The 53810-nt window shown below is 42.2% G+C and carries 58 protein-coding genes and 5 pseudogenes; 36 read left to right on the forward strand and 27 right to left on the reverse strand.

Features of this window, described 5'->3' with window-relative positions; all coding sequences use genetic code 11:
* The first annotated feature begins 93 nt into the window (after positions 1-93).
* The 3 genes from V7K36_RS22875 (at position 94) to V7K36_RS22885 (ending at position 2177) form a co-directional block, all read left to right on the forward strand.
* Positions 94-393: a hypothetical protein gene (locus tag V7K36_RS22875; RefSeq protein ID WP_335119569.1), complete on the forward strand. Its 300-nt coding sequence runs from the start codon at positions 94-96 to the stop codon at positions 391-393.
* A 256-nt stretch (positions 394-649) separates the two neighbouring features.
* Positions 650-1372, forward strand: a complete 723-nt coding sequence (locus tag V7K36_RS22880) for a ferritin-like domain-containing protein (protein ID WP_335119571.1) — start codon at positions 650-652, stop codon at positions 1370-1372.
* Between the two features lie 19 nt (positions 1373-1391).
* A complete protein-coding gene (locus V7K36_RS22885; protein WP_335119573.1) occupies positions 1392-2177 on the forward strand; it encodes a ferritin-like domain-containing protein in 786 nt (261 codons plus the stop codon).
* 188 nt (positions 2178-2365) lie between these two features.
* Here V7K36_RS22885 and V7K36_RS22890 read toward each other — a convergent pair whose 3' ends face one another.
* Both V7K36_RS22890 and V7K36_RS22895 read right to left on the reverse strand, forming a co-directional pair.
* Positions 2366-4567 carry an ATP-binding protein gene (locus tag V7K36_RS22890; protein ID WP_335119575.1) on the reverse strand — a complete coding sequence of 734 codons (2202 nt, stop codon included), beginning with the start codon at positions 4565-4567 and terminating at the stop codon, positions 2366-2368.
* Positions 4568-5038: 471 nt separating this feature from the next.
* On the reverse strand, positions 5039-6301 hold the full coding sequence (locus V7K36_RS22895) for an HhoA/HhoB/HtrA family serine endopeptidase (protein WP_335119577.1): 1263 nt from the start codon (positions 6299-6301) through the stop codon (positions 5039-5041).
* A gap of 209 nt (positions 6302-6510) precedes the next feature.
* On the opposite strand from V7K36_RS22895, the gene V7K36_RS22900 reads away from it, so the two are divergent.
* Positions 6511-7449, forward strand: a complete 939-nt coding sequence (locus V7K36_RS22900; RefSeq protein WP_335119664.1) for an ATP adenylyltransferase family protein — start codon at positions 6511-6513, stop codon at positions 7447-7449.
* Positions 7450-7520: 71 nt separating this feature from the next.
* Here the strand turns inward: V7K36_RS22900 and V7K36_RS22905 are convergent.
* The 3 genes and pseudogenes from V7K36_RS22905 to V7K36_RS22915 all read right to left on the reverse strand — a co-directional run.
* A pseudogene (locus V7K36_RS22905) lies at positions 7521-7667 on the reverse strand (IS4 family transposase); the annotation flags it as partial.
* 234 nt (positions 7668-7901) lie between these two features.
* Positions 7902-8876 carry an adenosylcobinamide-phosphate synthase CbiB gene (cbiB, locus tag V7K36_RS22910; protein ID WP_335119579.1) on the reverse strand — a complete coding sequence of 325 codons (975 nt, stop codon included), beginning with the start codon at positions 8874-8876 and terminating at the stop codon, positions 7902-7904.
* Positions 8877-9032: 156 nt separating this feature from the next.
* Positions 9033-9473, reverse strand: coding sequence for an Rrf2 family transcriptional regulator (locus V7K36_RS22915; RefSeq protein ID WP_335119580.1), 441 nt, complete (start codon positions 9471-9473; stop codon positions 9033-9035).
* Between the two features lie 395 nt (positions 9474-9868).
* On the opposite strand from V7K36_RS22915, the gene V7K36_RS22920 reads away from it, so the two are divergent.
* A complete protein-coding gene (locus V7K36_RS22920; RefSeq protein ID WP_335119582.1) occupies positions 9869-10282 on the forward strand; it encodes an AbrB family transcriptional regulator in 414 nt (137 codons plus the stop codon).
* A gap of 55 nt (positions 10283-10337) precedes the next feature.
* Here V7K36_RS22920 and V7K36_RS22925 read toward each other — a convergent pair whose 3' ends face one another.
* The gene (locus V7K36_RS22925) at positions 10338-12242 is read right to left on the reverse strand and encodes a chloride channel protein (protein WP_335119584.1); all 1905 of its coding nucleotides are present in this window, start codon (positions 12240-12242) and stop codon (positions 10338-10340) included.
* Positions 12243-12698: 456 nt separating this feature from the next.
* Here V7K36_RS22925 and V7K36_RS22930 point away from each other — a divergent pair, with 456 nt between their 5' ends.
* Entirely contained in the window at positions 12699-13085 is a 387-nt protein-coding gene (locus V7K36_RS22930) for a hypothetical protein (RefSeq protein WP_335119586.1), read from the forward strand.
* 365 nt (positions 13086-13450) lie between these two features.
* On the opposite strand, the gene V7K36_RS22935 is transcribed toward V7K36_RS22930, so the two are convergent.
* The 4 genes from V7K36_RS22935 to V7K36_RS34260 all read right to left on the reverse strand — a co-directional run bounded on the left by V7K36_RS22935 (position 13451) and on the right by V7K36_RS34260 (position 14661).
* Entirely contained in the window at positions 13451-13852 is a 402-nt protein-coding gene (locus V7K36_RS22935; protein WP_335119588.1) for a hypothetical protein, read from the reverse strand.
* Positions 13833-14099: a Panacea domain-containing protein gene (locus tag V7K36_RS22940; RefSeq protein WP_335119591.1), complete on the reverse strand. Its 267-nt coding sequence runs from the start codon at positions 14097-14099 to the stop codon at positions 13833-13835. The genes V7K36_RS22935 and V7K36_RS22940 overlap by 20 nt, the downstream gene beginning before the upstream one ends.
* 8 nt (positions 14100-14107) lie before the next feature.
* Positions 14108-14470, reverse strand: coding sequence for a WD40 repeat domain-containing protein (locus tag V7K36_RS22945; protein ID WP_335119593.1), 363 nt, complete (start codon positions 14468-14470; stop codon positions 14108-14110).
* A 119-nt stretch (positions 14471-14589) separates the two neighbouring features.
* The gene (locus V7K36_RS34260; RefSeq protein WP_442948504.1) at positions 14590-14661 is read right to left on the reverse strand and encodes a hypothetical protein; all 72 of its coding nucleotides are present in this window, start codon (positions 14659-14661) and stop codon (positions 14590-14592) included.
* 276 nt (positions 14662-14937) lie between these two features.
* On the opposite strand from V7K36_RS34260, the gene V7K36_RS22950 reads away from it, so the two are divergent.
* The 7 genes from V7K36_RS22950 to V7K36_RS22980 all read left to right on the forward strand — a co-directional run bounded on the left by V7K36_RS22950 (position 14938) and on the right by V7K36_RS22980 (position 22114).
* Positions 14938-15840: a hypothetical protein gene (locus V7K36_RS22950; protein ID WP_335119595.1), complete on the forward strand. Its 903-nt coding sequence runs from the start codon at positions 14938-14940 to the stop codon at positions 15838-15840.
* Positions 15841-15979: 139 nt separating this feature from the next.
* The gene (locus V7K36_RS22955; RefSeq protein ID WP_335119597.1) at positions 15980-16456 is read left to right on the forward strand and encodes a hypothetical protein; all 477 of its coding nucleotides are present in this window, start codon (positions 15980-15982) and stop codon (positions 16454-16456) included.
* A 492-nt stretch (positions 16457-16948) separates the two neighbouring features.
* Positions 16949-18151 (forward strand): AAA family ATPase, encoded by a 1203-nt coding sequence (locus V7K36_RS22960; RefSeq protein WP_335119599.1) that lies wholly within the window; start codon positions 16949-16951, stop codon positions 18149-18151.
* Positions 18151-18873, forward strand: coding sequence for a DUF4276 family protein (locus V7K36_RS22965; RefSeq protein ID WP_335119600.1), 723 nt, complete (start codon positions 18151-18153; stop codon positions 18871-18873). Before V7K36_RS22960 ends, V7K36_RS22965 begins: the two co-directional genes overlap by 1 nt.
* Before the next feature lie 86 nt (positions 18874-18959).
* Entirely contained in the window at positions 18960-21533 is a 2574-nt protein-coding gene (gene mutS / locus V7K36_RS22970; RefSeq protein ID WP_335119602.1) for a DNA mismatch repair protein MutS, read from the forward strand.
* A gap of 100 nt (positions 21534-21633) precedes the next feature.
* Entirely contained in the window at positions 21634-21969 is a 336-nt protein-coding gene (locus V7K36_RS22975; protein WP_334826168.1) for a hypothetical protein, read from the forward strand.
* A complete protein-coding gene (locus V7K36_RS22980; protein ID WP_335119604.1) occupies positions 21962-22114 on the forward strand; it encodes a hypothetical protein in 153 nt (50 codons plus the stop codon). Before V7K36_RS22975 ends, V7K36_RS22980 begins: the two co-directional genes overlap by 8 nt.
* Positions 22115-22435: 321 nt before the next feature.
* Here V7K36_RS22980 and V7K36_RS22985 read toward each other — a convergent pair whose 3' ends face one another.
* The gene (locus V7K36_RS22985; RefSeq protein WP_335119606.1) at positions 22436-23452 is read right to left on the reverse strand and encodes an AEC family transporter; all 1017 of its coding nucleotides are present in this window, start codon (positions 23450-23452) and stop codon (positions 22436-22438) included.
* Positions 23453-23822: 370 nt separating this feature from the next.
* On the opposite strand from V7K36_RS22985, the gene V7K36_RS22990 reads away from it, so the two are divergent.
* The 4 genes and pseudogenes from V7K36_RS22990 to V7K36_RS23005 all read left to right on the forward strand — a co-directional run bounded on the left by V7K36_RS22990 (position 23823) and on the right by V7K36_RS23005 (position 25371).
* The gene (locus V7K36_RS22990) at positions 23823-24263 is read left to right on the forward strand and encodes a GlcG/HbpS family heme-binding protein (protein WP_334970544.1); all 441 of its coding nucleotides are present in this window, start codon (positions 23823-23825) and stop codon (positions 24261-24263) included.
* Between the two features lie 146 nt (positions 24264-24409).
* The gene (locus V7K36_RS22995; protein ID WP_335119608.1) at positions 24410-24568 is read left to right on the forward strand and encodes a hypothetical protein; all 159 of its coding nucleotides are present in this window, start codon (positions 24410-24412) and stop codon (positions 24566-24568) included.
* Between the two features lie 36 nt (positions 24569-24604).
* Positions 24605-24862, forward strand: a pseudogene (locus tag V7K36_RS23000) (type II toxin-antitoxin system YhaV family toxin); the annotation flags it as partial.
* 122 nt (positions 24863-24984) lie between these two features.
* Complete coding sequence (locus tag V7K36_RS23005; protein ID WP_335119610.1) at positions 24985-25371, forward strand: hypothetical protein; 387 nt, start codon at positions 24985-24987, stop codon at positions 25369-25371.
* A gap of 39 nt (positions 25372-25410) precedes the next feature.
* Here V7K36_RS23005 and V7K36_RS23010 read toward each other — a convergent pair whose 3' ends face one another.
* The 4 genes from V7K36_RS23010 to V7K36_RS23020 all read right to left on the reverse strand — a co-directional run bounded on the left by V7K36_RS23010 (position 25411) and on the right by V7K36_RS23020 (position 28212).
* Positions 25411-25569 (reverse strand): hypothetical protein, encoded by a 159-nt coding sequence (locus V7K36_RS23010; RefSeq protein WP_335119612.1) that lies wholly within the window; start codon positions 25567-25569, stop codon positions 25411-25413.
* Positions 25570-25608: 39 nt separating this feature from the next.
* Positions 25609-25761: a TaqI-like C-terminal specificity domain-containing protein gene (locus V7K36_RS34265; protein ID WP_442948505.1), complete on the reverse strand. Its 153-nt coding sequence runs from the start codon at positions 25759-25761 to the stop codon at positions 25609-25611.
* A gap of 3 nt (positions 25762-25764) precedes the next feature.
* Complete coding sequence (locus V7K36_RS23015; RefSeq protein ID WP_335119614.1) at positions 25765-26607, reverse strand: hypothetical protein; 843 nt, start codon at positions 26605-26607, stop codon at positions 25765-25767.
* Positions 26608-26916: 309 nt separating this feature from the next.
* On the reverse strand, positions 26917-28212 hold the full coding sequence (locus V7K36_RS23020) for a lipid-A-disaccharide synthase (RefSeq protein ID WP_335119616.1): 1296 nt from the start codon (positions 28210-28212) through the stop codon (positions 26917-26919).
* Between the two features lie 103 nt (positions 28213-28315).
* On the opposite strand from V7K36_RS23020, the pseudogene V7K36_RS23025 reads away from it, so the two are divergent.
* Positions 28316-28414: pseudogene (locus V7K36_RS23025) on the forward strand (Rpn family recombination-promoting nuclease/putative transposase); the annotation flags it as partial.
* A gap of 5 nt (positions 28415-28419) precedes the next feature.
* Here V7K36_RS23025 and V7K36_RS34270 read toward each other — a convergent pair.
* Together V7K36_RS34270 and V7K36_RS23030 are read right to left on the reverse strand one after the other, a co-directional pair.
* Positions 28420-28731, reverse strand: a complete 312-nt coding sequence (locus tag V7K36_RS34270; RefSeq protein WP_442948506.1) for a transposase — start codon at positions 28729-28731, stop codon at positions 28420-28422.
* A 2-nt stretch (positions 28732-28733) separates the two neighbouring features.
* A complete protein-coding gene (locus V7K36_RS23030; RefSeq protein ID WP_335119618.1) occupies positions 28734-28955 on the reverse strand; it encodes a hypothetical protein in 222 nt (73 codons plus the stop codon).
* A gap of 552 nt (positions 28956-29507) precedes the next feature.
* Here V7K36_RS23030 and V7K36_RS23035 point away from each other — a divergent pair.
* The 9 genes and pseudogenes from V7K36_RS23035 to V7K36_RS23075 all read left to right on the forward strand — a co-directional run bounded on the left by V7K36_RS23035 (position 29508) and on the right by V7K36_RS23075 (position 38815).
* Entirely contained in the window at positions 29508-29822 is a 315-nt protein-coding gene (locus V7K36_RS23035) for a hypothetical protein (protein WP_335119621.1), read from the forward strand.
* A 78-nt stretch (positions 29823-29900) separates the two neighbouring features.
* Positions 29901-30215: a hypothetical protein gene (locus V7K36_RS23040; protein ID WP_335119623.1), complete on the forward strand. Its 315-nt coding sequence runs from the start codon at positions 29901-29903 to the stop codon at positions 30213-30215.
* Between the two features lie 39 nt (positions 30216-30254).
* Positions 30255-31367: an ATP-binding protein gene (locus V7K36_RS23045; RefSeq protein WP_335119625.1), complete on the forward strand. Its 1113-nt coding sequence runs from the start codon at positions 30255-30257 to the stop codon at positions 31365-31367.
* 427 nt (positions 31368-31794) lie between these two features.
* Positions 31795-35781, forward strand: a complete 3987-nt coding sequence (locus V7K36_RS23050) for a magnesium chelatase subunit H (RefSeq protein ID WP_335119627.1) — start codon at positions 31795-31797, stop codon at positions 35779-35781.
* A 107-nt stretch (positions 35782-35888) separates the two neighbouring features.
* Positions 35889-36308 carry a XisH family protein gene (locus V7K36_RS23055; protein WP_335119629.1) on the forward strand — a complete coding sequence of 140 codons (420 nt, stop codon included), beginning with the start codon at positions 35889-35891 and terminating at the stop codon, positions 36306-36308.
* On the forward strand, positions 36296-36631 hold the full coding sequence (locus V7K36_RS23060) for a XisI protein (protein ID WP_335119631.1): 336 nt from the start codon (positions 36296-36298) through the stop codon (positions 36629-36631). Before V7K36_RS23055 ends, V7K36_RS23060 begins: the two co-directional genes overlap by 13 nt.
* A gap of 175 nt (positions 36632-36806) precedes the next feature.
* Positions 36807-37115, forward strand: a pseudogene (locus V7K36_RS23065) (cobaltochelatase subunit CobN); the annotation flags it as partial.
* Between the two features lie 78 nt (positions 37116-37193).
* Complete coding sequence (locus tag V7K36_RS23070; protein WP_335119633.1) at positions 37194-37631, forward strand: hypothetical protein; 438 nt, start codon at positions 37194-37196, stop codon at positions 37629-37631.
* Entirely contained in the window at positions 37628-38815 is a 1188-nt protein-coding gene (locus V7K36_RS23075; protein WP_335119635.1) for a hypothetical protein, read from the forward strand. Before V7K36_RS23070 ends, V7K36_RS23075 begins: the two co-directional genes overlap by 4 nt.
* A gap of 14 nt (positions 38816-38829) precedes the next feature.
* On the opposite strand, the gene V7K36_RS23080 is transcribed toward V7K36_RS23075, so the two are convergent.
* On the reverse strand, positions 38830-38955 hold the full coding sequence (locus V7K36_RS23080) for a hypothetical protein (protein WP_335119637.1): 126 nt from the start codon (positions 38953-38955) through the stop codon (positions 38830-38832).
* An 8-nt stretch (positions 38956-38963) separates the two neighbouring features.
* Between V7K36_RS23080 and V7K36_RS23085 the strand changes: the two genes are divergently transcribed.
* Positions 38964-39095, forward strand: coding sequence for a hypothetical protein (locus tag V7K36_RS23085; RefSeq protein ID WP_335119639.1), 132 nt, complete (start codon positions 38964-38966; stop codon positions 39093-39095).
* A 194-nt stretch (positions 39096-39289) separates the two neighbouring features.
* On the opposite strand, the gene V7K36_RS23090 is transcribed toward V7K36_RS23085, so the two are convergent.
* The 4 genes from V7K36_RS23090 to V7K36_RS23105 form a co-directional block, all read right to left on the reverse strand.
* A complete protein-coding gene (locus tag V7K36_RS23090) occupies positions 39290-39733 on the reverse strand; it encodes a type II toxin-antitoxin system VapC family toxin (protein ID WP_334826187.1) in 444 nt (147 codons plus the stop codon).
* A complete protein-coding gene (locus tag V7K36_RS23095) occupies positions 39721-39942 on the reverse strand; it encodes a hypothetical protein (protein ID WP_334826188.1) in 222 nt (73 codons plus the stop codon). The genes V7K36_RS23090 and V7K36_RS23095 overlap by 13 nt, the downstream gene beginning before the upstream one ends.
* Before the next feature lie 67 nt (positions 39943-40009).
* A complete protein-coding gene (locus V7K36_RS23100) occupies positions 40010-40363 on the reverse strand; it encodes a type II toxin-antitoxin system VapC family toxin (protein ID WP_335119641.1) in 354 nt (117 codons plus the stop codon).
* 55 nt (positions 40364-40418) lie between these two features.
* Positions 40419-40682, reverse strand: a complete 264-nt coding sequence (locus tag V7K36_RS23105; RefSeq protein ID WP_335119643.1) for a hypothetical protein — start codon at positions 40680-40682, stop codon at positions 40419-40421.
* Between the two features lie 150 nt (positions 40683-40832).
* On the opposite strand from V7K36_RS23105, the gene V7K36_RS23110 reads away from it, so the two are divergent.
* The gene (locus V7K36_RS23110) at positions 40833-41048 is read left to right on the forward strand and encodes a hypothetical protein (protein ID WP_335119645.1); all 216 of its coding nucleotides are present in this window, start codon (positions 40833-40835) and stop codon (positions 41046-41048) included.
* 26 nt (positions 41049-41074) lie between these two features.
* On the opposite strand, the gene V7K36_RS23115 is transcribed toward V7K36_RS23110, so the two are convergent.
* From V7K36_RS23115 to V7K36_RS23130, 4 genes are all read right to left on the reverse strand, one after another.
* A complete protein-coding gene (locus V7K36_RS23115) occupies positions 41075-42520 on the reverse strand; it encodes a PQQ-dependent sugar dehydrogenase (protein ID WP_335119647.1) in 1446 nt (481 codons plus the stop codon).
* A 217-nt stretch (positions 42521-42737) separates the two neighbouring features.
* Entirely contained in the window at positions 42738-44081 is a 1344-nt protein-coding gene (locus V7K36_RS23120; protein ID WP_335119649.1) for a DVUA0089 family protein, read from the reverse strand.
* Between the two features lie 760 nt (positions 44082-44841).
* Positions 44842-45648: a pentapeptide repeat-containing protein gene (locus V7K36_RS23125; RefSeq protein ID WP_335119651.1), complete on the reverse strand. Its 807-nt coding sequence runs from the start codon at positions 45646-45648 to the stop codon at positions 44842-44844.
* Positions 45649-45658: 10 nt separating this feature from the next.
* Entirely contained in the window at positions 45659-46300 is a 642-nt protein-coding gene (locus V7K36_RS23130) for a hypothetical protein (protein WP_334943775.1), read from the reverse strand.
* A gap of 489 nt (positions 46301-46789) precedes the next feature.
* Here V7K36_RS23130 and V7K36_RS23135 point away from each other — a divergent pair.
* The 3 genes and pseudogenes from V7K36_RS23135 to V7K36_RS23145 form a co-directional block, all read left to right on the forward strand.
* Positions 46790-47044 (forward strand): annotated as a pseudogene (locus V7K36_RS23135) (ISAzo13-like element transposase-related protein); the annotation flags it as partial.
* A 201-nt stretch (positions 47045-47245) separates the two neighbouring features.
* Entirely contained in the window at positions 47246-47389 is a 144-nt protein-coding gene (locus V7K36_RS23140) for a hypothetical protein (RefSeq protein ID WP_334826204.1), read from the forward strand.
* A gap of 3 nt (positions 47390-47392) precedes the next feature.
* Positions 47393-47575, forward strand: a complete 183-nt coding sequence (locus V7K36_RS23145; protein ID WP_335119656.1) for a hypothetical protein — start codon at positions 47393-47395, stop codon at positions 47573-47575.
* Between the two features lie 170 nt (positions 47576-47745).
* Here the strand turns inward: V7K36_RS23145 and V7K36_RS23150 are convergent, their stop codons facing one another.
* Positions 47746-48024, reverse strand: coding sequence for a hypothetical protein (locus V7K36_RS23150; protein ID WP_334826206.1), 279 nt, complete (start codon positions 48022-48024; stop codon positions 47746-47748).
* A gap of 747 nt (positions 48025-48771) precedes the next feature.
* Between V7K36_RS23150 and kdpA the strand changes: the two genes are divergently transcribed.
* From kdpA to kdpC, 4 genes are all read left to right on the forward strand, one after another.
* Positions 48772-50517: a potassium-transporting ATPase subunit KdpA gene (kdpA, locus tag V7K36_RS23155; protein WP_335119658.1), complete on the forward strand. Its 1746-nt coding sequence runs from the start codon at positions 48772-48774 to the stop codon at positions 50515-50517.
* A 61-nt stretch (positions 50518-50578) separates the two neighbouring features.
* Positions 50579-52720 (forward strand): potassium-transporting ATPase subunit KdpB, encoded by a 2142-nt coding sequence (kdpB, locus tag V7K36_RS23160; protein WP_335119660.1) that lies wholly within the window; start codon positions 50579-50581, stop codon positions 52718-52720.
* A gap of 6 nt (positions 52721-52726) precedes the next feature.
* Positions 52727-52996, forward strand: a complete 270-nt coding sequence (locus V7K36_RS23165; protein ID WP_334826210.1) for a potassium-transporting ATPase subunit F — start codon at positions 52727-52729, stop codon at positions 52994-52996.
* On the forward strand, positions 52996-53634 hold the full coding sequence (kdpC, locus tag V7K36_RS23170; protein ID WP_335119662.1) for a K(+)-transporting ATPase subunit C: 639 nt from the start codon (positions 52996-52998) through the stop codon (positions 53632-53634). Before V7K36_RS23165 ends, kdpC begins: the two co-directional genes overlap by 1 nt.
* The last annotated feature ends 176 nt before the right edge of the window (positions 53635-53810 follow it).

The raw sequence follows: 53810 nt of genomic DNA on the forward strand, positions 1-53810 counted from the left end.
ATCCGCAAAAAACTAGCGCAGTTTGATTGTTTACGAGATGCCATTGAGCACGTCTTACATTTTACGTCCTAAGTACCTTGGCGGTTGCTATACTTGGCGATTTCTGGCTTTGATTACCATCCTGTTAGTGTTAAAGGAGAAATTTTCCCGCGTTTCCCTGATGTCTCTTTTGATGGAGTGGGAGTCTATGGACCAACTGTTGCTGGTGGTGGATCTCCACTTAGAGAATTTGACGGACTCAGATTGAACGGTGGGAGTTATACTATCACCCTCACTGGAGTTCAAACTAGTGCTCAACCAGTTCCAGAAAATACTTCTGGAGTGGGTGTATTAGGGTTGGGTCTTTTGGCTCTAGCTACTCTGCCGAGAAATCAAAAAAGCAAGCAAGTCTAAGTTCATAGCCTTACAAGCTTTGTCTAGTTATTGATTATAAAACCTCTGAGTGTTTATTTTATCCTGCTACGAATAGGCGCAGTAATTGCAGCAGTTTTCATGTATTTGAACCACATCTGTCGTAGTGGCGCAATGCCTTGCGCCCATACCGCGTGGTCTATTTACCTAAAAATAGCTGTAACTGCGACATGTGCAATCAATCTTCAGCTATCAGTGAGTAGGCAAATAAAAGCTGACTTTTTTAGGAGACATCAATATGAACAGGAAGTTATTTTCCACCTCGCGACGCGCTTTGTTAAAATGGGGTCTTTGTAGCTTTGGCGCAGCAGCTTTAACGACATTACCTCAGAAACTAACGGCACAAACTATTGGCTCTCTCAAAACTCTTAGATTTGGTGCTAATGACATCGGCATTCTTAACTTTGCTCTGTTGTTAGAAGAACTGGAGGCAGCATTCTATTTACTTGCTCTTAGATCTGGCAAAATTACAGACCCTAAAGAGTTTGACTATTTGAAATCTATAGGTTCTCATGAAGCCTCACATGTAACTTTTCTCCGCCAGGTGCTAGGTGCAAATGCTACATTTAAAACGAAAGACCTCAGCTTTAACTGGATAGGGTTAAATGCTATTTTGAAGGATCGTGATACCATCTTGAACACTGCTGTAGCTCTGGAAGACACAGGTGTTCATGCTTACAATGGGGCGGGAACAAGTTTGAAAAACCCCACATACTTACTTGCTGCTGGCTCCATCGTGTCTGTTGAAGCACGCCATACAGCAGGTGTACGTGCGCTCCTAAAGCGACCCACTACTGAATTAGATGTAGAACGTGCAGTGAGTGACGCGAATCTAGTTTCCAAACTCAATCCTGTTAAGGGACGTGCTTACGATGAATTATACACGCCTAAACAAATTATCGCGATTGTCAACTCTCTGAAAATATTGAACAACCCAATTAACGGGGCGCTCGTCGCCTAAAGTAAGGAGTCTCTCGAAGATGAAAACCCTTGTAGAATTGATGACACAAACAGTTACCAGCCTGAATAGCAGATTTCGTTGTCTAGTAGCAAGAGCTTGGGGTATAACTCTGATCCTGTCTCTACTCTTTGTATCTCTGCTCTTTATCCCTGCAACAGCAGCCTATGCTGTGGAGAGAGTGCTTACACCCAAGGAAGTTGTTGAATACGCCCTGACCTTAGAAAAACTAGAAGCTGATTTTTATCGCCGTGCGATTATTGCAACTCAAAAAGGTGGATTAAGTAGTCTCCCGAATGCAGCTAAAAACGCGCTCACTTCCTATGGAGAAGATGAGGCTCAGCACGTTGTTGACCTATCAAGTGTATTAAAATCTTTGGGAGGCAACCCAGATAGAATTACTATCCCAGTTAATCCCAACTACGATGCCATACTTCAACGTGACCCATTTGCGAAACCACAAGACTTTTTACTAGCTCTACAGTACGTTGAAGACACGGGAGTAGCAGCTTATAAAGGACAGGTACAGAACTTACTGGCTGCTGGCGAATCTGGAAAAACTGTATTAGCCGCAGCTTTAGAAATTCACAGTGTCGAAGCCCGACATGCTGCCGGAATTCGATATCTGCGGCAGACTTTTTATGGCGCAAACGTCCGACCGTGGATTAGATATTCCAGTGAAGTCATCTACAATGAAGATCGTTTTGGTAGTCCCACTCCGATTCCATTTAGTACCGAAGCTTTCGATGGTTTCGCCACAAGGGAGGAAGTGCTAGCGCTAGTGGGACCGATCTTATCCGAGAAGTAAATTATAGAGGCGATCGCTTGTTCATTGCGGACAAGTGAAAGTAAATCAGAAAGAAACTTGACTGCGATTAAAATCGCCTGTTCGTATTGCCCCTATAAATAGAATTTAGGGGCTTGCCAGCCGTTGTATCGTCGGTCATTATACCTGATACATGATGACTATCGTCTTGGTTTTTAAATTAAAAACGTCTACTGAATTTCTCTTTGCCATAAAATATCTGTAACTCTCGTGATCCCAGCTTTTAAATGACGGCGATAGGTACTGAAAGGCAAATCTAGTAACTCAGCTGCTTGTTCTTGCGTGGGGGCGGGATTTAAATAAGTTCGATAAACAGCGCGGTAGAGTTTTTGATCACGCGGGGATGATTGTAAGGATTCAACTGCTTGTTTCACCAGATTTTGTAAAACGTTAACGCGTTGGCTTTGCCCACCGCAGGCATCGCGTAAGTGCCCAGAGTCCGGCTTCTCGGAGAATTGCGTGTTCTTTGGAGTCTCGCTCATACTTGCTTTTGTGGCAACTTGTTCTTCCACGCTTCGCGATCGCACTAAGGGATTATTCTGTAATACATCAGGACAACTAAAGTTACGTAACGCATTCTGCACCGCCTCCACAAATTCTGGCTGACTAAGAACTAACAGAGGTTCACCAACTGAAGTATTGTCTACAGATTCTCCGGCAGTTGTAACCTCTTTTCGTGCCAAAATTTCCTTCCATGCGGCAGGTGAGACAATTCGCCAGTCATGCCCATACACACCATAGTGTCTTCCCCCAACTGTAAAATCAGTTTCAGAAAGTCGTGTTAAGTCGAAGTAGTTTAACATTGCTGTCCAACTATCTGCTTGGGCACAAGGCAGAAAGGTGTATGCTAACCCTGGTGTTTTCTGAAAATACTGCACAAAATTAATGAAAATTAGACTTTGGGTGGGGGAAACAGCTTGATAGGTGTCCCGCGCCATCCAGAAGCGGAAAATAGTTGCGCCTTCGCTAGGGCGTAATGGTGCATGGGTTTGGAGATATTGCCAAGATGCAAGAGCGCCCGGATCTGCACTCAAATCTTCAACAGTTGCTGTGTGCAATGCCACCATCATTGCAAATCCCGCAGGTTTGGAGTGCAAGTCACGAAATACTACTACATTCTGTGGTTGTCGCTTCAACCAGTGATCTGCTATTTTTGCTGATTCTTCGCCTTCGTATTGTGCCACCATTCCCAGCAGTGCGGTTTTGTCAGTTTCCCGTAGTGAGTCCGTCAATAAACTACTTTGCTCACCCCAGGTGAAACAGGATCGAATCGCCGAGTTATCTCGATGCAAAAAGATATAATCAAGTAGCACTCGATGCTTTTCTTGCCCTTGGGTTTGTCCTAGTCGTTTAGTATAATATTGACGCGCTCGGCGGTGTAATTCAGTGTAGAATTCCGAATTACGCCAACGCAAGTCAGCAATTAAAACTTCGCGTGCTAAATCGTGGGGAAATAAACCCAATTGCCCTGATTCGATAAACGACAGTCCGCGCAACCACTCAAATAAATCGTGAACATCAAGTATTTCCCCTAAAGAGTGAGCTTCACCAGCCAAAGTATTTTGAGGCACAGTCAATATTTGATTTAGTGCGGCTTCGGTAGTCAGCCGGATCACCGCACAAGCTTCTAAAGCCATACGATGTAGGGGCGTTGGTACTTCTTTTATGAATCTTGACAATAGTGTTTTAACAACATTGGGAGCAGATTCTGCTTGAAAAGAGATTTCTTTTGCCTGAGCAAACACCTCAGCAACCAAAGATAATGCTAGAGGATGTCCGTGGGTAAATTCTAGAATCGCCTGGTGTTGCGTGGTGGGAATGTCTCGTGTGATAAGATAAGTTTGACTTTCTTCTGGGGTAAGGTTGCGTAGGGGCAAGGTGTGCATCAAAGCTTGCCAACCTGGATCGCTACACCAACCAGATGAGGGGGGATTGCGTCCAGCAATCACAATTAAGGTATTAACAGACAAATGGGGTAAGAATACTTCTCGCAACCATTCATCTAGCTGGGTAATAGCTTCATAGGTATCAATTAAAATTACATTACGTTCTTGTCTTTGAGCTAGCACATGCAAAGGAGAATCTGATTCATTCAATCCCATCAACGAACGCAACGTGCTAACAAAAGATTCTGGCGCAGCTTCTATATTACGTCCTTCTACGTAGATAGTTGATACTTTTGACCGTTCACAAAACCGCAAAAACTGCTGCATGAGGGTTGTCTTGCCCACACCGCCAGGGCCAAAGATATGCAAAATGTGAAAAGGTAATTCTCTTGATGCGATCGCATCAAGAAATATCTCCAGTTCCCGCCCACGTCCCACGAATCTGCGATTTCGTTCTGCACTTAGTCGCTGTAATAGAGATGTCATTGGCATCCCTTCCTTAAATTTTACGTAGGATTACTGTTTTAAAGTATGAAGGATATTTCGGACAATTGTAAAATTTACTTTGACAAAATTTATAAATTTTAGATACTACACTCGGTATTGAAAAGTAGTCCCCGGCAGGTAAGAACGATGCTGCTGGCAAATCCGACTTCAGAAGGCAGGAGGTTGAAGGCACGAAGAGGTTTGTCGAACTCACAGATTACAAATACGGGGAATCTCTAAGTGAGAGACATCAGAAAAATCCCCGTATTTGTTTCATGCTTATCGATGATGCACGTAGACCCGATGATCGCCCGTGCTAAATGTATACCAATAAATAAAGCCCTCCTGTCATTAGTAGGACGGCTTTATTTTCAGCTTTTTTTGTTTTCTTGAATTTGGTCAGAAGCTCCAGATTTTTAACACTACTCATTTGCTACTCAAAAACCGCCTGAAAACGGCTGACCACGGCGCTTATTGTACTTGTGTGGGGAAAGCACCAGGTTGCACAGCTATGTTAAGATTCTGCCCATTGCGACGTAATTCCATACGTAAATCGCTCCCGACTTGGCTATTTTCTACTACCTTTTGGACACTGCTGGCATCTGTGACTGCTTGACCGCCAAGCTTTTCGATCACATCACCAGCACGTATTCCGGCTTTAGCAGCTGGTGAATTTGGCACAACTTTCACAACTAATACACCTTTATCTTCATTCACACTCAAACCGCTATTGGGATCTGAGTTGATATTTTGTTTTAGCTGAGGCGTTAACCCTACCATCTGAATTCCCAGATAAGGATGTTCTACTTTGCCCGTAGCTATTAGTTGACTGGAAATGTGTTGTGCTGTGTTGATGGGAATAGCAAAACCTAATCCTTGTGCCCCTTGGATAATGGCTGTATTCATGGCAATTACCTCGCCACGGTAATTTAGCAACGGACCGCCGGAGTTACCGGGATTAATCGCTGCGTCGGTTTGAATATACTCTACTCGCTTATCGGGAGCACCGATTTGATTGCTACTGCGTCCAGTAGCACTGATGATTCCGGTAGTTACTGTATTATCTAGTCCAAGGGGGTTGCCGATCGCGATCGCCCATTCTCCCGGTTGCAGTTTATCTGAGTTACCCAAGGTTACTAACGGTAGATTGTCTGCCTGAATCTTGACGACAGCAACATCGGTCAAATCATCTTTTCCTAACACCTTACCTTTAAAGCTACGCCCATCCTTGAGTGTTACTGTTACTGTATCAGCACCATCGACTACGTGAGCATTGGTGAGAATACGACCATCAGCACTAATAATAAAACCTGAACCAGTACCTCGTTCTACCCGATTCTGTTGTTGTGGTATTTGAGAGCCAAAGAAGCGTTGGAAAAATGGATCGTTAAATTCATCTGGTATCTGAGTTTTTACAGTTCGGGAAGAGTCAATCCGCACCACGGCTGGCCCAACCTTTTGCACCACCTGGATAACAAAGTTAGGATCTGTACCGGCTGCTAATGGAGGAGCGGCATTTACTCGACTCACTGCCAAATTAGATGCATTTTCAGACACCTGCTGAGAATGTCCAGCCATATAGCCGCCTGCCAATGTCATACCCGATCCCAGCAGCACTAGCGATAGAGAGGCGGCAGCCTTTTTCCAGGGTGCTCGATTATGGTATTTGGCATCAGCAGTGTTGGATAAAATGCTATTTGATGGGTGTTCTCCATCGCGAGATTGGTTTTGCATTGCTCTCTGGAAGGATATTTAGATGTATTACTAATGTAGATATAATTTATGACAGTTTTGTTGCAGAGGTATTGCGTTACTGTGAAATGTTTGCTTTATTACACAAGTTATTTTCCCATAGCCTGGATAAATTACTGAACAGCGTGGTACTGGTCAGCGACAAGAAACTAAAACTGTTAAAATATTTCACCATGCCTGAAGGAATAAAAATGGCACAGGGGAAAATCCTACTTAAGCCTGGTACTTTATGGACAAGTGTCAAAGAGCAGACGGAATATGCTTTGCAATGCGGGGCGTTGCTGTCAATACCAACGGAATTTGAATTTGTCCAACAGGATAACGTGCGCTTTTTAGTACGGATTTTGTCTAACCTGAATCGCAAAAAAGCTGCCAAGGAGAAGCAGGAAAAACAATCTGCTATGTCTAGTCAAGAATTTAATCCTTTCTTACCCTACGAAGAGGATTTATTTGTGGCGGATATCTCTGATACCCATGTATGTATTTTGAATAAATTCAATGTTGTTGATTATCATCTGCTAATTATCACCCGTGGCTTCGAGGAACAGGAAAGCTTACTCACCCTGGAAGATTTTACGGCTATGTGGGCATGTCTAGCTGATTTCGATGGTTTAGCATTTTACAACAGTGGCAAAACCGCAGGTGCCAGTCAGCGACACAAGCACTTGCAATTAGTGCCATTACCACTTGCACCTTCAGGGCCGCAGATACCTATTGAACCTCTGCTAACATCAGCACAATTTCAGGACTTAATATTTTCTGGTGCGTCGGCTACGCAAACGATGGGCAAAGCCCACGCAACTTTAGCAAAACTTCCTTTTATACACGCTTTCGCACCACTAAATTCCAATTGGATGCAATCGCCATTCGCAGCAGCCCAATCAACACTAGAAGCTTATCGCACCTTGCGACATGCTGTGGGTTTAGATGCAAGGCAATCTGGTGCTTACAATCTGTTAGCGACACGAGAATGGATGTTGATTATACCGCGATCGCAGGAGCATTTTCAGTCTATCTCTGTGAATTCATTAGGATTCGCTGGTGCTTTGCTAGTGCGGAATGCAGCAGAAATGGAGATTCTCAAAGCCCAAGGGCCGATGACCATCCTCAAGAATGTTGCTATATCCTAATTACAGCAGAATTCAAGTATTTGAACCACATCTGTCATAGGGGTACAGCATTGCTCATTGGTGTCAACTAAAGAGGATTTTGCCCAAATTTGCTGGGTGTAAGCGTCAATCTCTCGGTGACGCTTACGCCTAGTTTTGACTAATCCAAAGAGCTTTTGATGTTCCACAAGATAAGCAACAGCGTCACTGGCATCACCACGGAGAACAGCTTGGGAAAAAGTTTAAAGCTCACTGGAGATAGCAATGAAAATATTTCTTTCTCGATTTCTTCAATGGGCGGCGCTGGCAGATGTTTTTGTTGACGCAGGTCTGGGTTGCCTTTTCGCGCTAGACGTTTTCTACTCATGATGTATCACTAATCACATTAAATCAGATATTCTGAGATTACATCTTCTGCCTCCTTTTTGCTTAAGTTGACACCAATGAGCATTGCTGTGCCTTTACTGCGTGGTCTATTTACCTGAAAATAGCTGTAAGAATATAGCGATCGCTATCCCTAACCATAGCAAAAAACAATATCGAGTCAGCTGCAAAGCATTCTGTATAGAAGTTGCAGTAATCGGATAAATAGCATCTCCTAGCAGTGGTTTGTACTTAGCTACCCCGCGATACCAATTTGTACCCCCCAGCTGCACACCCAAAAAAGCAGCATAAGCGCACTCACTCCAGCCAGAATTGGGACTAGGATCGTTAATTGCATCCCGATGACAAATTCGCCAAAGGTGCATCGGTTTACCTGATAGCAGCGCCAGAGTCACGACTGTTAACCGACAAGGTAGCCAAGTCAAACAATCTTCCAACCGCGCACAAAACCATCCCAAATAAGTATAGGGTGCTTCCCGGTAGCCCACCATTGAATCAAGGGTACTACTGGCTTTATATGCTAAAGCCAAGGGAGTTGGCCCCACAACTGGCACAAAGACGCCAACAATTGCATAAAAAAGCGGAGCCATTACCCCATCAGTGGCATTTTCTGCAACCGTTTCTAAAACGGCTCGCAAAATTTCTGTTTGTGAAAGGTTTTGGGTATCTCGACCAACGTAATTACTTAAAATCTGACGAGCCTTCTCCAAATCTCCCACTATTAAAGGTTGTAAAACAGCCACTGCTGCTGTTCGCAAACTTCTCCCAGCAAAACAACTAGCCAAAAGAATGCTATCTATTGCAATTCCTAACAACGGATGAACCCATCTGGCAATTTGAATAATCAAAAAGCCAACAAGACCGCTACCAATTATTAGGATAATGCCTAGTAGAATTCCAGCTAGGCGTTGTGTTAAAGAATTTTGACACAATTGGAGAAAAAATTTGGTTAGGAGAGAAATTACCCACCCCATAACTTGCACTGGATGAGGCCAATCCCAAGGATCGCCAATTAAATAATCTAAAAGTGCCGCAATGATTAAGATATAGATGCTATTAGTCATAAGTTACGAGTCAAGAGTCAACCAATTGTGGATTTTAGATATGAGATTTTTGATTGACCGTGCCAATGTTAGATTTTAGACTTTTTGGGTTCATGCCCCATCCCTAGTGGGCAGAACAAATCCAAAATCCAAAATCCAAAATCCAAAATTGATTGACTAAACTACAAAACTAGCTTCTTCCCCAAGAGAAGCTTGCCAACTACGAGCATCATAATAAAGGTCTGCCAGAGTAATACTATACAAAGCTTCTTTCAGCTTTTGGTTGAGTCTCTGCCAGAGGCTAAATGTTACCCAATCTTCAGCTTGTGCAGGAGCTGGGGTGTGATGGGGTAAATGGCTAGTCTCGCCAACTGCTTCTAAAATTTGTCCTATAGATATTTGTGCAGGCTCTCTTGCCAATTGGTATCCGCCGATGCTACCACGAATTGATTTAACTATTGACGCACGACGCATTTCTATTAGTAGTTTTTCGAGGTAAGGAGCTGGAATATTTTGGCGTTTAGCGATCGCTCTCACAGATACAGGGCCATATCTTGGCTGTAAACTTAAATCTAGCAACGCCTTTACACTATAGTGTCCTCTGGTAGTTAGTTTCATTTTGGCAAGCTTTGTTGTTTGTCCTCTGTCCTTTGTAAATAACCAATGATTAATGACCAATGACTAAGGATCAGTTTTGCTTATCATTCTGTGACTCAGTTATCATCCTCAGCAACGAGACAATCTTTTGAGCGTTAGTTTAGAAAACTTAAAACTTGTTATAGTCTAGCAGTGATTCACAAACTATATCTATATATATAGTTATCAGCATTGCCAGCATTCTCTAAAATAGATTGTCTTGGAAATATTGTTAATCACATAACAATTGTGCCGATGAGTGTAATATACTTGGCTAGGTTGAGATAAAAACTAAAGGATTATGTTCCTATTAGCTCAACCTTAGCTAAAATAAAATCGATTCCAACACTTCAAACATTCATTTTCGACCTAAGTTGATGCCTAAATTGAAAAAAATTGAACCCCTACTCGGTGATGAACTGCTCAAAAAAGTCAAAGAGCTAGAGAGTGAGAGCAAAGAAGACAAAGCCAAAAAGTGCGGCTACTATACCATTACCAAAAACGGTATAGAGCGCGTCAATATGATGAAGTTCTTAAATGCCCTAATTGATGCCGAAGGCATTCAGTTAGACAGTACACCCAGCGCTAATGGGCGTGGTGGTCGTAGTGCTAGCTATAGAATTAGTGTGCAATCGAATGGTAACTTACTTATAGGTTCAGCTTACACAAAACAGATGAACCTTAAACCAGGAGATGAGTTTCTGATCACTTTAGGCAAAAAGCACATTCGTCTGAGACAGGTAGATCCAGAAGATCGGGAAGATGATGAAGCCATAGAAGCCACGGTTTAATAAATGGTCATTAGTCAATTGTCATTTGTCCTTCGTGAAAACCAATGACCAATGACTAATGACTAATAACTATATCTGTGGTGGGTAAGACTGGTAAATAGTGGCGAAGTGCCTTGCGCGTAACTGCTAAATTGCAGGTGAAGGCAATTTGCTCTCTTTCTAGTAAACCCAAAATGCGATCGGGTTTGTCTCGTGCTACCACTGGCAATTGATGCAAACCTCGAAGATTCATTCGGTCTAAAGCTTCAGATAATAGTTCATCCTGCCATGCGTAGAGGATTTCAGTAGTACAAATGTCTATCAGGGTTTGACTGGATAAATTATCTGGAATTTCAGTTAGTGAATTTGGGTAAGTTTGCCAAAGAGCAAGGGCACGGTTAATATCTTCCAGAGAAAGTATACCAACTAATTGCTCTGTTTGATCAATTACTAAAGCACTGCGGGCGCGATCGCGTGTCATTTCCACAGCTGCATCTAATACCCCAAGGGTTGCAGGTAGCTTTTTTGGACAGGGATACATCGCATCTTCTACCAAAATTTGCTGCACAATTTCCGCTTGTTCATCTTTCAATTCCGAAAGACCAATTTGTTGTAGATTAGAGTTAGAGTTAAAAGTTGGTTTAATCCTTTCCACTAGCCAAACACTCAAACCCACAGCTGCCATCAACGGTAAAACAATGCGATAGTCGCGGGTTAATTCAAACAGCATTAAAATAGCCGTTAACGGCGCTCTGACACTAGCAGCCAGCACTGCTGCCATTCCTACCATTGCGTAAGCTGGAGGAGCCGCCATCTGATCACAAATTGCCGGGAATACCACAGCCAAAATTTTGGCGTAAGCTGATCCAAAAGAAGCACCTAAAAACATGGCTGGTGCAAACAAACCGCCAATGAAACCACTACCCGCACTAATTGCAGTCATCAATAACTTCACCACCAACAGCACCACCAACAAGTAGAGGGGAAACTCCACATCCTGAAGCATTGCTTCGACAGTTTCATAACCGACGCCCAGAATTTGCGGAAAGTGCAAAGCAACTGCGCCAATGATTACACCGCCAAGAATTGGATGAATCGGCTCAGGAATTCGTCCCAAAAAAGCAAAACCGGGAACCTTACCAGCAAAGCAGGCTTTTGCTCCCCGAATTGATTGAGTATAAGCCAGAGAAACTAGGCTAGCCCCTAAACCCAAGCCAAGATAAAGGGGTAATTCCAACGGACTGCGGACTTGGTAAGCAGGTAAATCAAAAGCAGGTTGTGCCCCCAAACCAATTTGGGCAATTAATGCTGCTACCACCGCCGCTAGCAGCACCACACTCACAGCAGAAGTAGCGAAAGATGTAGCTCCCATCACTACCTCTAGGGCAAAAAACACTCCAGCGATGGGAGCATTAAATCCAGCCGCAAGTCCAGCCGCCGCGCCAGCACCCAACAGCAAACGTTGTCGTTCTTGAGATACATTCAGGATTACAGAGAACAACATCCCAAAATTTGCGCCAATTTCTACACTCGGTCCTTCTGGTCCCAAAGAGGCACCACTCCCTAAAGAAACAGATGCGGCCAACATCTTCGTAACTGGTCGTAGTGGTCGCCTAATCTCTGTTCCCTGAGAGGCGGCGATTAAAGATGAAAGTTCCGGCCCAAAGTCTTGAGTGCGCCAGCGCATCAAGCCAACGATTAATCCGCCAAGGGTGGGAACGCAAGCTAAAGTCCAAGCACCCCAGACGCCGATTTGACCCATTAAATTTTCCAGCATCAGCTGGTGAATCAGTTGGATTAAATAGTGAAAGGTGACTACACCCATACCAGTACCACCGCCAATGAGCATGGCTAAAAACAGCACAACGGTTTCTGGGGATGGTTGAAAACGATTAATTAGGTGAGCTAAACGAGCAGAAGGTGTAGGAAAGGCAGGTTGTTCCGTTACCTTCCTCAGTTGAGTGGGAGGCAAGAGAGTCATTGAGAGCCGGGGTAAATGTAAGAAAAAATTTAAATTTTCATCTGTTACTTCTCATTGTGAGCCATTATTTAGCAACCAGACAAGTAGACTTTATTTGCTTGATTTATAAAGCTTTAGTAAAAAATGTCATTGTGCAAAATTTTTGTGGAGAGAATGGTTAAATGAGAGACAATTATTATTTAAGGATCAACGAGCGCTAGTGGGGTGCGAGTGGGCGCCAACACTATTCTTTCTAAAGACAACAGAGTTTTTGTGGGCTGGGTGGACGTACCCGCAAACATTAACTAGGAGTCATTCTTGCCTAAATCTAGCTATACTCGTGTTGCGACCATTGAGCCATCCTTGGTAGTAATACAATATATGTATGGTTTATGGCTGATGTCAGAGCATACATTGATCCCAATTCAATATATCTATTGTTATAGAGCGAGTAAATGGACTAGGCGGACGAGGTAAATGAATATACACACTTTTGATAATCATTATGTTACTTGCCCAATTTGCCAAAGAAATGGTACGCCCAAACCAGTTAAAACGCGCATGGGCTTGTTTTGTTGTCCCTATTGCCAGGAACGGCTAGTAGTTTGCCAAAGCGGTCATTATGTGCGCGATCCGTTTACTTGGAGACAATTGATGATTTCTTCGGCGCTACGTCGTCAAAGCCGACCTTTAGCGAGGATTGTCAGAGATTTTGTCCTGCTTAAGCGTCCGATGATCGCTCTGGCTGTAGGAAGTGCTATTTTCTTTAGTGCGATCGCTCTGACTCAGGAAAAGACAAACTACGATCGCCAAATCTTTCCCACAACAGAGAAAGTTAATCAACCAGGAAACAAATCTCAATAAATGGATTACTTTGGTATAAATCAAATTTTACTTTGATTCTTGTAATTTTATAAGAAAATACTCCTGTAAAACCGTGTCTTATTCGCCCCAAATAGGACACGGTTTTACATTATGTCCGCTTAAAGATCCATCCTGATGCAACAATCAACTTATTCGGTGGACAGTTTGTAACTCTTTGACGCTTGAACTAGCGATCGCATGAGATACTGGAAATACCGCTTCACCGATAACCTCAAGCAGCCTAACGACCAAACAGCGATCGTTAAAAGATTTAAAACAGTTGTTTGATGAGATAAAAGCGCGTCAGGTAATTAAGGTGGCGATGATTCCTTAATTTTTTGCAGGGTACAGCAAATGATCTGGGTCTAGCCAAATAATATAGAAAATCTCGTTAATAAAGAACCCATGAACTCTACATGTTCATTTGAGGAGATGGAAAACTGATATGGTATGTCAACTAATTGTTCTTCATTCGGCAAACCAAATCCGCTCTCGCTGGTATCTTCCCACTTGATGGGATGACATCTGAGGGTACTGCTACGATTCACTAACAACTCTTGAGCCGTTAGGCTAGATAGAGCTTTTAACCGATAAAGCCAGGTCAGCCAGTAGATTACTTCTTTTTCGCTACAAGAAAACTTGCTGTTACTGTCCTGATAATATTTAAACGAAAAGCTGATGCCTTGAGGTGGCTTCAGCTTTGTTGGTTTAATACCTGATGTGCCGTCTTTGGCAACCTCAGTCTTCTTAATCCTTTTCTTCGGCACGAGATCCGTAGTACTGCTTCATCCACTGTTTCTGAATAACTTCGTTGGAAGGTGCATCAGGTGGTAGATTTGCTCTAGCCAAATTCCAGGGTGCTTCGGCATGAGTCATCTGCTCTAGTTCATAAGCATCGCAGGCAAAGTACTCTTGTGCAACCTCATCTAGAAACTCTTGAACCTCTTGGGGTAATTCCGGGTTAGCATCCTCTAAAATTGGTTGCCATCCAAAAACCTTATACTTCTGGTACAACGCAGGTATTACGGGGCCATGTATCCAGGCTTGAAAATCTTCTTGGAATAAAGGAGGCCAAAAAGCGTTTTAATTTTTCTGCCACTTGTCACTTCCCACAGATTGATAGTTCTGTCGAAAGAAGCACTGGCAAGAACATCACCCTTGTTGTGGAATGCGACTTGGCGAACAGGGCCTCTATGACCAGTGAGTGTCTGGATCTCACGCATTGCTTGCAAATCCCACAACTTAACTGTCTTATCGTCGCTGCCACTAGCTAACAAATGTCCATCAGAGCTAAAAGCAACAGAGTTCACACCAGACTGCAATCCTTGATGTCCCGTGAAAGTTTGAACGCATCTCCACTGTGCTGCTGTAAGCCATGACACCATAAATGTACTCCTATCTTTTCTGGAATTAACGGAGCAAACTTTTCTCGTTCAACCAATCATTGCGAGTCAGTAAGCTCATTCATAGTGTTCCCAATCAGAATAGGATATCTAACAACTAGTTATAGTAGAGTAATTGCTGTGGCGGTGGAACTGTCAACGCCACCAGAAAGACCAACGACGACTTTTTTCATACAAAACACGACATATAAGCAATTCAAAATTCAAAAAGGTCTGTTCGGAACAACTGCCTAAAGAGCGGGAACACGCAAGGGACATCTATGGCGTCAATCCAAAACCCAAAATCCAAAATTGAGTCAGATGTATTTTTTGCCACGCAGATGAGCTAATTTGACGTTAACGCTATATAGTTGCTACAACGGTGAACTAATTAGTTCCTGATGGAAATTACCTAAAAATATTTTGATTACTTTCTAACTCCTATGTTGAGAGGAATACCAAGTCAATTTATGCTATTTCAGATGCTGCGCCCAAGTTTTGAGGATCGGCTTTCGACCTACCCAGCTTTCAGCCGCAGAAGCATCTACAGACTTCTGCCCTTGTTAGTGGGAGGATGGTTAGTGCTGATTCCCGACTCTACCCCAGCACAAGCACAAATCCACAACAGCAACGTGCTACTAGCTCAACAAGGAGGTGAAATTTTACCGCCACCGCCAATAATTCCCTTTGGTCAACAGCCATCACCACAATTACAACCAGTACAGGACAATCAATTAGAGCAGAATTTTCAGCCCTCCCAACCATTACAAAACAATCAATTAGAGCAGAATTTTCAGCCCTCTCAACCTGCACAGTTTAGTCAATATAACCAGAACTTTGAGCGCTACTTAGTTTATGTTGATGGTAGTGATTTGCAGACGCTACAACAAATACGTCGGATTGAACCCAGTGCTTACATTCGCCAGTATCAAGGACGGAATGTAATTCAGTCAGGAGTTTTTAACAAAGTATCTAACGCCCAACAACGAGTCAGTGAGCTACAGTCACGAGGTATATATAGCGCCCGGATTATCAGCTTCGCTAACGGACAGGAAATAGGTGTAGGTAGTAGAGACTTTGTAGGCGATCGCAATAATCGCAATAATATAAGTGCTACTAGGCCAGTCTCTAGATATTATGTCGCCATTCCGACCACTTCAGAACAGTTACCTGCGATCGCAGCCCAAATTAGGCAGAATCTAGCCCGATTTAGCCAAGATTTAGGACGATCTGGCGCAGTCCTCGAAAGGACGCAACCACGAGGACCACACGTAGCAGTAGGGCCTTTTTCTGATCGATTCCAAGCTGAGGAATGGAATAAATATCTGCGAAATATAGGATACCGGAATGCTAGGGTTTACTACGGCAAGTGAAGAAGTTAGGAGTAGAGACGCGATTAATAACTTCTCATGATCTTGTTTTACCGCAGAATACGAGTATTGTGGAGATTTATAGTGTCACAAAAGGACTTAAAGCTAATGAAAAAAACAGTTTATTGCATCTACTTTAACTTTGTTTACTACAACAGTATTATGTTTTCCACTAGTACGGTCTACTGTAGCTCAAGCTCAGACAACTAGTACTGCTCCTGCTGTTTTAGTATCTCAAGTGACAGACTATCTTTTGCCAGAAGACTTTAGGGTATATGTTAGCGCCCAAGGGGGTGTTATCAACTGGCCAGCGCCTGGATATATAGAGAAAATTTTGCCCACCGTTAACAAGTACACATTGCCAGATGGTGGTTATATTGCTTGTTATTCTCACAATCAAGAAGGAAGTATTTATTCTGTTGGTGGTGGAATTTATGTAATGGGTCAAATCCGATTACAAGGTGGATACATTGGGCGGATATTTCAACCCAAGGGTTATGAAGGTAAAGATATTAGTGCCGCTCAAGAATTCAAAACTCTTTGCAATCAGACATTTCCTGCTGCACGCTCTGGAGGTTGGGCTGGTGGTGATACTGGCGGTTGGTTTGGAATCCAGTAATATAGTTTTCAATAGACCTGTCCGAAATAAAATTTCGGCACAAAAAAATGGGAGAACGGAGATTTGCAATATGGAATGGGCATTTGGGGCAGTAGCAGGTCTGGGTTAACAACGAAATTTTTGGAATATGTAGCCGACATTCCGCACTTCTAAATGTCATACTTTAATGCTTCAAAAAATCTTACAAAAACCCGTCTATATTATTAAGCATTAACACTGATATTTTCTAGGCTTTTGGCGTAGGCGTAGCCCGTGGTAGACAGCTACAGCAGATGGCAATAAGCGCCTCTGTACAGATTATTGTAAGGGCACAACAATGTTGTGCCCCTACCTGTATACCTCATTTACTTGAAGAACGCTGTAATATAACGAAGGGTAAAATATCCTTGAGCGCTCGCAATTTCCATATAACATCACGCTACCATCAGATATTATCCTAATTCCGTGCATAGTTATTCCTAGCAACTATGATTAGCTAAATAGGCAAATATAATGGAACATAAAAATTTTATCCATACCTTGCGATTAGAAAACTTCCTTTCTTATGGAAGTGAGGGTGAAGAAATTGAACTGCAACCGCTTAATGTCTTAATTGGGGCTAACACTTCGGGTAAATCGAATTTAATTGAAGCAATTGGAATTTTACGGGCGACACCAACAGACTTACCCGCCCCATTTCGTCAAGGGGGAGGTATTAGCGAGTTTCTGTGGAAGGGTGGACAAGAAAATCCAGTAGCTAAAATAGAAGTTACTTTAAATTACCCTCAAAGACTCCAGAAATTGCGCTATTATGTTAACTTGACTTCGATTGGTCAAAGACTAGAGCTAGTAGACGAAGCTGTAGAGAATGAACAAAGCTATTATCAAGGTGAAAGCGATGTCTATTTTTACTATCGTTACCAAAGTGGTCGTCCAGTTTTAAATATCAACAAAATAGATAACGATGGAGAACCATTCAAACGCTCTCTTCGTCGAGAAGATTTAATTCCAGATCAGTCAGTTTTATCTCAAAGAAAAGATCCCGACCTGTATCCAGAACTTTCTTATCTCAGCACACAATTTTCTAATATCGGTTTATATCGTCACTGGCAGATGGGGCGATATTCAGAACCAAGGAATGCTCAAAAAACTGACTTACCCGAACATCCTCTACTAGAAGATGGAAGTAATTTAGGTTTAATGTTAAACAACTTACAACACCAAATAGGTAATAGAAGAATTATTGAAAAACTGAAAAAATTTTATGAGGCAGCCGAAGAACTGAGTGTAAGAATATATGGCGGTACAGTACAGATATTTATTCGTGAAGAAGGTCTTATTCAACCAATTCCTGCAAATCGTTTATCTGATGGTACACTCCGTTATTTATTTTTAATGGCTTTACTACTTGACCCCACTCCACCACCACTTATTTGTATTGAAGAACCAGAGATTGGTTTACATCCAGATATTTTATCCACTATTGCGGAAATGCTAATCGAAGCATCACAGAGAACACAATTAATAGTTACAACTCATTCTGATGCTTTAGTTTCTGCTTTAACTCAATGTCCCCAATCAGTAATAGTTTGTGACCGAGATCAAAAAGGTAGCCACCTCCACCGTCAAGAACCTGAGAGATTGGAAAAATGGTTAAAAAAGTATACCCTTGGTGATCTCTGGCGCATGGGGCAAATTGGTGGAAATCGTTGGTAATGAACATATACATTTACATTGAGGGTGCTGGAGATGAAGATGATATTGAACTGCTACCTAGACAACGGCAAGGTTTTCGTAGCGGTATCATCAGTGGAAAAGAAACCACAACTGGATTACGCCCAGGTTTTAGAAAATTTTTTCAAAAACTATATGATATGGCTGGTGAAAACATTCATATATTTCTCGTTATGTGTGGCTCACGGGGTGATGCTTATGAAGATTTTAAAACGGCTTTAGAGTCTCAGCCAGAAGCTTTCAATGTTTTATTAATTGATGCTGAATCTCCAGTTAATTCCACTGTTACACCTTGGGAACATCTGAGAAATAGAACAGAAGATCACCCTTGGATTTTAGATGCTGTGGATTTTGAAGATGAGCAGTGCCACCTAATGGTGCAAACAATGGAAGCATGGTTTATTGCTGATATTGATGCTCTAAGAGAGTTTTATGGTAAAAAATTTAAAGAAGATAAAATTCAGCGTGGAATCAAGCAGTTACAAAACGTAGAGAAAGTTTCTAAAGCTACTCTCAAAGTATGGCTTAACGCAGCTACTCGCCAGACAGAAAAGGGCAAATATCATAAAACAAGACACGCTCCGAAGCTTTTAGAATTGTTAGACGTAGACAAAGTACGCAAGGCTTCGCCATACTGCGATCGCTTCTTTACCACACTAACAGCAAAAATGGGTGTATCAACCAATAACCCAGACGAAAGGTAAAAAATTCTTGAGCGATCGCCATTCCTCTCTAACATCAAGCTATCATCTGATATTGGGGAATTTCCGTGCGTAACTCAATAGCATCTATGACCGCTTCTCACTCTGAAACTCCATCTAACAAGCCCGACGCGAGTACTTTTATTTCCGACCATCGACAGGTAGACCGCACCAAGCTAAGTCAAATGTACCTGCACTATGTCGAGACGAAGGATAAGTACCCTCACGCCGTATTGCTGTATCGGGTAGGAGATTTTTTTGAATGCTATTTCCAAGATGCTGTAAAACTAGCGCAAGAATTGGAATTAGTCCTCACTAGTAAGCAAGCTGGGGAACAGGGACGAGTGGCGATGTCTGGCGTTCCGCACCACGCATGGGAACGCTACACAACGCTGCTGGTAGAAAAAGGCTATGCAGTGGTGATTTGCGACCAAGTGGAAGATGCTTCGGAAGCGGCTGGTAGATTGGTACGGCGGGAAGTAACACGCATTCTTACTCCTGGCACTTTGCTGGAAGAAGGAATGCTAAAATCAAGTCGCAATAATTACTTAGCAGCAGTAGTAATTGCCGCAAATCATTGGGGCTTGGCCTATGCAGACATCTCTACAGGGGAATTTCTCACGACTCAAGGTAGTGATTTAGAACATTTGACACAGGAATTAATGCGCTTGCAACCTTCAGAGGTATTAGTTCCCACAAATGCGCCCGATTTGGGTAGTTTGCTGCGTCCGGGAGAGACTTCGCCACATCTGCCGGAGTGTTTGCCACCATCATTTTGTTATAGTTTGCGATCGCAAGTACCATTTTCCCAAGGCGAAGCTAGACCTAGATTATTGCAGAAATTTAAGGTGCGATCGCTCGAAGGACTCGGTTGTGATCATCTTCCCCTCGCCGTTCGTGCGGCTGGCGGTCTTCTAGAATACCTGGAAGATACTCAAAAAGAAAACCCAGTCACTCTTCAAAGACTCCGCAGCTATACTGTCACCGACTACCTAATTGTTGACAATCAAACCCGCCGTAACCTAGAAATTACCCAAACTATCCGGGATGGCACTTTTCACGGTTCTCTACTCTGGGCATTAGATAAAACTAGTACAGCGATGGGTGGGCGGGCTTTACGGCGATGGTTATTGCAACCGCTACTCGATATTAAAGGCATTCGGTCGCGGCAAGATACCATCCAAGAATTGATGGAAAATACGCCCCTGCGTCAAGATTTGCGGCAGTTATTACGCCAAATTTATGACCTAGAACGCTTGACGGGAAGGGCGGGTTCTGGTACAGCTAATGCTAGAGATTTAGTAGCTTTGGCAGATTCCCTCTCACGCTTACCAGAATTATCTAGCTTAGTAGCTGAGACGCGTTCTCCATTCCTGAAAGCTTTGCAGAAAGTCCCAAATGTGTTGGAAGAATTAGCACAAAAGTTACACGCGCATCTTGTAGAGTCGCCACCCATACAAATCAAGGAAGGCGGATTAATTCGCCCTAGTGTAAATTCCCTGTTGGATGAAAGGAAAGCGACTGTAGAAGCGGATCAGCAATGGATTGCCAATTTAGAAGTTGATGAGAGGGCTAAGACGGGAATTTCAACACTGAAGGTAGGATTTAACAAAACTTTTGGTTATTATATCAGTATTTCCCGCACCAAAGCTGATCAAGTACCCGCTAATTATATCCGCAAGCAAACTCTGACGAATGAGGAACGTTACATCACCCCAGATTTGAAGGAACGAGAAGCCCGAATTCTCACGGCACGGGATGATTTAAATCAGTTGGAATATGAGATTTTTACGGCGTTGCGGCAAGAGGTAGCACAAGAGGCGGAAGTAATTCGCAATCTATCTCGTGCAGTGGCGGCGGCGGATGTGTTGTGTGGGTTAGCTGAGTTGGCGGTGCATCAAGGTTACTGTCGTCCAGAAATGTTGTCAGGAAGGGAGATAAACATTGTTGATGGGCGTCATCCGGTGGTGGAACAGTCTTTACCTGCGGGTTTCTTTGTGCCAAATTCGACTCAATTGGGGAGTAGTGAAGAAGAAATTTCCCCACTTCCCGATTTGATCATCCTCACCGGGCCAAACGCGAGTGGCAAAAGTTGTTATTTGCGTCAGGTGGGATTGATTCAATTAATGGCGCAGATTGGTAGTTTTGTACCAGCTAGGTTTGCCAGATTGGGAAAATGCGATCGCATTTTCACCCGTGTCGGTGCAGTGGATGATCTTGCAACTGGTCAATCTACATTCATGGTGGAGATGAATGAAACCGCAAATATTCTCAATCATGCCACATCTAGGTCGCTGGTGTTGTTAGATGAAATTGGCCGCGGGACAGCGACATTTGATGGTCTTTCCATAGCTTGGGCGGTGGCGGAATATATAGCAGTGGATATTCGGGCGCGAACGATTTTTGCTACTCATTATCACGAGTTAAATGAACTGGCTAGCATTTTGCCGAATGTGGCTAACTATCAAGTGACAGTGAAAGAATTACCCGACCAAATTATCTTTTTGCACCAAGTTCAACCGGGAGGCGCTGATAAATCTTACGGTATTGAGGCGGGAAGATTGGCGGGTTTACCAGCAGTGGTGATTCAACGAGCAAAACAAGTCATGGGGCAAATTGAGAAGCATAGTAAGATTGCGATGGGGCTGCAAAATCTAGATTGATGTCTTACCGCATTTCCTTAACAATGCAGAAACAATGCAGATCGATGCATTGCGTGATAAATTGCGATAACGTAAGTACATCATCTAGATACGCTTGAAGATGAGCAACTCTTACAGCATTCGTAGTACCAAAATTGGTAACAGTGCAGGATTTAGGCTACCTGCTGAGTTTTATCGGGAGCATCCTCAGTTTGCCAATGCAGATGGTTGGATAGAGGTATTGTCGCCGGATACTGCAATTTTGCGGATTGTAGCTCAATCTGGTGATGATGAAGATGCAGAAGATTCAGTAATAATGCGCCTGTTTCTCGATTTTGCTATGACAGAAACGCTCAAAAATAACACACTGCAACCTTATACAACTGAAATGTCTGAGGCTGCACGCGAACTAATTGCAGGTGTGGAATTAGACGATGAGTCATTAGAAGATGACTAATTTTCTCAGTAATGGGTGGGGATTTTACTTTCATCCACAACTATTTGGTACTCAATATCAAGAATTATTTGAGCGCGTTTACCGTTTACGGGAGCAATTACCAGAGGCTGAATATAAAACCCATGCAACGGTAAAGTTAACGTGAGTTCGATTAAGTTTAAACTCCGAAATCCTTACCCAATATATAGGACTAGTATTTGATTTCTGAAAAGATACGTAGGGTGTGTTAGCGACAGCGTAACGCACCATCATCAAGGGTTTGGTGCGTTACGAACTGCGTTCTAACACACCCTACAATACCTAATTTTGTTCAAAAATCAAATATGATTCCTATATATTTTGATAACTAGTAATTCAGTAGTTCCTGAAAATGTTTGAGATTATTGAAAGTAGATTTTAAGCTTGGTTTGAATAATCCTTGACTGACAAGAATTTCAACCTTTAAAATCTGTCGAACTCACGTTATTTAGAAGGAAATAGCCCTACCGCCAAATAGGAGTGTTTTCATCAGAGGAATCGTCAAAAACGACGCAGCAGTGTTGATCAAAATGCATAGGGCTAGTCGTTCAGAATTGAGTCCGATGCGATCAGCAATTATAAATGTGAGTAACTGGGTTGGCATTGCGCCTTCTAATACGATCGCCTCCAAATAAGGTGATTGAATCCCAATCAAGGTGGCTATCCCAAAAACCACTAACGGGGAAATCAGCAGCTTGATCCCACCGGCTATCAAAAGGGGCAACGGTTGATAGATGCGGCGATAGCGCAAGCCCATACCCAGAGACAACATCATTAATCCTGTCACTGTGTTTCCCAGGATTTGGGTGGCTTGGAGCAAAAATGCTGGCACTGGCAACCCACTCAATTTCCACACTAGGGCGATTGCCACCGCCCAAAGGGCCGGCAGTTTTACCATTTCCTGGACGGTTTGCCGCACGATCTTGACACAGGTTTGGAGTGGCGTTAGAAGTGGAAAGGCTCCGATGGCAAGGTCAGCTTCCGTTTCCTTCGGTTTTTGATCGCGCATTACCTCCTTAAAGCGCGCTCCTAGTGTCATTCCCAAACTGAGATTTAAAGGCGTTGTGGTGACTTCACATAGGATCGCAACCTTAGCAACTTGCAGAGCTAAGGTTGGAAATAAGCCCTGCAATACGGGCAATCCCAAATATGTGACGTTGCCAAACGCACTCGCTAAAATTAGAGCGCCCTTTTCTTGCGGCTGTAGTTTGAATGCCCGAAATACTAAAATGGCAACCCCCAAGCAAGCAACTGTACTCAGCAAAATAGTCAAGGGGATTTGGTAAAATTCTGAACCCATCTCAGATGTATAGATGACCCGAAAGACTAGAGCAGGCAGAAAGATGTTTAAGACTAGCACCCCGATCATTTTGCGTCCCGCACCTACATCCAAATCTTTTAGAATGTAGCAGAGTATACTTCCGAGCCATGCAATCAAACCTAATGCTAGCAAAACCGTTGTCATAACCGATCCCTGAAAACTAGTGCATTGAAATAATCTTTAAGATTGTTCGCCGAAATACACGTAAAAAGATACAGGTTGTAAAATTTTATAACGTCAATATTTAAAAGCTTTAATTAAATCTTGTTTGAATACCGAATTAAGCTTGTCTTTTATCCCTTCACGGAAATGCCCAAACCCTCTGGGCGACTGAAGGGAGGCAAGGGTTTAAGACCCCCACAAAACAAGAAAATTTGGTGGCTCTCGTTCAGGTGCGGTTAGAATCCCCATCTGTTGCGTAGCTTCCCGCAGGGTACGAAACATAAAAGCCTTCTGCCTTCTTCAAATTTTTTTAAATAACTTTCATTTGGTTCTGTAACTACCAATCCCCACTATGAAGTATCTCCATCAAACTGTTGAGCTATCCAGTGCAGGCGCTTTAGTGGTACTGCATGGTGCCATGACCAAAGCTGAAGAAATCGGAGTGCCCCAATGCATTGTCGTGGTTGATCGCGGCGGTAATTTGTTAGTCTTTGTTCGCATGGATGGAGCTAAGGTCTTGAGCCAAATTTCGGCGACTCAAAAAGCAGTGACGGCGATTTCCTCTCGTGTCGCCACGGGCGGAATGCCAGAAGAGTTAGCGATCAAGTTGGGAATCACCACGGCAGGGCAGATGACGAATTTGCCGGGTGGATTGCCGATTATCTTAGATGGTCAAGTGGTGGGAGCAATCGGTATTGGTTCTGGTACGGGAGAACAAGATGTGATTGTAGCCCAAGCTGGAATTGATGCCTTGTCAGCAGCGATCGCCCAAGGGAACAAACAACATCAGTAGCACCTCTGGCGGTAGTGACCGTTGGGTAACGCTTGCGCTCTACCAACCTACATCCCACATTCCGCACAACTCTTGGAGACGCTCTTGCTAGCAAGATCCACGTTCGCGGAGCGTCCCGTAGGGAAGTGGTACGGCAAAGTGACACAGTGAGACTGTCGAACTGCTCTGTTACCACCGTGGGCATCGCCCTTGCATCTGAAAATCAAGCGAGTCAAAATCGCACCCCTGGAGCGATCGCCTCAACAAACCGGAACCCTGGTAATAGTTGCGTTTCTCACCGTCATTCCATTCTTAAACTTCCTTAAACCCAAACCAGCCCAGCCAACTATCGATTGCTACGGGCTCATTTTGCGTTGACAGGGACGTTAAAACGCTATGGACGGGTGAAAAAGATGGGTCTACCGGAACGGTATCGGCTGTTTTTTAGGGCCTTTGATACGGAACAGTTGAAAGTAATTGTAATTTTGTGGTTAGGATTTCCACGTAAAGAGGGAGCGAAAAATGACTGCTACCAGGTGTTTATTAAGATGGTTGAACGACGGACATTTCCAGACAGTTTAGATGAGTTGTTGACAGATTGTGAAGTAACGGAGGATTAAAAGAGCAGGAGAGTTGCCAACTAGTTGAAATCTTGTTAACCTTTATGCTTAAAATTGCACAAGAGGTTTGTTTAGCATCTACTGACAGCTAAAGTTAACCCTTTGTAGGACTCACCTAAGCAATGCTAACTGAAATTTTGCCTTTTTCCTTTGAGTTAGACACGATCGCGATCGCTGGAGCGAGTTTGTGGTCATTGGCGCTATATCTAGCTTTTTCAAGAGTCAGTGAATGGGTAATCGAGCAACTCAATCGCTGGTTTAACTTTGCGGAGCGATCGCTTTACACCAGCCAGACAGAATTTGAAAAGACTCGTAAGGGCAGAGAATCCCAAAACGCTTTCTATGCCTCATTATTTAGCATCGCGCCTTTTTTAGTAGTTGGTGCTTTATGTAACTGGGGTCTGGAAATTAGTTTAGGTGAGAGTTGGGGGATTAGTACAGGAATATTAGCTTGTATGAGCGCTGGCATTTATGAACTTGGGCGTAGGGATGGAGAATCTTCCGATTAATTGCAAAGTTATATTTGACCAATAGAAGGTGCAAGGGCTTCATGCACCTTTAACAATAAGTATTTCCTCATCAGTTAATCCATAGAGTTCATACACTAATTGATTTATTTGTCTATCTGTAGCTTTAATTTGTTGTTGAATTCTTTTTTTAGCTGAGGGTGATTGTGCTTGATTTAGTTGTTTATGGAGGTAAAGCATTTGTTCAACAAGCTGAATTATTTGATTATAAATGTTTTTTTATTGAGAATTGGAAAAATCAATTAATCGAATTGGTAATTGTTCAATAAACTGAGTAAAATAACGAAAAAAGCCTCCTCGTATTGTGGTACTAATATTCTTCAAATAAAAATCTAAAATTTTACTGTTGAGTAATCCTAAAATATATTTAATTGATTATTGAACATTATTCTTAAGTATAATTCCATAACCACTGGTAAATGCATAATCTCCTTTTTCATCCCAAGCAAAAGAAGCTCGATTTACAATATCAGGAACTAATATTTTTGATTTTTTCATCAATTCTATATTTTTAGGGTAAATATAGGCATACCAATCTAAACCAAGCATTTTTCCTTTTCCTCTATCTTCGCAGATGCGTAAAAATACAATTCTGTTAATTGTCATTTGCACTGCAAAGTTTAACTCCCGTTGTTGAATTTGCAGGTTGCGCCGAGCGATATTAGCAGCTAAATTTTCCCACCAAGTTTCTATCTCGTGTAAAAAAGCTTTATCAACAGTAATACCTGCTTTAACTTTAGTTTCAGCAAATTTTTCTAAAGAACCGTTTAACACCGCTTCTTTGGAAAAAAGATTATAAATTTCTTCCCATTTATCTACATATTCTGTATATTGAAAATGTTTTATTCTCGCCTGAGAAGCTGGATCATTTTTATTGGGCATGATCCGGCAATCATAAACTGAAAATTCTTCAAAATCAGTTAAAATACTCAAAGATAATTTTGCTGACCATCCATAACGTCTAACTTGAAAAGCAGCACTAATATTTTTACCAACATTCACAGATGGTTTTTTAGCTTCGACAAAAAACTTTCTAACTCCACCTACGCGAAAACTATAATCAGGGGCTTTGGCTTTTCTGATATCACTAATTTTTAAACTATCTTCGTGAACAACATCTTTATAAATATCAGAAGCTTGTTGTTCATTGTTGATATCCCATCCTAATGCTGCAAAGAATGGATTGATAAATTCAATTCTAGTTTGTGTTTCATTCAAACTACCAGCCCGATATAAATCTATTGAGGAGTGAAAATGATCAATTAGTTTAATAATACTATAGGACTAGTATTTGATTTCTGAAAAGATACGTAGGGTGTGTTAGCGACAGCGTAACGCACCATCATCAAGGGTTTGGTGCGTTACGAACTGCGTTCTAACACACCCTACAATACCTAATTTTGTTCAAAAATCAAATATGATTCCTATAGATGGTACAGTCATAATTAGTCCTTAAATTGGTTCGTAGTGAGCAATGAATCGCTCACTACGAACCAATTTGATTTTACTTTACCTTAATTATAATCTTCAAAATTTATCAATTTCTTCCCTCACCAAAGTAGCTATCTTCTGGGCTGCACCGCTTTCGCCACGAATATTACGGAGTTTAGTGCGGATATTATCCAATTTTTCTGGATGGGCTAATAAGTCTAAAACCATTTCTCCAACTTCTTGCGGTTGGAGTTTACCTATAAGTTCTGGCACAATCTCTTCCTGTCCCCAGATATTTGGCCATGCTAATAAACCTTTACGTCTGACAAATCTCAGGAATAACCAATTAATAATCTTAGCAAAAGACGTACCGACTCCTGGCAGATTTGCCAACAACCCAGGTAAACCATCCCAAGAACGCATCGCGTCAAGTTGCTGTGTTGGCAGCAAAACAATCATTGGCACTCCTAAAGCACCGAGTTCGGCAGTGTTTGCCCCCACTGTAGTCAAGCAGATGCAGCACTGCGATAATAAGTGATATGCAGGGTTTTCTTGCCACAGTTCCACAGTTAAGCCCTTGACTGTTTTTAGCGATGCCTTGCCTCTAGCGTCTTCTGGGACAATTAAGCAAGCACCGCTAAAGCCAAAAGTTTCCACAAAAGGGTTTTTTTGGGAATCGCCAAAACTAGCTAAAGTTTGTAAATCCACGCTTGGAGCGACAGGAATCACAAATTTGGTTTGGGGTCTGTTGTTGTGAATGTATTCGGCGATCGCTAACATTAAAGGTATCCCTTGGGTTAATTTTGCCGCTTTTGAACCCGGTAAGATACCAATCAAGTCAGTGGTAAGTGCTGAGTCAGGAGTTAAGAGTGAGGAGCTAGGAGTCAGCATTTCTTCCTCTCTCCCTGCTGCTTCTAACATCAAATCTCCCACAACAGTGAATTTGTGGGCATATTTTTGCGAAACACGGGCAGCAACTTCAGCTTTCATCACGCCAAAGCGATCAATCCAGTTATGCCAACGGGCTGACCATTCGGCGTAAACCACTGTGCGATATCCGAGCTTTTTGCCTATGACTACGGGGAAAATTTGATCGCCACCGAGGAAAACAATTACACCACGACTTCTCCAGTCCCAATTATCAAATGTTTTGCCCGAAAGCAAAAATTGCCAAAAATGCTCTGCTCCCTGAACTCTATCTACTTCTGGGTAAGAAAGTGCGATCGCTGCTTCTTTACCACTGGCATTTGAGCAAGGTGATAATACCACAGAAATCCTCACTACAGAACGATCATCCCCTAGTTCTTGCCGCAATGCTTTCACTACTGGACGTACCCAGGTTGTTACTTCACCTGGGCCATTTGATAGGATGAGAATATCTACTTGAGTCATTAGTTAATGGTTAGGAGTTAGGGGTCATTAGTACAAGAGGGAAATATTACCTAATTCGTTCCTAATTTATAGAGGCACAACATTAATGATATAATTGCAGACTATGTTCGATAATGTCTGCAAATTTCTCGCAGAGTCCTTTTCAGCCGACTTTGCAACATGGCTACTCGGTGAACCAATTACACTTACCGAACTTATACCAATTCTTTATGAAGCTGCGCTAAATAAAGCTTCAAGAATAAAGTCGTAAGAGGTGAGAGAAACAATTGCTTCTGGTGTAATAGTTTCTAGAGCCTCAGCTAATTTCTGACGCAGTTGAGCAAGGGTTTTACAATTCTCCCATCGTAGTTTGCTCTTCAGAAACTCCCAAAACCTCTCAATTGGGTTCAATTCTGGAGAGTGGGGTGGTTGGAAAATCGGTATAATATTTTCTGGACAATCAAGGGTTTTAATTCTGTGAAATGAACCTTGGTCAAATTGGATAACTGCAACGTCCTCGCCAAGTTCTGCCGACAGCAGCTCTAAAAACCTCTGAAAACTGTTTCCCCGTCAAGATGAGAAAACTCGTAGAAAAAACTGTATCCGCTTAAAGGTTCAACAACACCATACAAGTAAAAATTATCACGTTGCCACTGACTTAAACCTATAGGTTTTACACCGGGAGTGGTAATTAAACGTCCCGTAATAGTCTTTAATCCCAGGCGGGTTTCGTCGTGTCTTAGAGGATGTTTGAAAAGTCGCAAAGTATACTAGAAACCTCGCTTCCATTCCTCTCTCCGAAAGATCGATAGGCTTTGAAACCCCCCTTCCCTACAATGGAATGGGGGCTAGGGGGGTTAGGTTCCTGATGCTTTGATGTTACCAAAAATACTTTTCAAACATCCTTTTAGTGTCTTTGGTTGAAAGATACGAAAAGCTGTATCTTAACACAATACATCTCAAATTTCTATTATGTAGAAATCGAATACTCTAGGGAACGTGGATTATCAATTCTTTTGGAAGCGTCTAATATTTTTACCTTTCACTGATGATAAATCAGAGTAAAGGGTTTCCAAGTCCCAGTGGTTTTCTACTTGCATAAAGGGTTCATTGCTAGATGCCATAGTCAAATTTTAAACATTGCCTTAAATTCCCTGATGTAATTCAGGCATTATTACTGATGCCAGCTAGAGGATAATTAGCTTTTAATTGCAACATACTGAGATTCAAGCAACAAAACTTACAAAATAATTCAGTGATTGTTTGATTAAGTTCAATCATTAACTTTTGCATGAGAGCATGAGAGGAATTAACTAATGTTACCGGATTGGTTATCTAAAAACTTACCTAAGCAGAAAAAAGTTGATGATTTTCATGAATCTATAATTTTTAATCTTGATAATCTCAACAAATGGTTAAAAGACCTCTTTAAGGTGCGGGAAGTCGTGTCTGTCATGACCTACGAAAATGCAGTCAAGTATTTTGTGACAGAACGACCATCCGACCCAGAAGTTAAAAGGGGAGCAATTCTAAAGCAACATCACCAACAAGGTTATTATTTAGCTCAAGTTTTTCTTGATAGTTATAATAATGTTCTTTGTCAAACTAATGGGAAACCCTATGGTCGTTAATTAGTTGCTAGAGAACTTGATGAGGAACTGCGAGATATTTTTGGTAATAAAGATTTAATTATTGTGGAGTAACAAAGTATGTTTGACCCAATTTCACTCTTGATTGGTGGTGTAATATGTGCAATGGCAGTTTGTGAAATTGTATATTATGCTTACCTTACCTGGAGAATAGTTGTTGATTGGTTTCAAGACTATGAAGATATTGCTACTCAACCTAATAATGTAGCTGCAACTATCAAAACGAAACTAGATAGTGGAGAAAATGCTGTTATTCAGGGTATTTTTAATAGAAAAACTGGTGATGCTGTAGAAACACGTACTGTTAAGTATGATAAACTCGATTCAGATATTAGGGATGCTCACCGAGGAAGTGAAGTTGTTATTTGGCAATAGAATCAGACACAAGTTTTTTAAAAAATTGGTATTTGTCAAATGAAAGTATCTCAAAATATCGTAATCCAGGGTATCCCCAATAATGTCCGCGAAGATATTGCTGCTCTTTTTCGTTCTCGAATTTTGAATGCTGTAAATAAATTAGTTGATGAAACAAGTTTAGAGAAAATCAATATCATTGTTACAACTGCTTCGGAAACAAGAAATATAGATGAAGAAAATTCTATAAAAAAACCCGAAGCTAATAATCAAAAATCAAATAATAATGATTTATCAGTCGAACAACGTGCTGGGAAATACAAAGCTGTACAACCACTATTTTATTTTGAACAGTTAGTCATCACCGAACAAGTGAAAGATGACCTTTTGCTAGCAGTTGACTTAATTAAGTTAGAAGCTCAGGTTTTTGATGATTGGGGTTTGAGACAAATAGAACCTTTTCCCCGGACTGCATTAAATTTTTACGGTTCACCAGGTACTGGAAAAACTTTATCTGCACATGCAATAGCTTCTAAAATAAGACGACCAATTTTAGCTGCTAGTTATGCTCAAATTGAGAGTATGTATCACGGTGAAGGTCCGAAGAATCTGGAGGCAATTTTTCTTGCAGCAGAACGAGATAATGCTTTGCTATTTATTGATGAAGCTGATTCTTTACTTTCCAAGCGACTTACAAATGTAACGCAAGGTTCAGAACAAGCTATCAACTCAATGCGTAGTCAATTATTAATTTGTCTAGAACGATTTAGTGGAGTTGTAATTTTTTGTACGAATCTAGTTGAAAACTACGATAAAGCCTTTGAAACACGGGTGCGTCATGTACATTTTCTCATGCCAGATTTTGCGTGTAGAAGAGAAATTTGGAAAAGGCATCTTCCCGCCAAAATGCCACTAGCGGCAGATATTTCTCCTGAGAGACTGGCTCAAGTTGAAGATGTTTGCGGAAGAGACATCAAAAATGCCGTTATTGATGCTGCAATGAGAGTAGCAAGAAAAGGCAAGTCGTTTGTTGAGCTAAGTGATTTACTTGACTCAATTAACAGAATTAAATCAGCGAGAATTAATGTTTTGCAATCAGATGATTTATCTCCACAGACAAGGGAAAAAATTAGCCAGCAGTTAAAAGAAGCTCTATCTCAGAAAGAGCTATAGCAATCCTATTTGATTTGTGAAAATTCGCCGTGTTCAGATCCCCGACTTCTCAAAGAAGTCGGGGATCTTGCTAATCCGAAATAAATCCCGTTTTTCTAGCCAATAGTTTGTGCTGAAGGACAAGCTATCAGTAGCTTGCTTCCCCGAAGGATTATGCCAAAATATTTATTAATAGCTATTTAGTTATTAATAGATATTGCGAAAAGTTTACAAATAAGTGAGCTAATACTTTTATAAAAAGTCAATAATTACAAAGAAATATTTCGTTTTTTATATCAATTTGTGTCAGATACACGATAAAATGCCCAGTGGGCAAGCGTTTTCTGATAAAAAACACATATTGCCGAAAAATAACGAAGTCAACTGTGGCTGATGATGCCGCTAGGAACTTCCTTCAGAGAACACGCATCAAAGGAGCCGAAGAAGCATGTTCACACACGTCAAGTCCACCATTAGACACATTGCGCCAGATAACTTACGCGGACGTAATTTAATCAAGGTGGTCTATGTCGTGCTAGAGTCCCAGTACCAGAGTGCTTTGTCGCAAGCGGTTCGCACGATTAACGCGAACAATCCCGACTTGGCGATTGAAATCAGTGGGTACTTGATTGAGGAACTCCGCGACCCAGAGAACTATGAGGAGTTCAAACGAGAAATTGAGAGTGCGAATATCTTCATCGCTTCCCTCATTTTCATTGAAGACTTAGCACAGAAAGTAGTAGCAGCAGTAGAACCACACCGCGATCGCCTGGACGTTTCCGTTGTCTTTCCCTCGATGCCAGAAGTAATGCGCCTGAGTAAAATGGGCAGCTTTTCCCTGGCACAGTTGGGTCAGTCAAAAAGTGCGATCGCCCAATTCATGCGGAAACGCAAAGAAAAATCAGGTGCGGGATTCCAAGATGGGATGCTGAAGCTTTTGCGAACGCTGCCGCAAGTGCTGAAGTTTCTACCAATGGATAAGGCACAGGATGCCCGAAATTTCATGCTCAGTTTTCAGTATTGGCTAGGTGGTTCTCCAGAAAATTTGGAAAACTTCTTGCTGATGCTAGCTGATAAATACGTATTTAAAGGTTTAGAGAAGCAAAATTTTGCACCTTCTACATATCAGCAACCGGTGGTTTATCCCGATTTAGGGATTTGGCATCCTTTGGCTGGCAGTATGTTTGAGGATGTCAGAGAGTACCTCAACTGGTATACAGCTCGTAAGGATATTTCTAGCGATCTCAAAGATCCCTTAGCTCCTTGTGTTGGGTTGGTATTGCAACGCACTCACCTAGTTACAGGGGATGATGCCCATTATGTAGCAATGGTGCAGGAGTTGGAAGCACTAGGCGCACGGGTATTACCTGTTTTTGCTGGTGGTTTGGATTTCTCCAAGCCTGTGGATGCCTACTTCTACGAACCAAATACCAACACACAGTTGGTAGATGCAGTGATATCGCTAACTGGTTTTGCTTTAGTGGGTGGCCCAGCTAGACAAGATCATCCCAAGGCAATTGAATCACTCAAACGCTTAAATCGTCCTTACATGGTAGCGTTACCCTTAGTATTCCAAACCACAGAAGAGTGGATGGATAGCGATTTAGGGTTACATCCAATTCAAGTAGCTTTGCAAATTGCGATTCCGGAATTGGATGGGGCAATTGAGCCAATAATTTTGTCAGGTAGGGATGGAACTACAGGGAAAGCGATCGCACTACGCGATCGGGTTGAAGCTGTGGCCGAACGCGCCTTAAAATGGGCTAACCTCCGCCGCAAGCCGAAGCTTGATAAAAAAGTCGCCATCACCGTTTTCAGTTTCCCACCAGATAAAGGCAACGTCGGAACTGCGGCTTACTTGGATGTATTCGCCTCAATCTACGAGGTAATGAAAGCCCTCAAAAATAACGGCTACGACTTACCCCAATTGCCAGAATCAGCCGAAGCGTTGATGCAAGAAGTCATCCATGACGCTCAAGCGCAGTACAACAGCCCAGAACTCAACGTTGCTTACAAAATGTCGGTTCCTGAGTATGAGGCGCTGACCCCTTACTCTCAACGCTTAGAAGAAAACTGGGGGCCACCTCCGGGACATCTTAACAGCGATGGGCAAAACTTGCTGATTTATGGTAAGCAATTTGGTAACGTCTTCATCGGTGTCCAACCCACATTTGGTTACGAAGGCGATCCAATGCGGCTGTTGTTCTCTCGTTCAGCTAGTCCTCACCACGGTTTTGCAGCTTACTACACTTACCTAGAGCAAGTTTGGAAAGCTGATGCTGTACTGCACTTTGGTACACACGGTTCTTTGGAATTCATGCCAGGTAAACAGATGGGGATGTCTGGTGATTGTTATCCAGATAACTTAATTGGTTCAATTCCTAACTTGTATTACTACGCAGCCAATAATCCTAGTGAAGCGACAATTGCCAAACGTCGGAGTTATGCCGAAACAATTTCTTACTTGACACCTCCGGCAGAAAATGCCGGTTTGTATAAAGGTTTGAAGGAACTCAGCGAATTAATTGCTTCCTACCAAACCTTAAAAGATAGTGGACGCGGTGTTTCCATTGTTAACAGCATCATGGATAAATGCCGGATTGTGAATCTGGATAAGGATATTAATCTGCCAGAAACCGATGCCAGAGAGATGAGTGCCGACGATCGCGATAATATTGTTGGCAACGTCTACCGCAGGTTGATGGAAATTGAGTCACGGTTGTTGCCTTGTGGGTTGCACGTCATTGGTAAACCGCCAAGTGCAGAAGAGGCGATCGCAACTCTGGTGAACATTGCTAGTCTAGATCGTCAGGAAGAAGGACTTCAAGGCTTACCGGGAATTATCGCCAATAGCATTGGGCGTAACATTGACGATATTTATCAAAGTAACGACCGGGGCATTTTAGAAGATGTCCAGTTACTCCAAGACATCACCTTGGCAACCCGTGCAGCAGTTAGCGCCCTTGTCCAAGAGCAAATCGACGCAGAAGGACGAGTTTCTCTGGTTTCCCGGTTGAATTTCTTCAACATGGGCAAAAAAGAACCTTGGGTAGAATCATTGCATAAAGCAGGTTATCCCAAAGTTGACACAGCCACACTCAAACCCCTATTTGAGTATTTGGAATTCTGCCTGCAACAAGTTTGTGCCGACAACGAACTAGGAGCATTACTCAGAGGCTTGGAAGGTGAATACATCCTACCCGGTCCTGGTGGCGATCCCATCCGCAATCCGGATGTATTGCCCACAGGTAAGAATATCCATGCCCTCGACCCCCAATCCATCCCAACAACAGCAGCAGTACAATCAGCCAAAATCGTCGTAGATCGGCTTTTGATACGTAACAAGGCAGAAAATGAAGGGAAATGGGCAGAAACCATCGCCTGCGTCCTTTGGGGAACCGATAACATCAAAACTTACGGCGAATCCCTAGCGCAAATTATGTGGATGGTGGGCGTGCGTCCAGTTCCCGATGCCTTGGGACGTGTGAACAAGTTGGAATTGATATCTTTAGAAGAGTTGGGACGCCCCAGAATAGATGTGGTAATCAACTGTTCTGGTGTATTCCGCGACTTGTTCATCAACCAAATGAACCTACTAGATCAAGGGGTGAAAATGGCAGCCGAGGCAGATGAACCCTTAGATATGAACTTTGTTCGCAAACATGCTTTGCAACAAGCTGAGGAAATGGGGATTAATCTGCGTCAAGCAGCAACGCGCGTTTTCTCCAATGCTTCTGGTTCCTACTCCTCAAATATCAACTTGGCGGTAGAAAACAGCACTTGGGATAGCGAAGCCGAGTTGCAGGAAATGTATCTTAACCGGAAATCCTTCTCCTTCAATTCCGATAACCCCGGAATCATGGACGAATCCCGGCAGATTTTTGAAAGTACTTTGAAAACTGCTGATGCAACTTTCCAAAATCTTGATTCTTCCGAGATTAGCTTAACGGATGTTTCCCACTACTTTGACTCTGATCCTACTAAGCTTGTGGCAAGTCTACGGGGTGATGGTAAAAAACCAGCATCTTATATTGCAGATACAACCACAGCTAACGCCCAAGTGCGGACATTATCAGAAACCGTGCGTTTGGATGCGCGTACCAAATTGTTAAATCCCAAATGGTACGAGGGGATGCTGTCTCACGGTTACGAAGGTGTGCGCGAACTCTCCAAGCGGTTGGTGAATACAACAGGTTGGAGTGCGACTGCTGGCGCTGTGGATAACTGGATTTACGAGGATACTAACGAAACCTTCATCAAAGATGAAGAAATGCAGAAACGGTTGTTGAACCTTAATCCCCATTCTTTCCGCAAGATTGTATCAACTTTGTTGGAAGTGAATGGACGCGGTTATTGGGAGACTAGCGAGGATAATTTAGATCGTCTGCGCGAGTTATACCAAGAAGTTGAAGACCGGATTGAAGGGATAGAATAACTATCAAAATAGAGGCGTTCTCTAGAACGTCTCTATCTTTTCATAGGTTTTTACAGATGAAAGAGAATGCAACGAGATGAAAATTAGAAATATAATTATAGATATGTATGTCTGCTAAAGATGTTTTTCATGAAGTTGTCAAAACAGCTTTACAGAAAGACGGTTGGCAAATTACTAATGACCCACTCACAATTAGCGTCGGGGGAGTTAATCTTTCTATTGATTTAGCCGCAGAAAAGCTGATTGCAGCAGAACGTGAAGGAGAAAAAATTGCAGTCGAAGTCAAAAGTTTTTTAGAGAGGTCGTCTGCTATTTCAGAATTTCATACAGCATTAGGACAGTTTATTAATTATAGAGGTGCATTACGACGGCGACAACCGGAGCGTGTTTTGTATTTAGCAGTACCTTTAACAACTTACAAAACATTTTTTCAACTTGATTTTCCTAAACAGATGATAGCAGAAAATCAAGTGAAAATGCTTATATACGATGTAGAGCAAGAGGTGATTTTCCAATGGATAAGTTAACTCGATATCGCCAGCTTGTACAACAGATATTACAGGAATATAGTGAGCAAAAACCATCTGACGGAAATATAGAAGTTGAAACAATTTTTGATACAGTACGTGACCATTATCAAATAGTTCATGTAGGCTGGGAAGGTCAAGACTGGGTACATAGTTGTATTATTCATATTGATATTAAGAGTGGAAAAATTTGGCTTCAGTGGAATGGTACAGAAGATGATATTGCAGCTAATTTGGTAGCTGCGGGAGTTCCCAAGGAAGACATTGTATTAGGGTTCCAGTCTCCTTTTATGAGACAGTTTACAGAATATGCTGTGAGTTAGGAGATGTTTTGAAAATCTCCAAGCGCGATTTCTATAAATTTGTTCAATCTCAGCTAAGGTTTAGAAGAAATTATAAATAATTATTTTTTTAATAATTGAAATTTACAGTAATTTTCAGGTAGAGGAACTAAATTTTTAAATCTCACGTATTCGCCGTTAGACGTTTCCGCAGGTTAAGGGTATACTTAATCACAGTTACGAAGGTGTGCGCGAACTCTCCAAGCGGTTGGTGAATACAACAGGTTGGAGTGCGACTGCTGGCGCTGTGGATAACTGGATTTACGAGGATACTAACGACACCTTTATCAAAGATGAAGAAATGCAGAAACGGTTGCTGAATCTTAATCCTCATTCTTCCCGCAAGATTGTATCAACTTTGTTGGAAGTGAATGGACGCGGTTATTGGGAGACTAGCGAGGACAATTTAGATCGTCTACGCGAGTTGTACCAAGAAGTTGAAGACCGGATTGAAGGGATTGAGTAGATTGATACATAACCAATAAGATATAAGGCACCCTATGACCGTGCCTTCCATATATATAGAACAAAAAACAAAAAGAAAATGCCTGCAAATCAAAGGACATCTGCTGGACTAGAGTATGGTTCTACAGTCAGTGGCAAAATGTATCTATCAAAAGACAAACACAGAGGTAATGGTTCTCGTGAACACAAAAGTATGTGGTGCATCTTACCTGATACTGAGTATGATATCTTTTGTAATTCTGACAAGCATAATATGTGTGATTCAAACCAGGATTACTGGGGAGTTCTAGAAGGAGGAAAAGCAAAACTTGGTGAAAAAGGAGAGAGGATATCAAAGTTTCCATGTACGTCCAATGAAACAGATCATTGGCATGGTTATCCTGTTTTCCCTGTAGAAGAAAGACAAGGAGCACGCGGGAGTTTACCTCCTGATTTCGATGATTTAATTGCTGAGTGGATAAAATCCAAGATCATTGCAAAAGAATTTGGTAAAAAAATTTTACAGGAAAAGAAATGAAATTTGTTTCAATAAGGTTTTCTGGAATTTTTGAGGATGCGTTCCTATATATGGGACGACTTATTATAATTACTGAAGACAACTCAGTGCGTGTTTATAACATGAAAGATGTTGTAAACAAACTCGAAGAAGATGAGACTTTACTTGATGCACCAACATTATTATTTTTTAGAAATGATTTGATTGATCAGGCTGAATTTAGTGAGCGACTAAATGATGATACTGGCAAAGCAGATTTCCTCAAAGCTATTGAACAAATTGAATTAAAATCAATCGAAATTGATGCGAATTTTATAGAATATGTTGAATTGGATCTGAAAATTAAAGCTGATATTTTGCTTGATTTAAATATTTATAATCGTCGATTGTATATTAGTACAAATAAAGGACTTTATCATCTTGATATTGATTGGGAATCAGAAAATATTACACCTATTAATGAACCTCAAAAGCGTCTTGATACAAAATGCATTTACACAACAGCTAAGTTTGGAACAGTAAATGCTTCATGCGGTTCTGAAGGATTATTCTCATTTATTGATGATTTTAGTTTGGGCATGAACAATACTCCTAAGCAAAATCATATTCCAGAATACTCAGTGCGAAATGCTTGGCTTAATTTTGATGTGGTCAACTATTCGACAACTATTAACTCAACTTTATTTAATACTCTTAAAACTCAGTCTCAACAGGAACCACTTGAATCAAAGAAGAACTTTGAGCAAGAAAGCTGGATTGTTACAGATTTAAACAAAAGTGAGTTTGACTTTAACAATCTATTTGTAAATTCAAACCTTGAGAACAAAATAGATTTAGAAAATATCCAATTCGTTTATAATAGCTCCAAATCTTTATTTCTCAGTACCTATGATGGAAGTCTCTTTATATTAGGGTTAGATAATAATAGCTCTTCTCCTATTCCTAGAGTTTCGTATTCTTACCAATATAGGGGACTGGGAAGCTTAGTTTCTAGTATTCATACACTCGGTGTGAAAAAGGCCGGGATAATTTTAGAAATGGATGAACAAGTTCTTTTATTCGCACATGGAAAATTCATTCCAATATTTAATAGTGAAGTTATCTCTATTCGCACATTTGCAGGTTCAAGACATTATAAAAATATCGTCAGTCTTACAACCTCTAATGAGGTTCTATTAATTGCAATCTTTGATGAAGAAGCATAGTTACAGGGCAACATTTAATACTCCGTTGGAGCGGATGTAACAGATATGGTCTGTGGAGATGCGATCGCTTTAGGAAGTTTGCCGAGTGCAATCGCTTTTGAGGAAATTTTGAGAATGTAGGAGTACGATCGCTCTTCCATAACAGGCGATGTCTACGACGGGCTACGCCTACGCTTTTGGGAATCTACGAAGTGCGATCGCTTTTGGAAATGTGCGAAGTGCGATCGCTTTTTTGAAGTTTTCTGAAAGGCGATCGCTTTTGGGAATGTGTAAAGTGTGATCGCTCACTCTTCCACAACAGGCGATCGCTTTGTTTTTGAGGTTTTCTGTAAGGCGATCGCTTTATTTTTGAGGTTTTCTGTAAGGCGATCGCTTTATTTTTGAGGTTTTCTGTAAGGCGATCGCTTTATTTTTGAGGTTTTCTGTAAGGCGATACTTTCGGTAAGCTACGAAGATCGCAACAGACAAAAAGACTCAAACTATCAGTTGATCCAACACTAACACTGATAACCCTGGTAAAGACGGCAACCGCGCATCATTTGTCAAGAAAAATGATGCACCTCCACGAATAGCAGTAGCCATCTGAATAGCATCCGGGGTTCTTAAATTATAATCTGCCCTCAATTGTGCCGCATTTTCAGCGATGTCGGGAAAAACTTCGATAGTAGTCAAACCTTGGGAATTGAGCAGAATGTCACGATATTGTTGAGCTAATGCTGTGTTTCGTTGTCGCAAGGGATAGACTAACACTTCCGTGATAGTCAAAACTGATGTTACAACACTAAACTCACCAGAAAACATAGCTTCAAAAAAAGCATCTGTAACATCCAAATAATTAGGATTTTCTTCAATAAAGTAAATCAGTGGAGCAGTATCCAAGCCCACAATTTGCCCCTGTAGCTGGACTAGCCATTCCATGAATCACGTTCCTGATTAACGTATTCTTGAGCATCAACGCCATTCCAGATTTCTTTACCTAACCCACGTAATTCGAGGATGCTACGCTTTGGCTTAGGTGTCATAGTCACCTGTTGACGAATTAAGCTTGACAAGTCTTCAATTAAGCGTATTTGCTCTTCAGGAGTTAGGCTTTGAGCTTGCAGTAGTACTTCTTGATAATTAGACATAAAATTTACACTTCCACTTGTCTGGATTCTAAGTCAAATATGAACAGACAGACTGCGTTTATTTTCTTCATGGAAAAATATCAAAGCTATTGCAGTGCTTAGGTCGAAATAATCTAAAATCTCGCTGATCTAAGGTAAATATTTTTTTAATACCATAGCGTTCAGCTATAGCCATAACACTTGCATCTACAAAATCAATCCGACTATCTGCATACTCATCCAATATTTCTGCCACACGAATTACATCTTGGTCTGTCAAAGCTACCAATCTAAATCGACTTGCAGATAGCCCTTGTAAAAAAGCTACTACTGTCGCTACACCTGCATTACGTCCGACCAAATAAGCTAACTCCGCCAATACTGTTTGTGGCAACAGAATTTGTTTTTGTTGTATATATACTGTTGTGACAATACTGTGCATAAAACTGAACGGTTTAACAATGCTACAACAAAACCCGTATCAGCCACCAATGAATTTATTTCCACGTCCAACCAGATTTTTCAGTAATTTCCTGCTGGAGAATATCTTCAGAATTTGTAGCAAAATCAGGTGTTCCTGCAAATAAGCCAATTAATGGGTCAGATCCATAGTTATCAACTGGTTCTAGCAATTGGGTTTCGAGATACAGCCTAACAGCTTCACTGACTATTGATTCAGGAGATTGCCCTCTTTGACTAGCCAGATTTATGACTTTTTCAAGTAAAGTCTGTTCCAGTTTCCAGTTAAATGTAGAGTCCATCAGATAACTTCTCTCTCTTTAGTAACAAAAGATATTCTAAAAAATATGGGTTTTATTCTCACTATTATACTTTTTTTGTCTTTAAGTTAAATATATACAGCGATCGCACTCACTCTTCCACAACAGGCGATCGCATTTGCTATTTCGGCGATGCCTACGGCTGGCTACGCCTACGCATTTGTTATTTCGGCGATACCTACGGCTGGCTACGCCTACGCATTTGTTATTTCGGCGACAACATTTGCTACTTCGGCGACAACATTTGTTATTTCGGCGACTACATTTGCTATTTCGGCGATGCCTACGCCTGGCTACGCCTACGCATTTGTTATTTCGGCGATCGCAACTCTCGAACTGCAAGCTTGATTGAGTGCTAAAATACTCAGTCTGCTTTATCTAGTGGGCATAGTGATTTCCCAAATTCCTTCATTTCCACCATATTCTAGAACATAAATCTTATTGCCGATAATCTCATCATCAATGGGATTACTAAAACCTTCGACAATGCGGGTGGCGTTGAGTTTATAGTTGGTAGTTCCGACTTTAGTTAACTTTAAATGCAGTAGGTCTTGGCCGGCATCTTCAAAAGGACCTGCTACTGTATCGCCAGTGGGGTCGCCTGTTGTCCAACTCAACATGAATCCATCTCTGTTGAATTCTGGACTCATTACTCCTTTTGTATCAAAAACTAAGCCCAAAGGAGAACGGTGTGATGTAAAAGTACTCACACTTTGCCCCAGAACACTGGCGTCTTTGACTTTGCCATCTAGAGGATCGCGGAACTTGTCTGCATCCGGCCCAAAATTAGGAATTGGTTCAATTAAGTTAGTAGGCCGAATAGGAAAGGTTGGATCGTTACGAAAGTAGCCTTTTGTGACTGCGCCAAATAGGGGGTTTAACAAACGGTCAGTGGCAGGATTATAATTAGGGAATTGTTGGGGATTATCTGTCCCACCAATGCGCCAGGGAAAGCCATAATTACCACCTAGACGTAGCCAATTTAATTCTTCTGACATGTCGCGATCGGGGCCATTTTCTGTGCCAAATAAATCCCCATTGGGTGCAAAAGCCATATCGAAAGTATTACGTGTTCCTTCTGCAAAAATATAGCCAGCTGTCTTTAAAGTTGCTCGATTGTTTGCAAGAAAGAGATTTTTGCCATTAGTAGGAAGACGGAGTATACAGGCGGTTAATCCGACTTCGCGAGTATTGGGATATTGACCATTAACAGACTGAACCTCACCATGATCGGTACGAGAACCGCTATTCACATAGATAAAGTTACCATCCGGGCTAACAACCACGCCGTTGAAGCGATGGTCATAGGCTGTTTTGCTTTTAGGATAGCCTGCACTTTTAGCTAAGATAGACCAGATGCGGCCTCCTGTACTCGAATTAATTACGCCTTTAACAATAATTGCTTTGGTCTGGTTATTCACAAGGTCTGCATTGCCAACCAAATAAATTGTACCGTTAGGACCAATGGCCATACCTTCAGTCTCAGGGAGATTATGATTACTAGAGTTGTAGACAAGTGTACTAGTAGAAGCGGCTAAATTGACTTGATAAATCTCACCATTTTGTTTGAGGTAATAGAGCGTATTGTTTCGCGGATCTTTTGCAATCCGAACAGAAGGAGAGGCCGATAACGTATTGATAATGTTGCGAATCTTAATATCAGGACGAAGGGATTGAGGTGCAGCATTTACTCCAGTAATGCCATGATTTAATAGAACTATTGTCAATAACAGGGTTTTGGCAGCGAAAAAACAGGTTTTTAGAGCGAACTTCCCGATAAATCTGCGTTGAACTTGGTTGGATGATTTAGTGTTATTCATTATTTTCTTCATAAAATAGTCAGATGATTTTGTTGCTAAATCTTGTTGATTAGAGAAAAATTTTAGAGCTTAGGGGGTGAAATGAGCAATGGGTACTAGCTTATCAATAGTCTCTTATTGGGTAAGGAGGGACACAACGACGTGTCCCTCTATCCAGCAGTAAAAGATCCTTCAATCAGCCTTCTAATGTCATTACTCCCTGAAGTAGACAACGTTCTTATGCCAAATGAACTTCTAGCGTATAAGGAGCAGGGTTGCTGTCACTAGAGCCAGAGAAAGTTCCGCCATTTTGAGGGAAGAAAGCATATTTACTCACTGAAATTGAGTACGTTCCAGCACCTAATGAAGCCGTGATTAATGATCCCAAATCGGGCCCACTATCGTCGTCACTTTGCAGTAAAGTCCCAGCATTGTTAAACAGTCCGATAACTGTATCATCGGTTGTCACCGCACTGATGGTGACAATTTTGGGATTTGCTAGAGAAAATGTAAAAAAGTCGAAATCGGGATTATCCCCCGGTTGAACTGTTACTAACTCACCTGAGAGATTAACGTCTGAGCCTGATGATAAAGAACCCAACCCTTCAGCCCTAGCTAGTGTATTATTTGTAGCTTGTCCAGCATTTTCCCGCTCATAGAAAAGGAAGTCGTTACTATCAAGTCTAAGGTTCACTCTCCCTTGCACAATACCTATAATCTCATCTGGCTCTGCTCCTGGTTTGTCTAAGAATATTTGTGTGTTGGCTCCAACAGATTGTAGGCGATAGTCTTTTGGAGAGCCTTTGAGTTCTATTCGATCTTCATTAGGGTTGAAGTCAGTAATAGTAGCCAAGTCCCCAAAACCAGCGTTCGTAGTGTTTTTATCGTCGTAGAAGACATTTGTCGCGTCCCCAAGGACAAATCTATCTAGCCCAACCCCGCCAGTTAAGATATCTGTCTCCCCTAATCCAGGTGGGAGTGGACTACCACGCCAAACACCGATGAGGATATCGTTTCCAGACCCCCCATTCAGTATGTCATTGCCGGGCCCGCCCTGTAGACTATCATTGCCATCCTCACCATTGAGGGTATCATTACCAAAATTACCATCTAGCGTGTCATCGCCTGCTCTCCCATTCAGAGTGTTGTTAACAGTATTACCAAACAGGATGTTATTAAGATTGTTACCTATGCCGTTGATGGCGCTAGTTCCGGTGAGCGTCAGGTTCTCTAGATTGATACCCAGTGTGTAGGTGACAGAAGACCGGACGGTATCTGTGCCGGAATTAGCAGTCTCCATAATGGTATCAGCAGCACTGTCAATGAGATAAGTGTCGTCGCCTACTCCCCCATTTAAGCTGTCAGTACCCAAGCCGCCATCAAGTGTGTCATTGCCAAGACCACCTATTAAACTGTCGTTTCCTGTCCCGCCAAACAGATTATCATTACCAGCCGCACCATTCAGGGTGTCGTTACCGGAAGGACTATTAGCATTACCACCATTAGCCCAACCATATATCGTGTCATCTCCCGAAGTCCCATTTCTGGTATCAGGAGTTGTACTGCCGTAAATAACTGCCATATTATTTTTCCTGAATTTCTAACTAATGCCTAAGTTCGGCCTCAGTCAAAGAACTGCTAGATAAGTTCAATTTGGATTACTTAAAACTGTAAGTTTAAATACAGGTGCTTTTATTAACCTAATTAATGCCAATACTACTTAGAAAAGATTAATTATTGATTTGGTTAGTTGATTATGCAAATAGTAAGTAAGTCGGCGTGAAAATTCATTTATTTTAATTATTTTCCCTATATTTTTTCATTTTCAACTCACCTGTAATTATTTAATTATCATGAAGTACAAGGTTACATCAACTTCTTTACCAAATCTTAAAAATGTAAAGTTGGTAATTTTTAATACTGTTAGAAAGATTTATAAACTTTAATTAAGTCTTTTTTCAAACATACTGTTTTTTTAGTATAGGTTACAAGATTTTTCATTCACCTTCATACAGTATTTTCGTTAAGTTAAGTTTCAATATAATTTTTTGTTCGTAAAAAAAAATATATTCCTATTATAGAAATACATTTCAAAATACATAAGTTAAATTGATAGATTATTCAGAGCGTTTTTTAGCTTAATAACACTTAAGCTTTACATAAATTTTATATGCTTCCTTTAAGTACTAAAGCTTATCCTGGCAAGGGATGCCCCAAAAAGCATGGTGATAAATTCAAGCTTAATGAACCTAATTAACTCAGCAGTGTTGGGTGATTTTTCACCGCAAATTTGTCTAAATTCCAAAAAATGAACCTAAACGTCAATTACTTTTTCTTGTAAACTAATCGTGCCTTGAAGCGTCAGGCATAATTGCCTCCTGAAGATTTATGCCACTGAGGTTAGCTCCCCTAAGGTCAGCTCCTCTAAGGTTAGCTCCTCTGAGATTCGCCCCTGCCAAATTCGCACTTCTAAGGTTAGTCCAACTCAAATCAGCTTGACTCAAATCAGCTTCACTGAGGTTAGCCCGCAGCAGGTAAGCACCAGTAAGGTGAGCCTTATTCAGATTAGCTTTGTATAAGTCAGTTTTATAAAGATAAGCCCCCAACATTTCCGCCTCGTATAAACTTGCCTCGCTAAGGTCAGCCGCAATCAAGTTAGCTTCAGTGAGGTTGGCAAAAGAGAGATTAGCCCGTATTAACTTCGCTGCACCTAAATCGGCATCTCTCAAGTTAGCGCCTTTTAAGTCTGTTCCAATTAGATTAGCATGAGCGATCGCAGTGCCTCTAAGATTGGCCTCACTCAAGTCAGATCCAATCAAATTGGCATGACTCAAATCCGCCTGCGTAAGTATAGCACCACTCAAGTTAGCAACACTGAAGTTAGCATCATTCAGGTTAGCTTCAACGAGGAAGGCTTTGTAGAGGTTGGCGCTACTAAGGTCAGCACCACTGAGGTTTGCTCGCACGAGTAAAGCATTACTCAAATCCACCTTTCTCAAATTTACCCCCTGGAGGTTTGCGCCTCTGAGGTTATCCCCTTGCAGGTTTGCGGCGCTGAGGTCTGGTTCAATTTGAGGATTTTTCTTTCTCCACTCAATCCATGTAACTGCACCTGCTTTCAATAAAGCTAGATGCTCTCGATTTGCCATTTTCTGTCCTTTACTCCTGACGCCCACCCAAAGGATTTGCCCGACCAGCTACACTATCAATGGCCGCTAACGCTCCTGCCGCACCTGCGAGAATATCTTGTTCTTTTCCACCTAAGTAAAGCCGTCCAAAGCTACCTACAGCTTGAACCTCAAGGATATTAATCGCCGCCGCTTTCTCCGCTTCATTCGCAGCCAGTGCCGCGTAAGCAGCAGGCTCCACTTCTAATACATACAGCGTTTGCCCTGCTAGTAGTAGCTGTCCCCGGCGCGTGCGATTAATAAGTTGTGTTTGGTAAGCATCGATGTTGCGGATAATCTGGCTAGAAACAACACGCGGTTTGAGACATTCCTCTCTTCGGACTCCCAGTAACGCCAAAATGGCTTGACCAGCAGCTCGCGTTTCGCCTTGGGAGCTAGAATGAACTTCTAATAGTCCGTAAAGTCGTTCAACTACCTGCACTCCGGGACGGACTGAGGCAGCTTTCAGGGCTACATCCGTAATCTTATTAATTTCGATACCAGGAGAGATTTCAATCCACAGCGATGTATCCCCTGGTAATGGTAAGAAGCCTTGGGCTACTGTTCCCATATATGCTGCATGTTGAGGTTGCAGGCTGTCGAGAAATACGAAACTGCGTAGCTCTATTCCCAAGATTTTGCTCTCCAGTCATAAGGGTAAAAGTTATCTATTGCAAGATATGAGTGCCTAACTTGGAGCATTTTAGCCACAAGTCAAGGATGGAAAAACACAAAGTAGAAAAATTTTGCTGTCGATAAATCTTACGCCTGATACTAATTTGTAATGGGCTGCGCCCCTCTTCTCTACGAGACGTTAAGCGTAGCTTGCTCAAAAGCAGGGGTACGCTAACGTAATTCGTAATTCGTAATTCGTATTAAGATATATTCCAAAACCTTGTTATGAGAGGTTTCCCATCCGTTATCCTGCTGTTGAAACAATACATCCTTTCCTTATTTAGTATGAGAAGTACTTTGATAGTAAAAACCGCCTTGCCAATTGTACAAGTTTTATTAGACATAAATCACTGCCTACAATGCCCAAATCAAGCAATGCTTGGCTTCATTTAGAGAATTCCACGGAATGATTGATCCTATAATCAGAGAAAGATGGTTTCAGTGTGCAGCCTATTATCCGCCCTATCATAGCAAATACAACCCGATAGAACGTTGCTTTGGTTGGTTAGAACAGCATTGCAATGGTAGTTTACTTGACACTGTTGAAACCGTACTGAATTTCGCCCAAAATCTCGCATTTAAGGGTAAAAATCCGGTTGTGACATTGATAGAAAAAGTTTACTCCACAGGAGTTAAACTCAAAACTTCAGCTATGGCAGAAATTGAAACCCGGATTCACCGCCTCCCCAATCTGAAAAAATAGACCTCTTGCAAAAGTCCCAAACACCCCAGCCTTAATCCCCTCTCGAAGAGCGGGGAACTCGGTGCCCCCTGTGGGGATTAGGGGCAGGGAGACAAAGCGTAGCTTTGGCGGGGTGGGGTTCTTATTTCTGATTTATGCAAGAAGTCTAATGATTTGTGGAAATTTTCGCTAAACCAGCATAGCTATTGGATGATCTTTTTTGTGGAGTTCTCTAAGGTTGACGAGGCTGATGGTGAACCTTACTGGAACGCATACCTGGGGTTGTGGCAGTCCGCTATCATACAACAATGCTTGCACTGTGAAGTAGCGCTGCTGCCAGGACTAGAAAAAGGAATTGATGATTAGGTTGTGGCTTTGGGTAAAAAAGCTGATATTGCCGTCAACACCATGATTGGTGATGCCTTGAGAATCAACGATTACCAACAAAGATTTTTCGTCAATCGTGCCAGGAGACTCCGTAAATATGCGGGGGCAATCGTTGAAACCATACAAAACAACGCTCTTGTTGAAAACGTGGAACTGAAATTTTAATTGGTCTACTCCGATTTTTCTTACTCTTACAAACTCGCTATTATTGCTTATTGACAAATGCTTAATAAGCTTAACTTATCACTGATGCTTCTACTAAGAGCTAGCCTCCAATGTTGGTGACTTCATCGCTCTGGCTGACGAGGAACCCAGATGGAACTCCACTAATTAGATCAGTAATTTTCTTTATTTGTATTTGACTGAATAGCTCTGTTGAAATCTCGCAGCAAGTCTTCTTCCGCATCCCGCTCTTGCTTGAGTTCTCGAATCATTTCTTGACTAGAACCAATCACCAAGCCAGCAAATGCACCAACAATTGCGTATTTCTGCTCTAGATGTTGATATATTTGACTTGTGTAGTGGCAAGGAAATAAATTAGCAATAAGAAAGCCAAGTCCTCCACCCACAAATGCCGTCACAAAGCCAGAGAAAGCGATCAATCTAGCATTCATTTGCTTTGCTCCAATGCTTATAACTTTGCTAAATTCTCAAAAGATACTCTACAAATTTATTATCTCAGAGACTCCCAAAGTTGTAGCTTAATCTTTACCTCTTGTAATAGAAGGCAGAGAGGGGGAATGAGGAGGATGGGGGAGATGAGAGGGATCAAGATAATAACTCCCAACTCCCTTTCTACTAATGTTTGTCCACGTAAGTAGCTAGGCGGAATTAAATATAAAAGGTTCTAAGACATATCCACCTTTGATACTTCGGGCTTCCATACCGTCAATAATTGCCATAGCCAAATCATAGTTCCAGTTACTTAGAAAGTTATTCTGTGCGATCGCCTGCTTTTTCATGCCCTATTTGAGTTGTCAAAGTCTTTGGCGATAATCTTAACCTCCTGTTACAAAACTTAATTACGCTAGCGAGTATGCGGGCATCATTACGAATTATTTACGCCGTCCTAGTTAGCTGTTTGTTTAGCATTTAGCAGTCCTTCTATATTTGCAGATATATATGGAGATAAACGTTATGAAGACTTGTATATATATAAATATATTCCTTATATAGACTAGTTTAAATATTAATTTATACCTTGTGTTCCCTGACAAAAAGCCCGATGATTGATTGAGGAAACCCAGAGTTATAGGTTAGCTAATAATAATGCCAATATACTTGATTATTTTTTCTGATTCGTGGCAAAAAATATCTGATATTCATCTGAAATTTATTCATGTCGGAGTTTAAATAATCCAATGCTACAAGGATGGATTCAAATTGCACTAACGCTACTAATTATAGTAGCGATAACTCCATTTTTTGGGCGCTACATGGCGCGTGTATACCTAGAAGAAAGTACTTTTTTCGACCCAGTTTTGAATCCGGTTGAGCGACTGCTGTATGCCTTGGTTGGCGTTACAAACAAAGAAAACATGACGGGTTGGCAGTATGCGCGAGCAATCCTGTACAGCAATGTAGTCATGATGTTGCTGATTTTCTTCCTGATCGCAAATCAAGGATGGCTACCGCTTAACCCGACCAAGATAGATGCCCCAACCTGGGACACCATAGTACATACCACGATTTCCTTTATTACCAATACCAACCAGCAGCATTATTCTGGTGAAACCTACTTGAGCTACGGTAGTCAAATGTTCGGGCTGGGCTACCACATGTTCACCTCTGCTGCGACTGGTTTGGCGGTAGGAATTGCCTTTATTCGGGGATTGACGGGTAGATCGTTGGGTAACTTTTATGTAGACCTAATTCGCTCGATTACCCGAATTTTGCTGCCTATTTGTATTGTGGGCGGCATTGTTTTGATGGCAGCTGGCGTTCCCGAAACACTGGCGGGTGCAGTTGTATTCCCTACCTTGGAAGATCCGAATATCAGTCAGGCGATCGCTCGTGGTCCAGTTGCCCACTTTGAAATTATCAAGCAATTAGGAGAAAACGGCGGTGGCTTTTTTGCGATCAACTCGGCACACCCTTTTGAAAATCCCAGTGGATTTACTAATTTAATTCAGATCGTGGCAATGCTTTCCATTCCCACATCCCTGATCTATACCTATGGCTTGTTTGCAAATAACACCAAACAAGCGTGGTTACTCTACAGCATGGTCGGTGTAATTTTTCTCGGATTTCTGATTGTCACCGCTATTGGTGAATACAACGGGAATCCGGCTGTAAATACGCTTTTGGGTAGTCAGCAACCGAACCTAGAGGGTAAAGAAGTCCGGTTTGGTTGGGCACAATCTGTATTATTTGCGGTAAGTACAACCGGAACCATGTGCGGAGCCGTCAACAGTTTCCACGACTCCTTTATGCCCACCGGTGGTTTTATTTTTCTCTCTAATATGTTCCTGCAAATCATGTGGGGTGGACAGGGTACTGGAACAGCTTACTTATTTGCCTATAGCATCCTGGCGGTATTCGTCACAGGTTTGATGGTAGGACGCACGCCAGAATTTCTGGGACGCAAGATTGAAAAGCGTGAAGTGGTACTTGCTAGCTTCCTGATTTTGCTAGTTCACCCGATCGCCATTTTGATTCCGGGGGGAATCGCCTTAGCTTTTCCTGACCAACTGGCAGGAATTAGCAATCCCGGCTTTCACGGCTTTTCTCAGGTGATTTACGAATATGCCTCAGCTGCTGCGAACAACGGTTCTGGGTTTGAAGGTTTAGGCGATTCCCAACCTTCTCCTTTGGCGATCGCTACAGGCGCTAAAACTACCGCAACCGCCCTCTGGTGGAACCTGAGTACCTGCTTCAGTTTACTGGCAGGACGCTATATTCCAATCATCGGTCTGCTGTTGCTAGCAGATAGCATGTCCCGTAAGCAAGCTGTTCCCTACACAACTGGGACATTGCGAACCGACACCGGACTATTTACAGGCGTTACCGCAGGGGTGATTTTAATCTTGGGCGCACTCACATTTTTCCCAGTGCTGGCATTGGGACCCATTGCTGAAGCCTTTTTTATCGCCAAAGGCATCGGCTGAGAGAATTTTAGATTTTAGATTTTGGATTTTGGATTCAGTCAGATTGCTCTGATATTAATGTATGCCAACTACTACTGATTCTCCTTCAGCCCGTATTCCATCTGGAACTCGTGACTCACGCAAGCATACCCCGAAGGTGGATACGCGGGGACTTTACCAGAGAGCAATTCGTGAGTCATTTATCAAGCTCGATCCTCGAATTACTGTCAAAAACCCAGTTATGTTTGTTGTTTGGGTGGGGACAATTGTCACCTTTCTTGTTACTCTTAACCCAAATCTCTTTGGCACAGTCCAGGCAGATATCAATCAACAACGCTTGTTAAACGGGTTGATTACCTTCATTCTCTTTTTCACACTCGTTTTTGCCAACTTTGCCGAAGCCGTAGCTGAAGGACGCGGTAAAGCCCAGGCTGATTCACTGCGATCGACGCGATCGGATACGATCGCTAACAAAATCCTCCCTGATGGTTCTGTACAACAAGTCAATTCCACAGAACTGCGACGGGGTGATTTGGTTAAGGTGGTTGCAAATAATATGATTCCCGCCGATGGGGATGTGATTAAAGGCATCGGCTCAGTGGATGAGTCTGCCATTACTGGGGAATCTGCCCCTGTATTGAAGCAACCAGGTACAGATATTGCCAGTTCGGTGACAGGAGGTACACGCCTACTTTCAGACGAGTTGACAATTCGCATTAGTGCTGATCCTGGTCAAGGCTTTATCGATCGCATGATTGCCCTGGTAGAAGGGGCACAACGCACCAAGACTCCCAACGAGATTGCTTTGACAGTATTGTTGGCAGTGCTAACGCAGGTGTTCTTGATTGTAGTCTCAACCATCCCTCCCTACGTGGGCTACATCGCCAGCTTTATCAGCACAGCGTTTGGGGTTGAGGCGGGAAACAGTTTGCGTGCGGGTGCTAGCGTTGCGATTTTAATATCGCTACTGGTAGCTTTAATTCCCACAACTATCGGTGGTTTGCTCAGTGCGATCGGCATCGCCGGGATGGATAGGGTTGCCCAATTTAACGTCATTGCTACCTCCGGTCGAGCAGTAGAAGCCTGCGGCGATATCAACACCTTGGTGTTAGATAAGACAGGCACTATTACCTTGGGTAATCGGATGGCTGATGAGTTTATTCCTCTAGATAATCATTCACTAGAAGATGTGGCGCGAGTCTCCCTAGCTGCTAGCTTGTTTGATGAAACGCCAGAAGGCAAGTCAATTGTGATATTGGCAGAAAAGTCTCAGGCTGCGGTAGATTTTAATATCGACAAAGCCGAAGGTGTGGAATTTTCGGCGAAAACCCGGATGAGTGGCACAAATCTACCCGATGGCAAACAAATCCGCAAAGGAGCAGTGGATGCCATTAAGGGATTTGTCCGTTCTCGTGGCGGCCAGGTTCCTGATGATACAGACGCAGCTTATGAGCGAGTTTCCCGCTTAGGCGGTACACCCTTAGCTGTCTGCCAAGATGACAAAATTTATGGTGTCATCTACCTCAAAGATATTGTGAAACCTGGACTACGGGAACGGTTTGATCAACTCCGCCGCATGGGTGTTCGTACCGTCATGCTCACAGGTGACAACCGAATTACCGCTTCGGTGATTGCTGAAGAAGCTGGGGTGGATGATTTCATTGCCGAAGCGACTCCAGAAGACAAAATTGAGGTGATTCGCTCCGAACAAGCTCAGGGTAAACTGGTGGCAATGACTGGGGATGGTACTAACGATGCACCCGCCCTCGCTCAGGCAAACGTGGGTGTGGCGATGAATTCTGGGACGCAAGCTGCCAAAGAAGCTGCTAACATGGTGGACTTAGACTCTGACCCCACGAAGCTGATTGACCTAGTAACCATAGGTAAACAGTTGCTAATTACTCGTGGAGCCTTGACAACATTCTCGATCGCTAACGATATTGCCAAGTATTTTGCGATCATTCCCACTATCTTTGCAGCTGCTGGAATCGGCGCACTTAATATTATGGGATTAAAGAGTGCCCAATCTGCGATCGTCTCGGCGCTGATTTATAATGCCTTGATTATTCCGGCATTAATTCCGCTAGCACTCAAAGGGGTGAAGTTCTTACCTTTAACAGCAGATCAACTGCTACGTCGCAACATCTTGATTTATGGACTAGGTGGCATCATTGCTCCCTTCATTGCCATCAAACTGATAGATATTATCTTACCTTTGTCTTAATTCACTATGAAACCCGTTCAGATTCGACGCACTATCGCTGCATCCCAAGTATTAGAAGAAATAACTGAAATCTGGTGTCAATGGCGCAGACAAAAGCTGCCACTGTATTTGTTCCTGGCCATGTGTTTCAACCTAGTGGTTGCACCTATAGTCTATGCTGCTACTGGTGAACAACTTTCCCGCAGTCAATCTTGGGGATTGGGACTGTTAGGAATGGTGACGCTAGGGCTTTCTATCTATTTATTTTTTGTCATGTTTGTACCGGAGAAATTCTAATGAGTTTTGCACGTGAAGCTAGCAGAGCTGTTCGTTCTACCTTGGTACTTTGGGTCATCGGAGCAATTATTTATCCTTTGGCGATGATTACCATTGGGCAGATTGTGTTTCCGTTTCAAGCAAACGGTAGTCTACTGAAAAATAGCACCGGTCAAGTTGTGGGTTCTGCCTTGATTGGTCAACCTTTTACTAGCGATCGCTATTTTAACAGCCGTCCCAGTACCACTAGTTACAGCACAGCCGATCCCAAAAAGGACGATGGGGGAGTTTTGAAAACTGGGGTTTCTGGTGCTAGTAACTTGGCTCCCAGTAATCCCGCATTACTGGAACGCATCAAAGGTAAAGATGACCCCGACCCCAGCAAAAAAATTGAAGGTGACTTGACTCGTCTGAAAAAAGCGGGTGTACAGCCAACTGGCGATCTAATCTACACCTCTGGTTCCAGCCTTGACCCCCATATTACCCCCGAAGCTGCGATCGCACAAATTGCACGCGTGGCCAAGGCGCGAGGATTTCAGGCGAACCAACTGGAAACTTTGATTTCTCAAAACACCGATGGTCGCTTTCTTGGCATCTTTGGTGAGCCTGGAGTTAATGTGTTGAAGCTGAATTTAGCTCTGGATCAGATTAAGAAATAATAATTCAAAATTCCAAATTAAAATCGAAAGGCTTAAATTCCCGACTTGTTAAAGAAGTCGGGAATCTTATTATTCATGAATGATTACAGCAATTTGATATCAAACCAGCCACAAAGATTGTAAACTTGAAAGATGTAAAAAAACAGATTATTTAGAGATGGCAGCATATTCGATTG

Origin of the sequence: Nostoc sp., from assembly GCF_036919555.1 — a bacterium.
Lineage (GTDB): Bacteria > Cyanobacteriota > Cyanobacteriia > Cyanobacteriales > Nostocaceae > Nostoc.

What these genes read in the sequence shown, in the direction of transcription:
- V7K36_RS23075 (WP_335119635.1), top strand. Translation starts at nt 37,628, where the DNA reads ATGAAATTTGTTTCAATAAGGTTTTCTGGAATTTTTGAGGATGCGTTC.
- V7K36_RS22985 (WP_335119606.1), bottom strand. Translation starts at nt 23,452, where the DNA reads ATGACAACGGTTTTGCTAGCATTAGGTTTGATTGCATGGCTCGGAAGT.
- V7K36_RS22980 (WP_335119604.1), top strand. Translation starts at nt 21,962, where the DNA reads ATGACTAATTTTCTCAGTAATGGGTGGGGATTTTACTTTCATCCACAA.
- V7K36_RS23100 (WP_335119641.1), bottom strand. Translation starts at nt 40,363, where the DNA reads ATGCACAGTATTGTCACAACAGTATATATACAACAAAAACAAATTCTG.
- V7K36_RS23020 (WP_335119616.1), bottom strand. Translation starts at nt 28,212, where the DNA reads ATGACTCAAGTAGATATTCTCATCCTATCAAATGGCCCAGGTGAAGTA.
- V7K36_RS22975 (WP_334826168.1), top strand. Translation starts at nt 21,634, where the DNA reads ATGAGCAACTCTTACAGCATTCGTAGTACCAAAATTGGTAACAGTGCA.
- V7K36_RS22915 (WP_335119580.1), bottom strand. Translation starts at nt 9,473, where the DNA reads ATGAAACTAACTACCAGAGGACACTATAGTGTAAAGGCGTTGCTAGAT.
- V7K36_RS23070 (WP_335119633.1), top strand. Translation starts at nt 37,194, where the DNA reads ATGCCTGCAAATCAAAGGACATCTGCTGGACTAGAGTATGGTTCTACA.
- V7K36_RS22895 (WP_335119577.1), bottom strand. Translation starts at nt 6,301, where the DNA reads ATGCAAAACCAATCTCGCGATGGAGAACACCCATCAAATAGCATTTTA.
- V7K36_RS23165 (WP_334826210.1), top strand. Translation starts at nt 52,727, where the DNA reads ATGAAACCCGTTCAGATTCGACGCACTATCGCTGCATCCCAAGTATTA.
- V7K36_RS23115 (WP_335119647.1), bottom strand. Translation starts at nt 42,520, where the DNA reads ATGAATAACACTAAATCATCCAACCAAGTTCAACGCAGATTTATCGGG.
- V7K36_RS23060 (WP_335119631.1), top strand. Translation starts at nt 36,296, where the DNA reads ATGGATAAGTTAACTCGATATCGCCAGCTTGTACAACAGATATTACAG.
- V7K36_RS22960 (WP_335119599.1), top strand. Translation starts at nt 16,949, where the DNA reads ATGGAACATAAAAATTTTATCCATACCTTGCGATTAGAAAACTTCCTT.
- V7K36_RS22885 (WP_335119573.1), top strand. Translation starts at nt 1,392, where the DNA reads ATGAAAACCCTTGTAGAATTGATGACACAAACAGTTACCAGCCTGAAT.
- V7K36_RS22880 (WP_335119571.1), top strand. Translation starts at nt 650, where the DNA reads ATGAACAGGAAGTTATTTTCCACCTCGCGACGCGCTTTGTTAAAATGG.
- mutS (WP_335119602.1), top strand. Translation starts at nt 18,960, where the DNA reads ATGACCGCTTCTCACTCTGAAACTCCATCTAACAAGCCCGACGCGAGT.
- V7K36_RS23040 (WP_335119623.1), top strand. Translation starts at nt 29,901, where the DNA reads ATGTTTGACCCAATTTCACTCTTGATTGGTGGTGTAATATGTGCAATG.
- V7K36_RS22965 (WP_335119600.1), top strand. Translation starts at nt 18,151, where the DNA reads ATGAACATATACATTTACATTGAGGGTGCTGGAGATGAAGATGATATT.
- V7K36_RS23105 (WP_335119643.1), bottom strand. Translation starts at nt 40,682, where the DNA reads ATGGACTCTACATTTAACTGGAAACTGGAACAGACTTTACTTGAAAAA.
- V7K36_RS23080 (WP_335119637.1), bottom strand. Translation starts at nt 38,955, where the DNA reads ATGGAAGAGCGATCGTACTCCTACATTCTCAAAATTTCCTCAAAAGCG.
- V7K36_RS22945 (WP_335119593.1), bottom strand. Translation starts at nt 14,470, where the DNA reads ATGGTGTCATGGCTTACAGCAGCACAGTGGAGATGCGTTCAAACTTTC.
- V7K36_RS23050 (WP_335119627.1), top strand. Translation starts at nt 31,795, where the DNA reads ATGTTCACACACGTCAAGTCCACCATTAGACACATTGCGCCAGATAAC.
- V7K36_RS22990 (WP_334970544.1), top strand. Translation starts at nt 23,823, where the DNA reads ATGAAGTATCTCCATCAAACTGTTGAGCTATCCAGTGCAGGCGCTTTA.
- cbiB (WP_335119579.1), bottom strand. Translation starts at nt 8,876, where the DNA reads ATGACTAATAGCATCTATATCTTAATCATTGCGGCACTTTTAGATTAT.
- V7K36_RS23085 (WP_335119639.1), top strand. Translation starts at nt 38,964, where the DNA reads ATGTCTACGACGGGCTACGCCTACGCTTTTGGGAATCTACGAAGTGCG.
- V7K36_RS22930 (WP_335119586.1), top strand. Translation starts at nt 12,699, where the DNA reads ATGAATATACACACTTTTGATAATCATTATGTTACTTGCCCAATTTGC.
- V7K36_RS22925 (WP_335119584.1), bottom strand. Translation starts at nt 12,242, where the DNA reads ATGACTCTCTTGCCTCCCACTCAACTGAGGAAGGTAACGGAACAACCT.
- V7K36_RS23035 (WP_335119621.1), top strand. Translation starts at nt 29,508, where the DNA reads ATGTTACCGGATTGGTTATCTAAAAACTTACCTAAGCAGAAAAAAGTT.
- V7K36_RS23125 (WP_335119651.1), bottom strand. Translation starts at nt 45,648, where the DNA reads ATGGCAAATCGAGAGCATCTAGCTTTATTGAAAGCAGGTGCAGTTACA.
- V7K36_RS23150 (WP_334826206.1), bottom strand. Translation starts at nt 48,024, where the DNA reads ATGAATGCTAGATTGATCGCTTTCTCTGGCTTTGTGACGGCATTTGTG.
- V7K36_RS23120 (WP_335119649.1), bottom strand. Translation starts at nt 44,081, where the DNA reads ATGGCAGTTATTTACGGCAGTACAACTCCTGATACCAGAAATGGGACT.
- V7K36_RS22900 (WP_335119664.1), top strand. Translation starts at nt 6,511, where the DNA reads ATGGCACAGGGGAAAATCCTACTTAAGCCTGGTACTTTATGGACAAGT.
- V7K36_RS22950 (WP_335119595.1), top strand. Translation starts at nt 14,938, where the DNA reads ATGCTATTTCAGATGCTGCGCCCAAGTTTTGAGGATCGGCTTTCGACC.
- kdpC (WP_335119662.1), top strand. Translation starts at nt 52,996, where the DNA reads ATGAGTTTTGCACGTGAAGCTAGCAGAGCTGTTCGTTCTACCTTGGTA.
- V7K36_RS23110 (WP_335119645.1), top strand. Translation starts at nt 40,833, where the DNA reads ATGCCTACGGCTGGCTACGCCTACGCATTTGTTATTTCGGCGATACCT.
- kdpA (WP_335119658.1), top strand. Translation starts at nt 48,772, where the DNA reads ATGCTACAAGGATGGATTCAAATTGCACTAACGCTACTAATTATAGTA.
- kdpB (WP_335119660.1), top strand. Translation starts at nt 50,579, where the DNA reads ATGCCAACTACTACTGATTCTCCTTCAGCCCGTATTCCATCTGGAACT.
- V7K36_RS22890 (WP_335119575.1), bottom strand. Translation starts at nt 4,567, where the DNA reads ATGACATCTCTATTACAGCGACTAAGTGCAGAACGAAATCGCAGATTC.
- V7K36_RS23005 (WP_335119610.1), top strand. Translation starts at nt 24,985, where the DNA reads ATGCTAACTGAAATTTTGCCTTTTTCCTTTGAGTTAGACACGATCGCG.
- V7K36_RS23095 (WP_334826188.1), bottom strand. Translation starts at nt 39,942, where the DNA reads ATGTCTAATTATCAAGAAGTACTACTGCAAGCTCAAAGCCTAACTCCT.
- V7K36_RS23045 (WP_335119625.1), top strand. Translation starts at nt 30,255, where the DNA reads ATGAAAGTATCTCAAAATATCGTAATCCAGGGTATCCCCAATAATGTC.
- V7K36_RS23055 (WP_335119629.1), top strand. Translation starts at nt 35,889, where the DNA reads ATGTCTGCTAAAGATGTTTTTCATGAAGTTGTCAAAACAGCTTTACAG.
- V7K36_RS23090 (WP_334826187.1), bottom strand. Translation starts at nt 39,733, where the DNA reads ATGGAATGGCTAGTCCAGCTACAGGGGCAAATTGTGGGCTTGGATACT.
- V7K36_RS22920 (WP_335119582.1), top strand. Translation starts at nt 9,869, where the DNA reads ATGCCTAAATTGAAAAAAATTGAACCCCTACTCGGTGATGAACTGCTC.
- V7K36_RS23010 (WP_335119612.1), bottom strand. Translation starts at nt 25,569, where the DNA reads ATGCTTTACCTCCATAAACAACTAAATCAAGCACAATCACCCTCAGCT.